Here is a 57,671-nt window from a genome sequence, read left to right as displayed (position 1 = left end):
TCAGCGACCAGCACCGCCTGCTCATGCCCGAGATGGTCGACCACATATCCGCGCAGATCGTCACGGACCTTGTCCGCGTCCCACGCCGCGTGGTTGAGCAGGCGTTGCATACCGTCCGGGGTGGCATCGCCTGCCTGCTCGGCTAAGGTCCATCCGTTCTTGCGTTCGGTCCGTGACAGCAGGCCCAGCACATAAGCCCGTGCCCGCCTGCGGGTCTGGACCTGCACGAACCGGCCCGCGAACCGGGCGAACAGGTCGTCGAACCCGGCCCGCCACGCGTCCAGGTCTAAGATCGGCAACGCGGCCACCGTTTCGCTTCGAGTCCCAACACACCTCGAAGTTGATCACGGTGGCCGTCTCACGTCCCCACCAGGTCATCAAGCAAGATCACGCCATGCGGCTGTAGTACTAGCGCGTTGATCAACTACTCGCGAAACTGCCGCCGAGTGACCTATGGTCACCTGATTGGGTGGCGAAGTCGCTGTTAGTCCGATAAAAAGAGGGCGTGTCTACTCTGCCCGGCGGGCGCGACGAGGCCGGAACCCGCGCCGACTTGATCGACCCGGCGCTACGTCGGGCGAACTGGGAAGAAGCGCAAATTAACCGGGAGTTCTGGGTCGGCGATGGCCAGATCGTGGACGCTGGGGGAATCGCCTACCGCAGCAGCCGCCTGCGGGCCGACTACGTGCTGGAGCGTGAGCCGGGGTTCCCGATCGCAGTCATCGAGGCCAAACGAGAGAATGAGCCGGCAGCCACCGGCGTTGAGCAGGCCAAGCGTTACGCGCGCGGTCTGGCCCTTCCGTTCGCGTACGCCACCAACGGCCATGAGATCCGCGAGATCGACATGTTGGCGGGCACGGAGACGGTGGTCAGCGCCTTCCCAGCACCGGAGCAGCTGTGGCAGCGGTTCTTGGATGCCAAGGGCTTGGATAACGAGCTGGCGATGAAGTTTCGACGTGCGCCGTTCAGTCAGGCGTTGGTCAACTATGACGGCACGATCAAGAGGCCGCGCTATTACCAGAAAGCCGCGGTAGACGAAGCGCTTACCGCGATCGCAGCAGGCCAGAGACGCATCTTGCTGACGTTGGCCACCGGTACTGGCAAGACCTTTGTGGCGTACTTACTCGCAGCCAAGTTGTGGGATACTCAGTGGCCCAGAGGGCATGATAGGCCGCGCGTACTGTACTTGGCTGATCGCAACATCCTGGTAGACCAGCCGAAGGACGAGTACTTCATCCCTGGCTTTGGCGATGAGGCTGTCTGCAAGCTGAGTGAGGGCAGAGCGGTGATGAGTCGCCACTTCTATTTCGCGCTCTACCAGTCGCTGGACCAGACCCGTGCTGATGATGCCTTGTTCCTCCAGTACGACTCCGATTTCTTCGACCTAATTATCGTTGACGAGTGTCACCGCGGGTCTGCCGGCGCCGATTCCGCATGGCGGGAAATCCTGGACCACTTCGAACCGGCCGTGCAGGTTGGGATGACTGCCACCCCTGTGGACGACTCGACTCGCAGTACCTATGAGTACTTCGGCGACCCCGTGTATACGTACTCTCTTGGTGACGGCATCCGCGATGGCTACCTCGCGCCCTACCGGGTCAGGAAGATCCAGCTGAACGTCGACATCACTGGCTGGAAACCCGAGCTAGGTCAGCTGGACCGGTATGGTCGCGAGATCCCGGACAAGGTGTACGGCCGCAAGGAGTACGAGCGCCTGCTCGCGATCACCGAGCGGACCGAGGAGGCCGCACGCGCACTGACCGAGCATCTGCGCAGCACCGATCCTATGTCCAAGACGATCGTGTTCTGCGAGAACATCGACCACGCCGCACGGATGCGCGAAGCCTTGACCAATCTCAACGCCGACCTAGCTGGCCCAAACCACGACTATGTATTCCGCATCACATCTCATGACGGGAGCGCAGGACTGGCGATGCTGTCGACGTTCCGCAAGGTGGACACAGAACGTCCGGTCATCGCGATCACCTCCCGGCTGCTCAACACCGGGGTGGACATCCCAACGGTGCGCAATATTGTGCTGTTTCGGATCATTGGGTCTGTGCCGGAGTTCAAGCAGATCATCGGGCGCGGTACCAGGTTGTTCGAGGAGGACGGGAAGCTCGCCTTCGACATCATCGATTTCACTGACGCCACCAAGCACTTCAGCCGTCCTGACTTTGACGGTGTGCCTCTCGGGCGGCCCACGGTGTCGGTCACTAACACACAAGGTCACTTGGTCGATATCGACCTGCCTGACCCAGACGCGCACTACGTGCCCGAAGAAGTGCCCGCTGGATCGGTTGAGCATGCGGTGACGCTCAACGCTCCCGCAGCGGGGCCGGATGCTGGCCTGACGGTGACCGATCCGCAGCAGGCGGCGAGGATCCGCCAGAGCCGCGAGCGGTACTACGTCGACGGGGTCGAAGTATTCGTCTTCAACGACTCGCTGTACATCCTCAACGCCGGCACCCAGGAGTTGCGGCTAACCGAGTACCGCCAATGGGTCGGCGAGCAGGTACGCCGCCTGGATCTCACACCCACCAACCTGCGTGCCCAGTGGGCCCGCGCGGTCACCCGCCGCAAGCTCGCTCAAGCCTTCCGCGACGCAGGGATTGGCACCGAGCAAGTCTACCGGCACTTCGGGCACGCGGACGTCGACGAAGTTGATCTACTGTTGAACTTGGCGTACAACACCGCACTGGTCACCAGGAGCGAGCGTGTTACGCGGGTGCGTCACGAACACAAGACGTTCCTTGCAGGCTTCGCCGAGGAGGCTAGGGAGATCTTGGAGATCCTCCTGGACAAGTATGAGCAGTCCGGGATCGAGGAGCTGTCGGCAATGGCGCTGCGGACCCCAGCCTTCGCTGGCATGGGCGGCGTGGTCAGCCTTGCAGGGCGTTTCGGCGGTGGTGACAAGCTCCATGATGCGATCGATAGCCTGACCGCTCGCCTGTACGACATCGCGAACTGACCCCCGTAAGGTGGGGCCCCGCGCTGGTCGCCCAGCGCGTTGGTGTGAGCGGAGACAGTGGGAGCCAGGAGAAGATGACTGAAGACAACCAGGGTGCGCTGTTCGTCGGCGAGTCAACGCGAGCTCCTAAGCGCAAACCTCGGGAACGCGCGCCCCGGAAGCAAGCGGCTCCAAAGTCGGCCCCTGCTCGTCTGGCGGCTATCGTGAAGTCCGCTCGCGACATCATGCGCACGGATGAAGGTCTCAATGGAGACCTCGACCGCCTTCCCCAGTTGGCCTGGCTGCTGTTCCTGCGTTGTCTGGATGCCAAGGAGGACGAGCGAGAGGTCCTCGAAGGAGAGGCATTCACACCTGCGATCAAACCCGAGTACCGGTGGAAGAAGTGGGCGGCCGATCCTCGCGGCCGGACTGGGCAGGAGCTGATCAACTTCGTCAACACGGAGTTGCTGCCCTACCTGGCTAACCTCGAGAAGGAAATCGACGAGGACGACCGCGCTGGCTTCGACCCACGCCTAGTGATATCCGCAGTGTTCAAGGACCTTACCAACCGCATGCGCAATGGCGCTCTCCTGCGCGAAGTGATCGACCAAGTGCATAAGGTCGACTTCACCCAGCAGGAGGACGTCCATACGATGGCGGCTCTCTATGAGGGAATACTGCGAGAGATGCGCGACGCGGCAGGAGACTCTGGAGAGTTCTATACGCCTCGCCCTCTCAACCGATTCATGGTGCAGCAGCTGTTCCTTGAGCTCGGCGAATCCATCCTCGACCCCGCCTGTGGCACCGGCGGATTCCTTGTCGAGGCGCTCGCTGAACTGGCCCCAAAGGCCTTGGACAATAAGCAAATCGATCAACTGCACGCCAACCTGCGTGGCATCGAGAAGAAGTCCTTGCCGTTCCTGTTGTGCAACATGAATCTACTACTTCATGACATCCCTCAGCCGCACGTCTTGCGCGCAAACGCACTGGTTCAGATGCGCAAAGAAATCGGCGCTGTGAACAAGGTTGACGTCATCCTCACTAATCCACCATTCGGCGGTGAAGAGGAAAAGTCGGTCAGCGACGCCTTTGACGTCGGGTTTCAGAGTCGAGAGACTGCCTGGCTTTTCCTGTATGCCATCATTGATAAACTCAAGCGCGGCGGACGCTGTGGAATTGTGCTGCCCAATGGCGTTCTATTCGGTAATGATAACGTGGCTACGAAGATCAAAGAGAAGCTATTGGCAGAATGCAATCTGCACACAGTCGTCCGCCTCCAGCAAGGCGTCTTCGCTCCCTATACTGACATTCCGGCGAACCTGCTGTTCTTCGAGAAAGGCGTTGCGACAACCGAGACATGGTACTACGAACTCCCTCTACCAGAGGGGCGGCGCGGCTACACCAAGAGTAAGCCACTGGCTTTCGATGAATTTGAAGAATGTCAGCGATGGTGGGGAGGTGTGGAGAGGGTGGGTCGAGTGGAGACATCCCAAGCCTGGTGTGTCTCTGTCGAAGATCTCAAGGAACGGGGCTATAATCTCGATCTCACCAACCCGCACGGTGCTGACGATCTGGCCAACCATGACCCAGTGGAGCTTGTTGCAGACCTCATCAAGACTGAACATCAGATACTTGGATTGCTTGAAGAACTACAGGCGGAACTGGTGAGTGACCGATGATTTATTCAAATCGGCCACTGAGTGAAGCGCTCTCTTTGGTGGACGCATCGGAACGGGTGATAGATGATCAACAATATAGAATCGCAGGTGTGTACAGTTTTGGGAAAGGGTTGATTCGTAGAGCAACTATCAATGGCTCTCAAACTGCCTATGATACCCTGAGTCGCCTCTCGGCTGGTCAGGTAACCATGAGCAAGCTTGGAGCATGGGAAGGCGCCATCGCGTTCGTCGATGAGTCCTTTGATGGTACCTATGTATCGTCAGAATATCCCGTGTTTAATGTTAACAAGGACGATCACGATCCTCGATATATCGCCCACCTGGTCACGTGGCCGAAGCTTCGGAGCCAACTAGTCACACAAGGTTCGATGGCCCGACGTAAGCGTACGACTCCAACCCAGTTCCTCGCAATCAAAGTGCCTCTCCCTAGCATCGAGGAACAATGTCGAGTCGCGGCAAAACTCGATGAGGCGATGAGTAAGCTCACTCAAGCTGGTAGTCTTCGAAGGAATGCGCAAGTATCCTACAAAGCACTCCAGGAATCATTGATTGCGCATGCGTCAAATCCTACTATGCGAACGGTCGGCTCTATCATGGAGTTGAAGCGTCGATCGGTGCGTGTCGAGCCGGATGCCGTTTATCGAGAGATAGGGCTCCGATCATTTGGCAGAGGCGTCTTCCATAAGCCATCTGTCACTGGACAGTCTCTGGGGACGAAGAAGATATTCGCAATCGAGGCGGGTGACTTGTTGTTCAGCAGCGTGTTCGCTTGGGAGGGGGCCGTGGCGCGCGCGGCAGAGGCCGAACAAGGCCGGGTTGGTTCACATAGATTCATGACTTATGTTCTTGATGACGCGGTGGCCGACGCCGATTACCTGCGGTTCTTCTTCCTCAGCGTATCTGGTCTCGAAGTGCTACGGCGTTGTTCGCCGGGCGGCGCAGGGCGGAATAAGACTCTTGGCATCAAGTCTTTTCATGCCGCTCAGATCCCTCTGCCACCACTTCCGGAGCAGCAGCGGATCGCACGCATGCTGCTGACTGCCGAGCAAATCTCACAGCGCTTCGGCTCCGAGTACGAGCAACGTGCCGAGGCATGCCGGGTATCTCTGCTGAATGCCGCGTTCACTGGGAAGCTATAGCTTCAAAGATCGGCAGCCAGCTTTCGCGCGCTGTCGCAGAGCAATGAGGCTCTCTCCGAGAGAAACGTGTCATAGTCGTTGGCCAATGCGGCGTCGAACGCAGCGCTCGGGACGAGGCTAGCCGTGCAATGTACGCGGACGGTGTCTTCCCCGTGCATGTCGATCAGGTCCTGGAGATACTCGGAGGGGCGCTGGTCGGAGATGTGGATATTGGTGATCGAGGTGAGCATGATGATGTTCGCCACCGAGTTGATGGCGGCGTCGCTGTAGCCTTGCTTTTTCAGGTATGCCTGGGGAAAGAAGTGGTGGTACTCCTTATCGTTACTCCACGACAGCGCCTTGCCTACGTCGATCGGGCGGCCAGAGCGGAGGTCGACTGGCCGTTCGCGTGCGAGTAGGAGCGCGTGCGCCTTCGAGAACGCTGCTCCCTGACGGAATCGGGTGCGCTTCCACACGTCAACGGTGGGCATGCTGGTCGCTGACGGAAGGTCTGCCATAGCGCCTGCGGCGAACGCCCTGATCGCGTCCCGGATCACGATCATTTGCCGTCCCGACCAGCCGCTGAAGTAGCCAGTGAACGAGGTGCGCCAGAACCAGCGTTTGAGTGCGTCGATCTGAGAGGGAGTCGGTTTGTCGATGCGGTGGAACAGGTCAGCGAGGACAGTGAACTGGTTCTGGTAGGGCAATGCCACGGCGCTGGGCAGCGTGAGGTCGGTAGCGAGGAAGTCTGCCGCACGGCGCGCTCCCTCGGACGCCTTGGTGATGATCTCACGCAGTTCGGCCGCACTGTGGCGGCGCAGTTTGTCGATGTCCTCGCGGTCATACCCATGTCCGGCCGCAGCGGCAATGATGCGGAGGAGGGTCGGGGGCTCGACGGTGTCGAAGCGCTTCGGTGCGAGACTAAGCGAGGCGTTGTCAAGCAGGTCGGCCAAGTCGAAGTCGCGGGTCCAGGTCGCGGCACGGATCAGGTCGGCGATGGTAAGCGTGGTCGCGGTGCTGTTGATCCGCTCAAAGACTCGCGCCACCTCATCGATGTCCATGTCTTTGATAGTGGCGACCGCGATCTTGTAGTCCTGGAAGCGCCTGTACAGTGCGTCGGCTCGGTCCCGGTACTCATCGAGATTCGCCCCTGGACACCGGAAGAAGGCGGCTCCGTCGGACAGTAGCCGTGCGGGGATTTGGTGCACTGGAGGGTTCTCAATTGTGGAGGCGTGGGCGAACTCCTCAGTGGCGAGGTCGTAAACGATGTTCCAATAGCTGTCTGGGTTGCCTTCAGGCGTCCAGTACAGCGCCCCGCAAATCGTGGACAATCGCTGCTGCCCGTCGAGGAGGTAGTTGCGTGGGTAGTCTTCCCGTGGATCAGCCACCTCCAGGTTGGCAATCGCGCGGTCGCTGGCCAACTCCTCGCGGCTCTGCCATAGCAGTACGCTCCCGATCGGATAGTCGCGCGCCACGGAATCCAGCAGTTCCAGAACCTGCTTGCGGTTCCACACGAATTCGCGCTGGAACTTGGGCAGCAGGATGTCACCACTCTTGATCCGACGTGCCAGGTCGATCAGACTCTCCGTGCCGGTGTGTAGCGCCCGCACCGATGCCACACTGCCTGCCATGTGCCGCTTCCTTTCGACGTGGCCGTACGGCTCATGGGACGTGACCCTAGCGGTAAGGTCCGACACTTTCTGAGCCAGACGTCGAAGCCACGTTGCAGTACATGCCAGCGTCCAATCGGACGTCAGCGATCCGGTTGTTCAAGATCGCGGTGGCTCGTGCCTTCCACGTATGGTGACCCCTTGCTCGCCGAGCCGCGCTGTACCGTTCGTTGGTCGGTGTTCATGCGTTCGGCGATCTGTGCTGTGGACCATCCGGCTTCGTAGGGTCGTGCGGCCTCGTTGACTAGTTCGGGTAGTAGGCCGGTGCGGCGCATCGGTATGTGGTGCCGTCGGAGTGTTCAGCTGACTGTCTTGCGGTCGATCTCGAACTGGTCGGCCAGTTCGTGCACCGCTGCTCCGGCCTGGTAGCCAGCGATGAGCCTCTCGACCTGGGGGTCGCCAGATATAGTTAGTTGACACTGTTACACGACGCCGTCAATGTAGGTCACCGGGGCGTCGCGCCTGTTACAGCCGGTTCACGAATCATCCTGACTGCCGTTGTAAACGGCCCAACGTCGCCGACACGACGAGCGTGGCGGCCATACCGGACCCACACCCTGATCAGGACCACCACGTCGGCAGCAGCCGACGCAAAGATTCACGTCGACATCCTGGAGCAGGCGGGTGACCCTGTTTCGCGGTGTTGATCACCGTGCTCCAGATCTGCTCTAGATCCGTCACCGATCATCCACTTAGGGCACAGAAAAAGATCAGCCCCAAACCTGTCCATGCAGGTCGGAGGCTGATTTTCGAAATTTCAACAACTGTGGAGCTGAGGGGATTCGAACCCCTGACCCCCACACTGCCAGTGTGGTGCGCTACCAACTGCGCTACAGCCCCGCCGCGCTCTTTCGAGTGCTTGGATACCGTACATGACCCGCTATGACGCAGTGGAACCGGGGGTCGCGTTCTGGGCACGGGGGTGCTAGACCGTTGCTGTGATCAGCGCAGATGACGTGGTTGTGCCCCTGGTGGACGCGGATGCCGAGGGGATCGCTCCCGAGCGGCGACGGCTGGTGCAGGAGCGCCGGTTGGGACGGGTGATCGACCGGGTGCTGGCGACGGGGAACCTCCAGGCCGAGCGGTTGCGGGCGGCGGGTGTCGGCAGTGGGACGGATGTCACACTCGACGACCTGCCTGGGCTGCCGACTATCTCCAAGGCCGACATCTGGGAGAACTACCCGTCCGGGTTGCAGGCGTCCGACGACATTGTCTGTGTGCACGGCAGCTCCGGCACCGGCGGCCGGCCGACGCTCATCCCGTACACCGCTTCCGACATCGAGGTGTGGGCCAGTGTGATGGCGCGGGCGCTCGGCGGGGCGGGGGCGACGCGGCGGAGTGTCATCCACAACGGGTACGGCTACGGGCTGTTCACCGGCGGCCTCGGCGTGCACCACGGGGGCATGCACCTGGGCGCTACCGTCATCCCCGTTTCCGGTGGGATGACCGATCGGCAGATCCGACTCATCCAGGATCTCCGGCCGGATGTCCTCACGTGCACGCCGTCGTACGCGATCCATCTCGGCGAGGCGCTCAAAGGCGAGCCGACGTCGCTCAAGGTCGGTGTTTTCGGCGCCGAGCCGTGGACCGACGAGATGCGGGCGCAGATCGAGGGCTTGCTGGACATCCGTGCGTTGGACATCTACGGGCTTTCGGAGATCATCGGGCCTGGGGTGGCGTGCGAGTCGCTGGATTCCGCGGGCATGCTCAACGTCGCCGAGGATCATTTCCTCGTCGAAGCCGTCGACGCGCAGGGCGTTCCCGTCCCGGACGGCACACCGGGCGAGTTGGTGTTCACCACGCTCACCAAGACCGGGATGCCGCTCATCCGCTACCGCACAGGTGACGTCGCCGCGCTCGCCGACCCCGTTCCCGGTAGTCCGCGGACCCTCAAGCGGATGAGCAAGCTCAAGGGCCGCACGGACGACATGCTCATCATCCGTGGCGTCAACGTGTTCCCCACCGAGGTCGAGGCTGTCCTGCTCGCCGACGAGCGGGTCAGCCCGCACTACCTCGTCGTCGAGGACCGCAGGGACCCGCGGCGCAGCGAACTGCGGGTCGCGGTCGAACCGTTCACCGACAGCGTGAACACGGCCGCGCTTGAGCGAGATCTCGTGGTGGCGCTGCGGGAACGGCTGGGCATCACCTGTGCTGTGACAGCACTCGAGCCAGGCAGCGTGCCCCGTACCGAGGTGGGCAAGGCACGCCGCCTGGCTCGCTGGAACCAGGGTGAACCGCCGCTAGCCGGTCTGCTGTGACGTGAGCTTGTTCAACCACTCCGGGTCGTCGGTCTGCACGATCCGGCCGTCGACGGCGAGGGTGGGCGTGCCGAAGCCGCGCTGGCCCTTGCCGAAGTCCTGCTGGAGCTTCGGGTCCTTGGCGACCTGCTGGTAGGCGTCCTCGACGATCTGGTTGTACTTGCCGGTGCGCACGCCGTCGGCGAACGCGGGCGAGTCGATGCCGATGTCCTGGCCCAGTTTGATCAACTGGTCCTTGTCGTAGCCGCGCGCGCCCTCTTCCGGCTGGGCCTTGAACAGGCTCGCGTGGAACGCGGGGAACTTGCCCTCGTCGGCGGCCAGCAGCGCGGCGTTCGCGGAGTCGAGCGAGTAGCCGGGCGGGTCGGAGCGGTCGTTGAGCAGGGTGAGCATGTGGTAGCGGACGCGGACCGAGCCCTCTTCGACCTTCTTGTCGATCTGCGTGGCGTACGCGCCCTCGAACTGACCGCACGCCGGGCAGAGGAAGTCCTCGTAGACATCCAGGGTCACCTTCGCGCTGTCCTTGCCGACCAGCACGGTCGCGCCGTCGCGTTTGACCTGCACCTGCTCGGAGGCCTTGTTGACCGGGATCTGCATGCCCTCGGTCTTGTTCTTCTGGTTGTTGGTGATCAGGATGCCGGTCACCACCGCCGCCGCGATCACCACGACGACCGCCACGGTGATGATGATCTTGTTGCGGTCGCTCTTTGCCTTGCGCGCGGCCAGTACCGCCCGCTGCGCGGCGAGCTCCTGCTTGCGCTTGCGCGCGTTGCGCTGGGCTCCTCCCACGTCCTTCAGTCCTCTCCCACTACTGCCGCTTCAGCCGGGCGCCTGGTCAGCCAGCCGTCCATGGACAGCCAGGTACGCGGGCGGACGATCAGCCAGCCCATCAGCACCAGGAACCCGATATCCCGTGCGATCTCCTGTGGATACGCCGTCTCGCTCGCGGTCACCTGCCCGCCGCCGCCGAAGCAGCCGCAGTCGATGGTCAGCCCGCGGGCCCACGCCTGCGAGATCGCGATGACGAACCCGAGCATCACGACCGCCGACAGCACCGCGACCAGCCGCGTGCCCAGTCCGAGCAGCAGGAGCAGGCCGAGTGCGATCTCGATGAACGGCACGGCCGCCGCCACGACACTGACCACGCCTTGCGGCAATAGGTCATACGCCTGCACCGCGATGTAGGCCTGGTTCAGGTCTGCTGCCTTGATCGCGCCCGACACGAACCACACAGCCGCCAGCCCGAGCCGCGCCACTGTGCCGATCCCGTCAAGCACACGAGGTGACGGTCGAACCACGCGACGGACGATACCCGGGCAAACTGAGGGTTACCTGAGCGACGAACACCCGCCAGGCGAGTTCCCGACGTAACCGAATCGACGTGACCGAAGCGACGTGATCCGCCCGCATGAACCTTCCCGATCTGCCGATCCGGGCCGTCCTGCCGGACCTGACCCGAGCGCTGACCGACCACGGCACGACGATCCTGGTGGCGCCGCCGGGCACGGGCAAGACCACAGTGGTTCCGTTGGCACTGCTGGATCCGTCACTGGAGGGCCGGATCGTGGTGGCCGAGCCGCGCAGGCTGGCCGCCCGCGCGGCGGCGGCCAGGATGGCGTCGCTGCTGGGCGAGCCGGTCGGCCGCACGGTCGGGTACGCCGTGCGCGGCGACCGCAGGACGTCGAAGGACACCCGGATCGAGGTGGTCACGTCCGGCCTGCTCGTCCGGCGGATCCAGCACGACCCCGAACTGTCCGGTGTCGATGTCGTGATGCTCGACGAGTGCCACGAACGGCACCTGGACGCCGACCTGCTGCTCGCGCTGGTGACCGACGCGATGGCGCTGCGGCCGGAGCTGAAACTGCTGGCCACGAGTGCGACCGTGGCCGCGCAGCGGCTGGCCGAACTGCTCGGCGACGCCCCGGTTCTGACGGTCGACGCCCGCACGTTCCCGACAGGAACGACCTATCTCCCGCCGATGCGTGGCGAGCGACTTGAGGCATGCGTCGCCCGCGCGACCCGCCGTGCACTGTCCGAAACGGACGGTGACGTGCTCGTGTTCCTACCCGGCGCCGCCGAGATCAACCGGGTACGGCAACTGCTCGACGGCGTGAACGTGGTCACGCTGCACGGCCGCCTCGCGACCCGGGACCAGGACACGGCGCTGAAACCGGCGAACCACCAACGGGTCGTCCTGGCCACCGCCGTGGCGGAGTCGAGCCTGACTGTGCCCGGCGTGCGTGCCGTCGTCGACTCCGGCCAGTCCAGGGTGCCGAGGGTCGACCACCGGCGCGGACTGCCGGGGCTGGCCACGGTTCGCACGTCGGCCGCTGTCGCCGATCAACGAGCCGGCCGCGCGGGACGAGAAGGGCCGGGTCACGTGTACCGGTGCTGGCCCGAGCACGAGCACGCGACATTGCCGCGTTATCCCGAACCGGAGATCAAAGTCGCCGACCTGACTCGGCTGGCGCTGGAACTGGCCTGCTGGGGCACGCCGGACGGGACCGCGTTGCGGTGGTGGGACGCACCGCCGGAGGGCGCGCTCAAAGCGGGCCAGTCGGTCCTGCACGACCTCCATGCGCTGGACAACGACGGCACACCAACGGATCGAGGCCGCGCGATGGCCGACGTCGGCCTGCACCCGAGACTGGCCAGGGCCTTGCTGGACGGCGGCAAGCAGGCCGCGGACGTGGTCGCCTTGCTCGACGACGACACGCTCACCGACGACGTCGACATCGACACCGCGCTGCGCAAGGTGGGCAGTTCGCAGCGTTGGCGCCGTGAGTCACAACGCCTCGCAGCGTTGGCGCCGCGGTCGCAGGAGCCCGGCGACCCCGCACGAGTGGTCGCGTTGGCGTATCCGGAACGGCTGGCCCGCAAGAGGTCAGCGGAGTCACGCGTCTACCTGATGACCGGCGGGACAGCGGTGGAACTGCCACCGGGCACGGGTCTCGACCACAGGGAATGGCTCGCGATCGCGGTCGCCGACCGCAAACCGGGCGAGAAACACGGCCGCGTCCGGCTGGCCGCGTCCGCCGACGCCGACCTGGCGGCCGAGATCGTCGGTGTGTCCGAAGTGGACGAGGTGACCTGGGACGGCGACGTGGTCGCGCGCCGGGTGCGCAGGATCGGCGCGATCACCCTGTCGGAGCGGCCGTTGGCCGACCCGGATCCGGCCGCCGTCGAAGCCGCCCTGCGCGACGGCGTGCGGACCGAGGGCCTGTCGCTGCTCGACTGGGACCCACGGCTGCACGCCAGGATGGCGTTGCTGCACCGGACGATCGGCGACCCGTGGCCGTCCGTCGCCGAAGCGGACATCCTGTCCACTGTGGATGTGACGGGCGCGCGCCACCGGCGAGATCTCGCCAGGATCAACCCGTTGCGCGCGTTGCTCCCGTGGCCCGCCGCGACACGGCTGGACGAACTCGCGCCGGAACGCATCGAGGTGCCGTCCGGATCGAGGATCACGGTGGACTACGAAGGCCAACGGCCCGTGTTGGCCGTACGCCTGCAGGAGGTCTTCGGCTGGCGCCAGGCACCCGTGATCGCGGACGGGAAGGTGACCGTGCTGCTGCACCTGCTGTCGCCCGCGGGTCGCCCCGCCGCGGTCACCGACGACCTGGAGTCGTTCTGGGTGAACGGGTACCCGCAGGTCCGGGCCGAGCTGCGCGGCCGGTACCCCAAACACGACTGGCCTGCCGACCCGCTGACCGCTACTCCACGATCCCGGCGAACATCCCGGCGATGAGCAGGACCGCGAAATAGATCAGCAAGCCGACGACCACGAGCGCCACGAGGACGGTCGCAGGCCAGTAGCGGCCACGGGTGGCCGCGTGCCAGAACGCGCGCGCTTTCGGCATTTGCGCCTTTCGCGCCCCGGCCACCCTGTCCCCGGCGCCCATCAGGTCGTCGAGCTCAGACTCTTCCTCCACGGCGGTCAATCTACCTACAGGTGTGGCAGCGGATCCGGCGGCATGGCATCAGCCGACCACTCCGCGTCCGCGGCGTTGATTTCCGCCACGTACTCCTCGTCCACCTCGTACACCCGGCCGCCGAGCTGGAACTCGGGGATCACCGTCAGGTCGACCGGGCCTAGCTTGGTGTGCCTCGGATACCTGCGCCACACCGCGTTCGGCCTCGTGCGGCCACCCAGCCCGGTGTCCAGCACGGTGATCGAGGAATCGGTGACGGCGACGAGGAAGTGTGACGAGCTGTACGGTCCGCCGACCATCGAGGCCGGAAACAAATAGCTGATCTCTTCACCCGGTTGCAACAGTGCGCGCACGTGCGCACGGTCATTGGATGTCGGTGACACAGCGCACCACCTCCCAGTACCAACTTTGGCAGAACCGGGTGCTGGAATCACTTCGCAAAAGGAGGAAACTCGCTGGTCACGTACGGTATTGAGAGGTAGATGGGAGCTGGTATACCAATTACGGGCAGGTTACGGAAAGTCAGAATCCTGCCCGTCCGGCCCAAGCCGCGCGCTCGCCGTGTTGCGCAAAGTAGCAAAGCTCACTTTTCGTCCTTGCGGGGCCTGCCCTGACGCCGCTGCCGGGCCGCGTCACTCGGCATCCGGCCGGCTTCCGACAGGGCCCGGCGCAGCAGGAACTCGATCTGCGCGTTGGTGCTGCGCAGCTCGTCGTTCGCCCACCGGGCCAGTGCGTCGTGCACCGCGGGATCCAGTCGCAACAGGACGCTCTTGCGTTCCGCCACAACAACCTCATTGGTAGAGCGAGCCGGTGTTCACGACAGGTTGGGCGTCGCGATCACCGCATAGCACCACCATCAGGTTGCTGACCATGGCGGCCTTCCGTTCCTCGTCGAGCTCGACGACATCGTTCTGGGCCAGTCGGTCCAGCGCCAGCTCGACCATCCCGACCGCGCCTTCGACGACCAGCTGCCGGGCGGCGACGACCGCACCCGCCTGCTGGCGGCGAAGCATCGCCTGCGCGATCTCCGGAGCGTACGCCAGGTGCGTCAGCCTCGATTCGATCACCCGGACGCCTGCCGGTTCGACCCGCGCGCTGATCTCCGCCGACAGCTTCTCGGTGATCTCGTCGGCGTTGTCCCGCAACGAAAGCACCTCCGTGCCGTGTGAGTCGTACGGGTAGCTGTTGGCGATGTGCCTGATCGCGGTCTCGGTCTGGATGCTGACGAACTGGACGAAGTCGTCGACCTCGAACATCGCCCGCGCGGTGTCCTGCACCTGCCAGACGACCACGGCCGCGATCTCGATCGGGTTGCCGTCCAACTCGTTGACCTTCATCACGGCGGTCTCGTGGTTGCGGATCCTCGTGGAAACCTTGACGCGCGTGGTGAACGGGTTGACCCAGCGCAGCCCGGCGGTCCGCACTGTCCCGACGTACCGGCCGAGGAACTGCAGCACCCTGGCCTCGCCCGGCGCGACGATCGTCAGCCCGATCGCGAACACCGTCGCCACGAGCATCAGCACGGCGGCGATCACGATCAGGGTGACGCCGAGCGACCTCGCGCCGTCGGCGGCCTGCAGCACGCCCCAAACCAGCAGACCCGCCGCGGCGAGGTCGACGACGAAGGCGATCCCGGCGACCGGCAGGCCACCCCGCTCGACCGCGTTGCGTTCCCGCACCCGGGGTGTGGGCATGTCGACTGCGATATCGTTCATATCGACAGCCTAGCAAACTGATATCACTTTTACCACGCACCCCCGTCGCCCTGGCGCCTCGCGGGCGATCATCTACTCGCGGGTTTCGTTGCGCCGCAGCGGATCCGCAATCTCCTCGAACTCACGCCGAAAGCCGAGCTCGACCGCGTGCTCCAGCCCATCGCACCGAACTCCGCGGGCGACCACACGACCGTGGCATCGGCGCGACGACAGTGTCCGTGCCGTCGACCATCACATCATCCAGCGGATGCCAATCGTGCCCGTCGCGTTGAACTCGATCAGGTGCACCGCGCCCGCCGGGCCGGCCGCCAGGTCCCAGGACGGCGACGAGATCCGCGCGCAGCGGGCCGGGACAGCCGCCGGGTCGAACCGGGCTTCCAGGACGTAGTCCCTTGTTGTGCGGTGCAGTCTGCGCACGAACCGATCCGGTTGGGCCGTGCCGACGATCCTGTACTCCATGATGATCGTCTCCCCGCGCGCCAGCGGGGCGTCGAACACCAGCTCGGCCACCATCATCCCGGTCTCGTCGTCGGTGTTCAGGGTGCGCAGCACGCAGTGCTGACCCGCGACGACCTCCGGCATCCGCGCCGCGCCGTCGGTGTCCCACACCAGGATCCAGCGGTCGGCGCCGTCGTGGCTGGCACGCAGAACCTGCCGGTTGGCCACTTCGACGAGCCTGCCGCCCGCGTCGACCTCGATCCGGTCGTGCTGGCTGAGCCGCGTGAGCCTGCCGTCGGACGAGGTGTCGATACCGGCGAGCAAGTGCTCGATCGGTTTGCCCCACGCCTTGAGCATCGCCTCGGGCCCCTTGGGGTGTGCGGCCCTGCCCCGCGGCCGCGGCGGGCCGAGCAACGACCGCAACGCCTGCGGCGGCAGGTCGAGCACGGCTTCGAGCTCGGCCAGCGCACGCAGTGACTCCGGGCGCTCCGGCCTGCGCCTGCCGGACTGCCAGTTGCTCAGCGTAGGCACGCTGATGGACACGTCCCGTAGCCGCAGGCGGTAGCGGATCCGGTCGAGTGCCAGTCCGCTCGCACTGATCGCCGCCCGCAGTGCCTCGTGGAACGGCCCCGCTGCCAGCAGTTCCGGTGTCACCACCCAGCGAACGTAAGCGGCGGCGAAATTCCCTGTCAATGCGGCCCAGTAGGTGAAACCCTTACGGCTGCACGATATCCCTCGGTCAGAGGGCCGTGTGCGCCAGCCAATGGGTGATGAGGTCCCGCTCGCCGGAAACCGTGACACCGTCAAGACCAACGCGGCGGTAGAAAAGCAGCAACAGATCCTGGACAGGACCCGACACTGTCACATCCGCCCCGCCGGTGACGGAGCGCTCCCACGTCGGCCCGTCCGGCGTGCGGGTGATCAACCAGCCGTCACCCTCCGCTGACACCAGGCGCAGCGTTTCGCCATCACCGCGCAACCGAGCGAGGTCCGGGTTCATCGTCCGCATCCGCACCACCAGGTCGAGCCCCTCGTCGATGCCGTCCTCGGCGAGCGCGGCGGGAATGTCGTACGGCACAGCGGCGGTCAACGCGGCATCGACGGCGTGGATCGTGGTGTCGTGCAGCATCCGGCGCAGCCAGAACGACGCGGGCTGCCGGTCGCCGAGGAACGTCCAGACCTCCTTGGCCGCGTCCCGACCGACCGCGTCCGCCAACTCGGTGGCGCCCTCCAGCAGCCACTCCGACCAGTCGGCCCGCGGTTCGACGGTCTTCTCGAAAGCGACCGCCTCCCCGGTCCGAACGATCTCCGCGGCCCGGCGCTGGATGTGACCGACGTGACCGACGAGGTCCCGCACCGCCCACTCCGGACACGTCGGAACCCGCTCGTCAGGACCAACGCCGACAACCGCGTCAGCGAACGCCTTCGTCTGCTGCAACAACCACTCGATGCGCATGAAACCAGCCTAGGGGTCACACCGCCTGCGTAGCCTTACGCGACGTGTCGAGGCCGATCCGTTCCCGCGCCGAGTTCCTGGTGACAGGAACCAGCTCGGTCGCCTTGGCCAGCCCCATCAGCGGCGTGGCGTTGTACACCGACTCGGCCTTGTCCACGAGGAACGTCTCATGCCAGATACCGACGACCCCGTTGGCCTTAGCCGCCCTCCGGTTGAACTTCGCCCAGGCCGGACGATGTTCGGCGTCCTGGGCGGACGCGTAAGCGTAGAGCTTCTCGAGCGAGCTCCAGTACTGGATCAGAACCGGGCCCCGGCTGCTGATGCTCTGTTCGTAGCCGAGCAACCCGAGCTCGGGATCCCGCACAAGCTCCTTGATCATCGGACCCATAGCCCGAGCCGTAGGCAGCCACAGGTCCGGTCGCCACGGCTTGTTGATGGTCATCCCGATCAGGAAGACCACGAGTTCGCCATCATGTTGGTGCGTCATTCTGGATAGTGCCACTATCTAATAGTGGTGCTAGCTACTATCTATGTCAAGGGTGTCGCTGGGCGGGGGTGCCTCGCCGGCGGGCTGGCCGCCAAGAGGAGAGGGGGCCGCGCCCCCTTCCTCCCGTATGGCCTGCCAAAGGCAACCATGGGCGTCAAGGGGATCCGTGTGGTTCCCAGCCGGGTTGGTTTGGGTGGGCGGACCCCTTGACACCCATGGTTGGGCTGCGCCCAGGCCATACGGGAGGAAGGGGACACGAAGGCGGGGACTGCGCTGACGCGCTTTGGGATGGGCGAGGTCCGTAAGACTGTCGCCGTGGCTGGCTGCCGTGGGCGGACCTCACCCCCCACACACAGCGCCTCCGGCGCTTGGCATCCCTGCACCTGTGCCCCCAGGGGCGCCTCCAGCGCTGAGCGCCCAAGGGCGCCTCCGGCGCTGAGTGCCCAGGGGGGCGCCTCCGGCGCCCGCGCCCGGCGGCAAAGCCGCCCGCTGGTAAAAGCAAAACGCGCCCACGCTGGGTCGAAAGGAGCACGCACCGTGGGGGGCTTGGGGGGCTCGGCCCCCCAAAATAATGACGAGCGACCCGGCGAGGTTGCGAAGCAACCGAGCAGGGTCGCCCAGAGCGAGTGGAGGTGCCGGGAATCGAACCCGGGTCCTCTGCCGCCTCACCAAGGCTTCTCCGTGCGCAGTCCACTGTGCCTCTGCTTGACCCCGCCGGTCTCGTGAACTAGCCGGTGTGACGGGCCCAGTCGCTGTTTGCTTCCCAACCGCACTCCGCGACCGAGTACGGCGGTGAGCCTTCTGGATGATGCCGGCAAACCGGGCCGAAGGCACTCCCGGGCCGACAAGGAAACTACGCTTTTACTTAGGCAGCAAGAGCGTAGTTCGCCTGACTGGTTTCAGTCTTGGCGCTTATTTTTTTTGCGGCGACGCTTGAGGTGGTCTCTCGCCTGCACCTGCACGCTTCCCTTGAATCAACGTCCAGAGTCGAAACCGTTCACCCCCTGGTTGTGGTGTGTACCCGCCAAGCATAACGCGCCCGGGCTGGTGGTTCATTCCGGTTACCGGGCCGGGGTGGGGCTGGCCCTACCCCGGGGATGGCAGCTTGCTCCATCGCCTCTGTGAGCTGGGCTTGGGATGCTTGTGCCATGAACACTCAGGTGGAGCAGGTTGACGGGCGTCAGCATCAGCCAGGTGCCGTGGGGGCGAACGTCTACCTGTTCACCAGCTTCGTCATGGCTGTGGCCTGGTTCCCGCTGGTGATGGGGTTGCTCGGGGTTTCCTTCGGCACGCTGGTCGTGTGGGTGGGGTTCCCGCTTCTGATCTTGACCATGATGCTGATCAGGGGTTTCGCCCGGTTCGAGCGTCGGCTGGTGTACGCCTCGCTCGGCTACTACGTGCCTGATCCCTACCGGCCGGTGCCGTCGGGCCTCGTCGGGGTGTTCAAGGGCCGGTTCACCGATCCCGCGACGTGGCGTGACCTGCTCTACCTCGTGCTGTTGCTGCCGGTGTCCATCGCGTCGTTCGGGTGGATGGTCGTGTTCTGGGCGGTCGGCCTCGGCCTGGCGACGCTGCCCATCTGGTACCGGTGGGTCGACAACGGGGTCATCCTCTTCGGCGACGTCCGCGGCGCTTCCTACCTGGTGAACTCGCTCGATGACACGCTCATCCCCGCGTTGGTGGGGGTGCTGGTTCTGTGCCTCGCCCTGGTGACGACGAAGTGGCTCGGGCAGGTGCGCGGCAAGCTGGCGAGGGCGTTGCTGGGGCCGAGCAAGGCGATGTTGCTCGCCGCGGAGGCCGCTCACCTGCAGGCGAGCCGGGCGCGTGGGGTGGACGCCGCCGAGGCCGAGCGGCGCCGGATCGAGCGTGACCTGCACGACGGGGCCCAGCAGCGGCTGGTCGCGGTCGCGATGGGTCTCGGCCGGGCCAAGAGCAAGATGGAGCGGGACCCGGAGGGCGCCAAGGCGCTGATCGACGAGGCGCACGCGGACGCCAAGCAGGCGGTCGCGGAGCTGCGTGACCTCGCGCGTGGCATCTACCCGGCCGTGCTGGGTGACCGTGGGCTGGACGCGGCGTTGTCGTCGCTCGCCGCGAAGTCGCCCGTGCCTGTGGACGTGCGGGTGGAGGACGGCCTGTCGTCGGACAACCGCCCGCCCGCGGCCGTCGAGAGCACTGCCTACTTCACCGTGGCCGAGGCGTTGACGAACGTCGCGAAGTACTCCGACGCGTCTCAGGCGTCCGTCCACGTGTACCGGGAAGGCAGCAGCAAGGTTGTCGTCGAGATCACTGACAACGGTGTAGGCGGCGCGTCTACGCAGCGTGGGGGTGGCCTGGCTGGGCTGGCCGACCGGGCTGCCACCATTGACGGCGTGCTGACCGTGGTGAGCCCCGTGGGCGGGCCGACAGTGATCCGGGCGGACCTGCCGTGCGAGTGGTGATCGCGGAGGACTCCGTACTGCTGCGCGCCGGAATCGAACGACTGCTCGCGGACGAGGGCATCGAGACCGTCGCCGCCGTCGAGGACGGCGAGCGGCTGCTCGAGGTCCTCGACGAGCACCGGCCGGATCTGGCCATTGTGGACGTCCGGATGCCGCCGACGTTCACCGACGAAGGACTGCGGGCCGTGTTGCGGGCCCGCGAACGCACGCCTGACTTGCCGGTGCTGGTGCTCTCGCAGTACGTCGAGGAGCGCTACGCGGTCGAACTGATCTCGTCCGGCGCCGGCGGCGTCGGCTACCTGCTCAAGGAGCGGGTGGCCGACGTCGCCGAGTTCGTCGACGCGGTCAACCGGGTCGCTCGCGGTGGGACGGCCATCGATCAGGAGGTGATCTCGCAGCTCATGGCACGGGGCAGACGTAATCCGATCGACGCGCTGACACCGCGCGAACGCGAGGTCCTCGGGCTGATGGCGCAGGGCATGTCCAACGCCGCCATCGCGAAGTCGCTGACCGTCTCGGACGGCGCCGTGGAGAAGCACGTCGGCAACATCTTCGCCAAGCTCGGCCTCGAGCCGAGCCAGGAGGAGCACCGCAGGGTGCGTGCCGTGCTGGCGTACCTGGAACGCAGGTAGGTGACTCCCCTGTCGGGGTAGGGAAAACCCCCTCTCCCGCTTGGGAGCAGACACCAGTGATCTTCCGTCCCCCATTCGCGAAGCTTTTGTCAGCCAAGCGAAACGGGGGACACGGTGTCCAAGCGAGATCCTTTTCTTGATGTGGTCAGGGTTCTGGCCATCGTGCTGGTGGTGTTCCAGCACTGGCTCGTGCCGGTGCTCGGCTGGAACGGCACCGAACTGACCACGGGGAACGCTTACGCCACACCAGGTTGGTGGGCACTGACCTGGGTCGGCCAAGTGATGCCGTTGGTGTTCTTCGCCGGTGGTGCGGCGAACCTGTTGTCGCTGCGGTCGCACCGCGGCCGGGGCGGCTCGGACCGGGACTGGCTCTCGGCCCGGGTGCACCGCCTCGCGGTCCCGATGCTCCCGTTGATCGGCGTGTGGCTGCTCCTGCCGCACCTGCTGACCATGCTGGACGTGCCGTCGCAGCCGTTGGACGTGGGCAGCGCGGTGGTCGGCCAGTTGCTGTGGTTCATGGCCGTGTACCTCGCAGCGATCCTCGTGACGCCGTGGCTGATCAAGGCTCAGGAGCGCTACGGCATGCGCGTGTTCGCGGCTCTGGTCGGGGCGGCTGTGCTCGTCGACGTGCTGCGCTTCAGCGGTGTACCGATGGCCGGGTTCCTCAACGCTGGCTTCGTGTGGCTCGCGGTGCACCAGCTCGGCTTCCACTACGCCAACAACCCGCCGTCGATGCGGGCGGCCGGGGCGATGGCCGCGACGGGCTTCGGCCTGACCGCCTTGCTGGTCGCGTTCGGACCGTACCCGCTGAGCATGATCGGCATGCCGGGCGCTCCGGTGTCGAACGCGGGCCCGCCGACCACGTGCCTGATCACGCTCGGCGTCGGCCAGATCGGCCTCATCCTGCTGGCCAGGCCGTTGATCCGGTCGCTGGTCGCGCGTCCCGCCGCCGCACGGGCGCTGACCTGGGTCGGTGCCCGGTCGATGAGCCTCTACCTGTGGCACATGTCCGCGATGGTCGCGGTGGCCGGTGTGTGGACGATCGGCCTCGGCTACAGCACGCCGGCCCCCGGCAGCGTCCTCTGGTTCGCGGTCCTGCCCCTGTGGATCGGTTCGTGCGCCGCGGTGTTGTACGGCCTGCTGCGGGCGTTCGGCCGGTTCGAGGCCCAGGCACCAGGGCCGCTCGTGCTCCAGCCACCCGCGTTGCAGGTCATGCTCGGTACGGCGGTGATCGCCGCGGGCACATTGGGGATCGCGGCGACCGGGTTCGCTCCCGGCAGCGGTGTGATGCCGGTCGGCGCGTCGGTGTGGAGCGCGGTCGTCCTGAGTGGACTGCTCGCGGTGCGCTACCGGCTACCTTCGGTCAGCCTCGTCCGCAATGCCTAGGTCGTGACTCGGGGGCCTCGAGGCGCGGCCTAGCAACCGCGCTGGGGTGTCGTGCAGCACGGCCCTGAGGAACTCGGGGCCGAGCCGCTCGTCCCGGGCAGCCCAACCGGCGATCACTTCGATCTGGTGTGCGTACTCGTACGGGATGTTCGGGTAGTCGGTGCCGAGCACGACCCGGTCCGGGTGACGGGCCAGCAGGGCAGGGAAGTCGTCCGGCACGGGCGCCCCGAAGTCGACCCCGACCATGGTGGTGTCGACGTACACGTTCCGGTAGCGGCTGACCAGGTCGAACGCCGCGTCGAAATCCGGCATCCCGGCGTGCGCGAGGACGAGGGTGAGCTCCGGGTGGCGTGCCAGCACCTCGCCGAAGATGTCCAGACCGGTGAACGCGCCGCGGAGCGGGCCGTGTCCACAGTGCACAACCACGGGCACGCCCGCCTCGGCGAGCATCCCCCACGCGCCGTCCAGTTCGGACGTCCTCGGGTCGTAGCCGCCGATCTGGACGTGGGCCTTCACGCACCGCGCCCCCGCGTCCAGCGCCTTGGCCAGGTACGCGTCGACCTCGGGCTCGGGGAAGAACGTCGCGGCGAGCACGGCCCCCTCGGTGCGGGCGGTGAAGTCGCGGGTCCACTCGTTCAGCCACTCCGCCATGCCCGGCTTGTGCGGGTACGCCAGCGGCGCGAACCGGGTGACGCCGAACGACCGCAGCAGCCGGACCCGTTCGTCCTCGTCGAACCGGTACTGGACCGGCCATTCGAGGCCGTAGTTCTCGCGGGCGTTGTCGAAGTACGCCCACACCTTGTCCAGGACGGACTGCGGCATGAAGTGGACGTGGATGTCGACGATGCCGGGCAGGCCGAGCCCGGTCACGAACGACCGGAGCTCGGAATCCCTCACCAGCCACCGCCGCGCTTGCGGGCGCGGCCGACGGCTTTGACCATCTCGCGCTCGGCCGTTCGCTTGGCCAGCGCCTGCCGCTTGTCGTAGGCACGCTTACCCCTGGCCAGCGCCAGCTCGACCTTGACCTTGCCGTCCTTGAAGTACATCGACAACGGCACCAGGCTCAGGCCGCTCTCCTTGGTCTTGCCGATCAGCTTGAGGATCTCGCCCTTGTGCAACAGCAGCTTGCGCCGCCGCCGGGGCTCGTGGTTGGTCCACGTGCCCATCTCGTACTCGGCGATGTGCAGTCCACGCAGCCACACCTCGCCGTCGTCGACCGTGGCGAACGCGTCGACCAGCGAGGCGCGGCCGATCCGCAGGCTCTTGACCTCGGTCCCGACCAACACGATCCCGCACTCGTAGGTGTCGAGGATCTCGTAGTCGTGCCGCGCCTTCCGGTTCGACGCGATCACCTTCTGACCACGTTCTTTCGCCATGACTATGAACTCTACGACACCGCGCGAACGGTTAAGTTCGCACGTAGAGCCGCAGGGTGACGTAGCCGGTGATGGCCGAGATCAAGATCGCCACGGCCACCAGGATCGGCGCGACCGGCCAGAAGATGTCCAGCATCTCGATCTTCGGGATGATGCCGGCGGAAATCGGTTCGGCGAGGACGTTGTCGACGAAGATCCCCTTGATACCGACGAGACCGGCGACCGCGAGGACCGCACCGACAAGGCCGGCGACCACCGCCTCCAAGAGGAACGGCAGCTGTGTGTACCAGCGCGTCGCACCGACGAGGCGCATGATGCCGACTTCCGTCCGCCTGGTGAACGCCGAGACCTGGATCGTGTTGGAGATCAGCAGCAACGCCGCGATGGCCTGGATGGCCGCGACCACCCACGTGGCGTTCCGGACGCCGTTGAGCACGCCGAAGAACCGTTCGAGGAAGATGCCCTGGTCCTCGACGCTGCTGATCCCCGGTTTGTTGCTGTAGGTCTGGACGATCACGTTGGCCCGGTCGGGGTTCTTCAGCTTCAGGTGGAAGGTGCCGGGCAGCGCTTCCTTCCTGGTCAGATCCAGCAGCTCGGGCTGTCCCGAGAAGACCCGCTTGAACCGTTCGAAGGCCTCGTCCTGGTTCTCGTACCTGGTTTCCTCGACGTTGGCGTCCTGCTCGAGAGCGGACTTGATGCCCGCACACGGCTGCGCCGTGCAGCCCTTGTCCGTGCCGCTGATGTCCTTGTTCAGGTACACGTTCACTTCGACCTCGTCGCCGAAGTTGTCGCGCATATGGTCGATCATGCGCACCACCAGCAGACCGCCCCCCAGCAGTCCGAGCGAGATGGCGGTGGTCAGGATCATCGCAACGGTCATCGTGACGTTGCGCCGAAGCCCGGTCAGTACCTCGGACAACACGAAACTGAAACGCATCGGTGCGGGTTTCCTCGCAGGTCGGGGGATTTACTAAGGCTTAGCGGCCTACGCCGTAGACGCCTCGGGCGTCGTCCCTGATGACCCTGCCGAACGCGAGCTCGACGACTCTGCGGCGCATCGAGTCCACGATGGAGTGGTCGTGGGTGGCCATCAGCACTGTGGTGCCGGTGCGGTTGATCCGCTCCAGCAGCAGCATGATGTCCTGGCTGGTGTCGGGGTCGAGGTTTCCCGTCGGCTCGTCGGCCAGCAGCATCAGCGGCCGGTTGACGAACGCGCGCGCGATCGCCACACGCTGCTGCTCACCGCCGGACAGCTCGTTGGGCATGCGGTTCGCCTTGCCGTCGAGCCCGACCAGCTCCAGCACCTCGGGCACGACCTTCTTGATGGTGTGCGAGGGCTTGCCGATCACCTCGAGCGCGAACGCCACGTTCTCCGCCACGGTCTTGTTGACCAGCAGTCGGAAGTCCTGGAACACGCACCCGATGGACTGCCGCAGCCGGGGGATCCGGCGGCGGGACATCCGGGTGATGTCGAAGTTGTTGACGTAGAGCTTGCCCTTGGACGGCACTTCTTCGCGCAGCAGCAAGCGCAGGAAGGTGGACTTCCCCGAGCCGGACGGGCCGATCAGGAAGACGAACTCCCCCTTGTCCATGTCCACCGAGACGTCGTCCAGCGCGGGGCGCGTCGACGTCTTGTAGTTCTTGGAAACATGTTCAAGCCGGATCACGGTCGCGGAGTCTACCCACGACCGTTATCCGCCTGTTGCCTTGGTGGGGTCCAACACCCTCAGTTAGTGCGTCGCCACCGGATTCCGGCCTCGAGGAAGCCGTCGATGTCGCCGTCGAGCACGGCGGAGGGATTCCCCACTTCGTACTCGGTGCGCAGGTCCTTGACCATCTGGTACGGGTGCAGGACGTACGAGCGCATCTGGTTTCCCCAGCTAGAGCCGCCGTCGCCCTTGAGCTCGTCCATCTTGGCCTGCTCCTCCTGGCGCTGGCGCTCGAGCAGCTTGGCCTGCAGGACGGCCATCGCGGACGCCTTGTTCTGCAGCTGCGACCGCTCGTTCTGGCACGAGACGACGATTCCGGTCGGTATGTGCGTGATGCGTACCGCGGAGTCGGTCGTGTTCACGCCCTGGCCGCCGGGGCCGGAGGAGCGGTAGACGTCGATGCGCAGTTCCTTCTCGTCGATGTCGACGTGGTCGGACTGCTCGACCACCGGGACGACCTCGACACCGGCGAAGGAGGTCTGCCTGCGGCCCTGGTTGTCGAACGGCGAGATCCGCACCAGCCGGTGGGTGCCTTGTTCGACGGAAAGCGTGCCGTACGCGAAGGGCGCGGAGACCTTGAAGGTGGCGGACTTGATCCCGGCTTCCTCGGCGTAGGAGGTGTCGTAGACCTCGGTCGGGTAGCCGTGCCGCTCGGCCCAGCGCGTGTACATGCGCAACAGCATCTCGGCGAAGTCCGCCGCGTCGACGCCGCCCGCTTCGGAACGGACGGTGATCAGGGCGTCACGCTCGTCGTATTCGCCGGACAGCAGCGTACGAACCTCGAGCGAGGAGATGTCGGAGCGCAGCTTGTCCCGCTCCGCGTCCGCCTCGGCGAGGCTGCCGTCGTCGCCCTCGTCCTCAGCCAGCTCGTAGAGCACCGGGAGGTCGTCGAGGCGTTGCCGCAGCTCGGACACCCGGCGGAGCTCTCCCTGCTTGTGGGAGAGCTGGCTGGTCACCTGCTGCCCCTTCTCCGGGTCGTCCCAGAGGTCGGGGCGCGCGGCCTGCTGCTCCAGCTCGGTCACCTGAGCGCGCAGCGCATCGAGATCCGTCACCGCCTCGATGCTCGACAACGTGGCGGAGAGATCGTTCAGGTCTGCTGCGACGTCCGGGTTCACGGCCAAGAAGGTTACGTCAGACCGCGTGCCGGTGCGTTGCCGGTCGGCCATTTGGCGCCGACCGGCTCCTTTCGTTCAGTCTTTCGGGACCGCGTCGAGCAGTTTCAGCGCCGCACGGGCACGGGCCACCGCGAACTCGCCAATCGCCTTCGCGTAGGTGTCGTCAGTGCTCTTGACCGAGTTGCGTGCCTCCTCCAGCTCGGCGTTGTACGCCTGCCGGGCGGAGTCGACGAGCGCGGTGCGCTGCTTGGCGGTCAGGTTGCTGGCGTGCACGAGGCGCAGGATCAGCGGGCTGCGCAGGTGGTCTGGACCGGGCTCCGAGGCAAGCCAGGTCTTGAAGGCCTTCTTGCCCGCGGCCGTGATCAGGTACTGCTGGCTGGAGCGGGGGCCCTGCTTGCCGAGTCGGACGAGACCGGCGTCGGCCAGCGCGGGGAGCTCGCGGTAGACCTGGCTGCGCGTGACGCTGAAGAACGCGCCAAAGCGCTCACGGGCCACCGCGACCAGCTGGCCACCCGTCTTCGGGCCGTCATGGAGCAAGCCGAGCAGAGCCGCGGCTGTTGCGTTCAATTCAGACACGTAACCACCGTGCCATGAATTTCGCTCGCTGTCCACAATGGGCAGGGCATCTGTCCACAATGGCTTCACCGTCACCCGGATGTCGCAAGTACACCCGATTGGCTCAGTAGCCCTTCCGCCGCACCCACTCCGACCAGGCACGAAGCCATTCGTCCTGTCCCGTCATGAGCTCCGCGTGCCAGCGCCGCAACGAATCATCGTGCTGTGAAGAACTTCTTTCCTGATGTGCGAACGGGTCCGGAGTCCAGGTGCGTTGGGACGCCCACACGGTCCGCCAGGTCTCCTGCGCGGGCCTGGAGAGCAGTTCGAGGCGCATCCCGGTCCAGTACAAGAGAGTCTCCGTAACAGCGGCGTCGCGGAGTCGCTTGTTGGCGAACCAGCTCGCCTTCTCCTGCAAACGGCCCAACTGGTTCACCAGAATGGTCACTGCCTCGTTAGCGTCCTGTCTGGACTGATCGGCCAGATGCATCTGCGCCCGGACAGCCGCTTCCCAGAGTTCTCCGTGCTTGCGGGCGTTCGCGCGCAGCCGCGGCGGGCGTCCCTGGCGCGCCGCGGCTTCCAGCTGCCTGCTGCGCGCGAGAGTCGCTTCGATGAGCGAACGATGTGCTGTGGCCACGTCAAACGGCCGGTCGATGATCGGCATCGTCGGCGGGTTGGTGCGCAGATCCCGCAGATACTCCCTACGCCCGCGAAGGAACGACTCGATGTCCGGCACGGCGACGAGGTGCGTCGCGGCGGGCTCCCACTCCCTGGCGACGACGATGACGTCGGAATCCTGATGCCAGCAACGGGCGGCCCACATCTTGCGCCTGGTGCGCAGCAGCGAAGCGGGTCGCGGCGTTCCGTTCACGACGATGTGCGCGGGGACCGGATCACCGCCGACCGGACCGTCGTCACCCATGCTGTCCAGCAGGTTCTCCAAGAAGTAGCGGAGATCCGGCGGGCTGGTGCGGGTGCGCAGCCAGCGCGCGGTGTGCACCTGGACGAGCGGTCCACTCGGCCGCATCAGGTCGCCATAGGCCAGTCCGACGCTTTCCACGACACCGTCGTCGATCTCGGCCTCGCCGACCAAACGCGGCTGCGGCGCGGGTTCGGCCATCCCGAGCAACGGCAACGAGCTCGCCCGGACCAGGCGCTCATACTCAGCCTCTTGCCGGGAAAACAAGGCCTCCATCTCCGGTGAGGGTGGCACGAGCTCCATGTGCTCAGTGTGCCAGCTCAGCCACTCGCCGAACATGGTCGGCGCGCCGGTCGGCCCGTGTTCGACGGCCAACGGTCGACCGGACAACATCAAGTAGCGCAGTGCGTTCGGCCGATTACCGCACGTGTCAGCGTTGTGGACTCCACAGTGGACATCAATTGCCCTCGGTGATCGACGGTATACCAATGCGTTAACCGACAACGGTTTCCACTCGGAACACCGCGAACCGGCTGCGTCCCAAGCGAACGCCGAACCAGTCGTGATGGGACGCCGACTTGACGAAGTACGGATGCCACACCCGCCACCACCGTCCGCCCGCGAAGCGACTGGGCCGCTCACGGTGCGGGCGCACAGAGGAAGAAACAACCCGGATGGACGAACGCCACCAGTCACAGTGGAGCAGCGAGGGACCCTCTATTGAGAACAACTCTGGGAAAAACGGGAAAACGCGCACCCACACACCAAAAGCTGGTAAAAGCGAGTCGCGCCCAGCGCTGGATCAGAAGGAGCTCGCACCGTGGGGGGCTTGGGGGGCTCGGCCCCTCAAAATAAACGAAGCGAGCCACGGAAGGTGCGAAAGCACCGACCATGGCTCGCCCACTCGCGTAGCGGGGACAGGATTTGAACCTGCGACCTCTGGGTTATGAGCCCAGCGAGCTACCGAACTGCTCCACCCCGCGTTGGTTGCTTTTAGCTTACTGGTGGGTTGCGGGTTGGGCAAATCGGGTGGCTCTTAGGTGTCCGCCGTCACTCTGTCAGCCTCCACCTGGTGGGGTTGGGGATGACGGTGGGTTGCTTGCCGGGGGTTGTGGTTGTTGGGTGTTCGCGGCTTTGGCTTGCTCGTACTTCTTTGTCGCCGCGTCGAGTTCTTCGATTGCCTTGCCGATTTCGGCGAGGCCTCCGCCGCCTTGTTGTGCCGTCCTCAGTTTCGCCAGTGCCGAGGTGATGTCGTTGATCGCCGCGTTGAGCTCTGGCGATGCGCCGCCTCCGTTGTTGGGCGGGGCTGGTGTGTTGCTTGATGGTGGCGGCGTTGTTGTCGGCGGTTGGGTCGACTCGTTTCCTTGACCCGGTTGGGTTGTGGAGGATCCGCTGCCCGGCCCGAACACTTGGTCGAGTGCTTCGGACAGCGTCGCCGCGAATCCGACCCTGTTCTTGTAGGCCACGAGGACGCGCGCCAGTTGCGGGAAGGCGTTGACGTCTTTCTGCTGCAAGTAGATCGGTTCGACGTAGATCAGGCCGCCGCCGACGGGGAGGGTCAGCAGGTTTCCGTACCGCACGTCGACGCCCGTGTTCTGGAACAGGGTTCTTTCCTGAGTGAACTTGTCCGTGGTCCGCATCTGGTTCTGGACCTGGTTGGGACCTGGTGTCGGGTTGCCCTGGGTCGGTAGTCGCAGCACCTTGAACTGACCGTAGTCCTCAGGTTCGGAGGACACCGAGACCCATGCGGCCAGGAACTGTTGCCGAAGCGCGGTGAGCGCGCTGGTTACCTGGAACGTGGGTTTGTCCTGACCTGGCGCCTGGGCGAGCACGTAGTACGGCGGCTGTTTGGCTGCGGCGCCGCTGTCGCTGCCTTCCTTGGTCGGGTCGGAGGGCACGTCCCAGAAGCTCAGCTGGGAGAAGAAGTCCTGCGCCGTGGTCACGTGGTATCGCGCCAGGAGGTCGCGCTGGACCTTGAACAAGTCTTCCGGATAGCGGAAGTGCTGTTTCAGCGACTGGGGCACTTCGGATGCGGGCTTCACCGTGCCGGGGAAGACGCCGGACCATGCTTTGAGCACCGGGTCCTTGTCATCGATGCCGTACAGCGTCACTGAGCCGTCGTACGCGTCGACTGTGGCTTTCACCGAGTTACGGATGTAGCCGATCTTCTTGTCCTGCTGGCGCGGTACTCCGGCGAGGGAGTCGGACGTGACCTGGCCGAGGGAGGTCGACTGCGAGTACGGGTAGTTGTCCAGCGTCGTGTAGCCGTCGACGATCCACTGGATGCGCCCATCGATGACCGCCGGGTACGGGTCCGTGTCGACCGTCAGCCACGGGGCGGCCTTCTTGACGCGCTCGCGTGGGTCACGGTTGTACATGATCTTCGAGCCTTCACCGATACCGGTGTTGAACAGGATGTTGCGCTCGCCCTCGTAGGCCGCGAACACCAGCCTGTTGAACAGCCCGTCGATCGGGACGCCGCCCTTGCCCTTGTACAGGTATTTGGACTCGCCGACAGGGTCGTACTCTCCCGGCGCCTCCCCCGGCTTGCCGCCGACGATCGCGTACGTCGTCGCCAGTTCGCCGTAGTAGATCCGCGGTTCGGTGACCGGGATGTCCATCTTCTCTTTTTTGTCGATCGCGTTCAGGTCGCTGACCGTGAACAGCGGGTACCCGCCCTGCTGACTGGCGTTGGCGCCGGTCGCACCGACCGCGGTGGGCGCACGGTCGATCGTGTTCGCCGGCGCGGCCACGAAGCCGTTGCCGTGCGTGTAGACCATGTGCCGGTTGATCCACGAGTTCTGTTGCTCGGTCAGCCCGGACGTCTTGATCTCGCGGACCGCCACGACGTAGTCCTGCACCTTGCCGTTGACCTTGTACCGGTCGACGTCCAGCTTGTCGGGGAAGCCGTAGAAGTTGGCTCGCGCCTCTCGCTGGGTGAACGTCGGTGCCAGGATGCCCGGGTCGAGCAGCCGGACGTTCGGAATGGTGCCCTTGTCGTTGCGGATCTCGGCCGACGACGGCTCGGAGGCGGCCGCCTTCGGATAGTCCTCGATCTTGACCTTGTCGTCGGTCAGCCCGAACGCTTCCTTCGTGGCCACGAGGTTGCGTTCGATCGACTTCGCTTCCTTCTCGTTGGCGTTCGGCTTGACCGAGAACTGGTCGAGCACGGCGGGCCACGCCACACCCACGAGCAGGCCGGACAGCACGAGCAGCACCAACGCGATCGCGGGGAGCTGCAGGTTGCGCAGGAACGCGCCGACGAAGAACGCGATGGCGCAGAAGATCGCGATCGACATCAGGATCAGCTTGGCGGGCATCACCGCGTTGAGGTCGGTGTACGTCGCACCGGTGAAGGTGTCGTTGCGGGCGGAGTACAGCAGCTCGTAGCGGTCGAAGAAGTAGTCGACCGCGTAGACCAGCACGAACAAGCCCGCCACGGTGGACAGGTGTACCCGCGCGGGGCCGGAGAGCTGCCCGCCGCGACCGGCCAGGCGGATGCCGCCGAAGATGTAGTGCGTGATCACCGCGCCGATGAACGCGACGACGAGCGCGACGTAGAACCAGCTGATCAGCCACTCGTAGAACGGCAGTTTGAAGGCGTAGAAGCCGATGTCGATGCCGAACTCGGGGTCGACCTTGCCGAACGGGACGGCGTTGAACAGCAGCTGCACGCGCTGCCAGTCGCCCTGCGCCGCCCAGCCCGCGATGATTCCGGTGACGACCGGCAGCCCGATGCCGAACAGGCGGATCCGCTGCACGATGGTCGAGCGGTATCTGGCGAGCGGATCCTCCGCGCCGGACACGGGCACGAACACCGGCCGGGTCCGGTAGGCGATGGTCAGGCTGACCGCCAGCAGGCCGCCGACGAAGACGGCGACCGCGAAGAACAACCCGATCCTGGTGAGGATCTCGGTGGTGAACACCGACCGGAAGCCGACCTCGCCGAACCACAGCCAGTCGACGTAGGTGTCGATGAGCCGGGCTCCGACGATGAGCAGTAGGACGATCACCGCCGCGATGGTCAGCAGGATGCGGCTGCGGCGAGACAGCTTCGGCAAGCCGATCGAGGGCCGAGAGGCCACTGGACACGCTCCTGGATAGCGAACTTGAGTCTGGCTGACAGCCGTGCACTGAAAACAGCTGTCCTAGATGTCCAACTCTACGGACGGAGTTCCGGTTCCCGTCACCGGCTGGGGGAATGCGACGATGACCGCCGTGTCGAGCACTACAGACGGCCTGCCCGCGCTCGCGGTAGAGGTCGAGCAGTTCGTGGCCGCGGCGGGCTGGGACCAGCCTCCGCAGCTGTTCGCCCTGGTCCCGACCGCCGAGCTGCTGCGGATGCAACCCGAATTGGCTGGTCAGCTCGACGAGGGATCGGCGCTGACCCCCATCGCGCAGGATTCGTTGCCGGATGGTGACCTCGGCGCGGCGCTCGCGGGCATCATGTGGCCGGACGCGGTGGCGGGGTGTGCGTTGGTCCAGGAGATCGTGGTGCTCCCACCTGCGGCGGAAGCCGAGATGACCGAGTCGGGCGAGGACGAGGCCAGGCTGCGGCAACTGGCGGCCGACCACCCCGAGCGTCAGGAGGCGCGCCTGGTCGCCGCGGTGCTACGCGACGGCGGTGAGGCGTGCGTGATGCGCCTGCGTGACCACGACGACCTGCTGAAAGGTGCCGACCTGGCGCCGAACCTGACCGCGGCTCTGCACGCCACCTTCAACTGACCTGCATCTCAACAGCCGGGGACGGGCCTGCCCGCCTTGCGGTCCTCGAGCGCCTTGACGGCTCCGTCCAGGGTCTCGACCTTGATCAGCTGGAGTCCCGGCGGCGGGTCGGCCTTGGCCTCCGCGCAGTTCGCGGCGGGCACGAGGAACGTCTTCGCGCCGTCCTCGGCGGCCGCGACCAGCTTGAACCCGATTCCGCCGATCGGGCCGACGTTGCCCTTGACGTCGATCTCGCCGGTGCCCGCGACGGGCTGGCCACCGGCGAGGTCGTCGGGGGTGAGCCGGTCGACGATCGCCAGCGAGAAGATCAGCCCGGCGGACGGGCCGCCGACGTCCTGCAGGTGGATGGTGGTCTTGAACGGCACGTCGGGCCGGTCGATGCCCTTGATGCCCATGAAGCCCTGCACGCGGTCGTCCGGTGCCTTGCCGAGGGTGACCGACACGGTCTTGTCCTGGCCGCCCCGCTGCAGCGCGACCTGGATCGGCTGGCCGGGCCTGGTGTTCTCGATCGCGGCGATCACGTCGTCCTGCTGGGTGATCGCGCGGCCGTTGACGTTGAGCAGCCGGTCCCCCGGTTCGATGACCTTGTCGGCGGGCGCGCCGGACGTGACCTCCGCGACCACGACCTTCATCGGCTTCTTCAGGTGGCGCATGGCGGCGGTCTCGGCGTCGCTCTGCGAATCCTGAAACATTTTCACGTTTTGCTGCTGGACGTCCTCTTCGGTCTGTCCAGGCTTGATGTACTCCTCACGCGGCGCGAGCGCGTACCGGCCGCTGACCCACAGACCGAACGCGCTGAACAGCGTGACCTCGCGCTTGAGCGACACCGTCGTCATCCGCAGCTGACCGGTCGTCTCGTAGGTCTGCGCTCCGTCGACCTGCACGATCTGGGTCTTGTTGACAGCGCCCAGCGTGTCGTACGTCGGACCGGGCCCGAGCGCGACGAACGGCACAGGCACGAATGCCCCGACCAGCCCGAGCGTGATCACGATCAGGAAGCTCAGCAGCACAGTCCAGCCACGCCGGGAGATCTGCCAGCGCTCGTCCCGCGTCCGCTTGTCCGCGGTCGAGCCGGTCTCAGGCGTCGCCTCTTTGCTGGGAGTACTCACGAGGCAACAGCCTACGACGACGACACCCCGCGTACCGTGGAGGTATGAACGAGCTCCCCTTCGGCTTCAACCTGCCGGAGCCCGATGACAAAGGCAAGAAGGATTCGTCCGGCAAGCAGCCGGGCGGCGGGCAGGAGAACCCGTTCGACGCGTTCAGCCAGCTCGGGCAGATGCTCAGCCAGCTGGGGCAGATGCTCAGCCAGGCGGGCACGTCGGCCGGGCCGGTTAACTACGACCTGGCGAAACAGATCGCCATGCAGCGGCTCGCCGAGACCGAACCCGCAGGCGCCGAGTCGCCGGAGGCGGTGGCCGACGCGGCCCGCCTCGCGGAGGTCTGGCTGGATGCCGCGACGATCCTGCCAGCGGGTGCGCAGTCCACCAAGTCGTGGACCGCGAAGGACTGGGTCGAGAAGACCCTGCCGACCTGGCAGCGGCTGTGCGATCCGGTGGCGCGGCGGATGTCCGGCGCCTGGGTCGAGGCGCTGCCCGCCGAGGCGAAGGACGCGGCCGGACCACTGTTGTCGATGGTCGGCCAGATGGGTGGCATGGCGTTCGGCTCGCAGCTGGGCAACGCACTGGCCCAGCTCGGCGCGGAGGTGCTGACCTCGACCGACATCGGCCTGCCGCTCGGCCCCGAGACGACCGGTGCTCTGCTTCCGGCGAACATCTCGAAGTTCAGCGAGGGCCTCGAGCGGCCGGCCAGCGAGGTCCTCGTGTTCCTCGCGGCGCGCGAAGCCGCACACCAGCGCCTGTTCGCGCACGTCCCGTGGCTGCGGCAGCGCCTGCTGGCCACGGTCGAGGAGTTCGCCAGCGGCATCACCGTGGACACCTCTGCCCTGGAGCAGCTCGCGACCCAGATCGACCCGGCCAACCCGCAGTCGATCGAGCAGGCCATGCAGTCCGGCGTGCTCGAGCCCCAGACCACGCCGGAGCAGCAGGCCGCGCTCACCCGTCTGGAGACCCTGCTCGCCCTGGTCGAGGGCTGGGTCGACGTGGTGGTCGCGGACGCCGTCGGCGACCGGCTGCCCGGAGCCGACGCGCTGCGCGAGACGCTGCGCAGGCGGCGTGCGTCCGGCGGACCGGCCGAGCAGACCTTCGCCACGCTGGTGGGCCTCGAGCTGCGTCCGCGCAAGCTCCGGGCGGCCGCCGCGCTGTGGCGGCTGGTCGGCGACAAGCACGGGATCGAGAAGCGGGACGGCATCTGGGCGCACCCGGACCTGGTGCCCACAGCCGCCGACCTGGACGAGCCGCTCGACTTCGCCGACCGCGTCGGCGCGACCTCGGACATGGACCCCATCGCCGAGCTGGAGCGGACCCGGCGCAAGGACGGCGAGAAGGACGCGGACGACGACAAGGAGTCCTGACCCGGCTGGAGGCCACCCCTGCGACGGGGATGGCCTCCAGGTCGTCCGGGCGTCAGTCCTCGATCATCGGCCCCGACCCCGCGGCGGCGGCGAGACCCTCGAGATACCCGATGGCCCGCTCCGTCTTGGGATAACGCTGCACCAGACCCCAGAACTCACTGTCATGCCCCGGCACGAGCAGATGCGCCAGTTCGTGCACCAGCACGTAGTCCAGGACCCATGACGGCACCTCCCTCAGTCGCTCGCTGATCCGGATCGTCCGGTCAACGGGCGTGCAGGATGCCCAACGCGTCCGCATCGGCGGCACCCAACGAACACTCAGCGGTACGGCTTCGCCGTTCAGATGTCGCGTCGAGAGCTCCGCGCACCTGAGGAGCAGCGCGTTGTCCGACGTCCGCGCCGGGGAGCGGCGGCGGGACTCGCTGCGCAGCAGGCGACGTTGCATCTCAGCGACCCAATGCACTTCTTCTTTCTTGGTCATCCGCGCAGGCAGCAGGACGATCAGAGCATCGCCCTCCCGGTACGCGGTGACTGTCCGAGTACGCCGCTTGCTGCGACGTACTTCGACGACTGGTTCGGCCACGCGACAACGGTACGACCAACCACCGACAATTTGGGACCTGCCATGAGGGTGACCTTCTACCCACAGCCCCCTGTGGACAAACGTTTGTGTCGCGCGGGATCCCTTGTCAGCCTTAGGGTATGTCGCATGGTGGAAGGTCGTTGCCACGTCGGCCCAAGGTGCTCACGGGCCTGCCGGTCCTGCGTCGTGGCGACGGCGAGATCCAGCTGGGCCTCGATCCCCGGCACGGGGTCGTGATCGGTGGAGTAACCAAACCGGTTGCGGAGAGTATCCAGAATCTGGACGGCCGGACGAGAACGAGACAGCTGCTGGACAAAGCGCCACCGGACGACCGGCCCGCGTTGTCCAGTCTGCTGCGGGAGCTGCACGGGCTCGGCCTCGTCGAGGACGTCACCGGTACCGGAGTCCCCGGACGCCTGGCCGCGGACGCGGCGACGTGGTCGTTGCGGACGGGGAAACGACCGGGCCAGTTGGCCGCGAAGCGGTCCGCTTCGTCGGTGCTCGTGCACGGATCCGGCCGGGTCGGCATCACCATGGCGCAATTGCTCGTCACCGCCGGTGTCGGTGTGGTGCGGTTCACCGCGGACGGGGCCGTCGAGCCCGAGGACACCGGCTGCGGATACCGCGACGAGGACATCGGCAAGCCGCGCGCCGACGTGGCGCGGGCGTTGTTGCCGCAGGTCCAACCGGGACGCCCGGATCTGGTCGTGCTGACCGACGCCGCCGTTCCCGCTCCCGAACTGGTCGCGCGACTGCTGGCTGACGGGACGCCACACCTGAGCGTGCGGGTTCGTGAGGGCACCGGGATCGTCGGGCCGTTCGTCGTGCCGGGGCGCAGCAGCTGCCTCGGCTGCGCGGACCTGCATCGAGCGGATCTCGACCAGGACTGGCCGTCGGTGGCAGCACAGCTGGTCGGCCAGCGGCAGCACGCCGATCTCATGTGCGCGCACGCGACAGCCGCGCTCGGCGCGGAGCAAGCCATGCGTGCGCTCGAATGGCTGTCCGCAGGGGGTGGACGACCAACTGTCTGGAACACCACGATCGAACTGGACCCGTTCCATGGCAAGTTGGAACAGCGGCCTTGGCCGCCACACGCGCACTGCGGGTGTGGCGCTCGATTGTGAAATGGCTGCGACAGAGGCGTTCTACAGGGGAGAATCACCTAGTGAACGAGATGCCGCGCAAGACCGTCGCCAGAACGGCACGGCTCGCCAGCCTCCCGTTGGGGGTCGCCGGCCGGGTGGTCGGCAGCTGGGGCAAACGCCTCGCGGGCCAGGACGCCGCCGAGGTGAACGCCCAGATGTCGGCGAAGACCGCCGAGCAGCTGTTCTCGGTGTTGGGGCAGCTCAAGGGCGGTGCCATGAAGTTCGGCCAGGCGCTGTCGGTGTTCGAGGCAGCCGTACCGGACGAGCTGGCCGCGCCCTACCGCGAGGCGCTCACCAAGCTGCAGACGGCCGCGCCGCCGATGAGCGCGAAGGCGACCCATCGCATGCTCGCCGAGCAGCTGGGCCGGTCGTGGCAGTCGAGATTCGCGGAATTCGACGACACGCCCGCGGCGTCGGCGAGCATCGGCCAGGTGCATCGCGGCATTTGGCACGACGGACGGCCGGTCGCGGTGAAAGTCCAATATCCGGGCGCCGACGAGGCGTTGATGTCCGATTTAAGGCAATTGTCCCGCTTCAGCCGGTTGTTTCAGGCTTTGGTGCCCGGGACCGAGATCAAGCCCCTGCTCGCCGAGCTGACCGACCGGATGACCGAGGAGCTGGACTACCGCCAGGAAGCCGCCAACCAGCGCGCGGTCGCCGCGGCGTACGACGGCGACAAGCACTTCATCGTCCCGAAGGTGGTCGCCAGCGCACCGAAGGTACTGGTCAGCGAATGGACGGACGGCACACCGCTCGCCAAGATCATCCGCGCGGGCACGCGGGAGCAACGGGACGCGGCCGGGTACCTGCTGGCCGAGTTCCACTACTCCGCGCCCGCGCGGGCCGGGATGCTGCACGCGGACCCGCACCCGGGCAACTTCATGATCGCCGAGGACGGCCGGATGTGCGTGATCGACTTCGGCGGCGTGGCCAAGCTGCCGGACGGCCTGCCCGCGCCGCTGGGGAAGCTGATGCGGTTCGCCATGGCCGACGACTCGGAAAGCCTGTTCCAGACCCTCCGCGACGAGGGTTTCGTGCGTCCGGGCACGCAGGTGCCCGCCGAACACGTGCACGCCTACCTGGCGCCGTTCGTGGAGCCGCTGCTGACCGAGCGGTTCCGGTTCACCAGGAAGTGGATGCAGGCGCAGGCCGAGCGGGTCGGTGATCTCGGCGGCCAGGACTTCCGCACCGGCCGGTCGCTGAACCTGCCGCCGCAGTACCTGATGATCCACCGGGTGCTGGCCGGCTCGACCGGGATCCTCTGCCAGCTCGACGCGGAGTTGCCAGCCCGCGAGATCGTCGAACGCTGGCAACCAGGTTTCAAGGCCTGACCAGCGAAAAACCAGAACGAACCAGCCATAGCCAAAACGGAGTTGTCCACAGGAAAATCCCCTCACCTGTCGCGGTGAAGCCCAATTCCGCAAGATCGAACCCATGCCGACAAGCACCGAAGCAGTAGTCCGACGCAGCACCCTGATGGCCGCGGGCCACTCGAACTACTCGGTGGCGGTCCGATGCCGCCCCGATGGCCCGTGGCAGCAACTCCTGCCGGGAGTGCTGCTGTTGAAAAGCGGGCAGCCGACCAGGCGACAACGACTGAAAGCCGCGGTTCTGTACGCCGGCCCGGAAGCGCAGATCACCGGGATCGAATCGTTGCGCGCCCACGGCATGCACGCATTCGACGCGGACGACCTGCACATGCTCATCCCCAGCAACCGCAGATTGTCCTCCCGTGATTACGTACGCGTGGAGCGCACGTCCCGAATGCCCAGAGCCCGGAACATCAGAGGCATCAGCTTCGCGCCGCCATATCGCGCGGCCGTCGACGCCGCCCGCAATCTGCGTGACCCGGGGGAACAACGAGCTGTGCTTTACGCGCCGATGGAGGCCGGGTTGTGCACAATCGACCAGGTCCGCGCCGAGATCGACGCGGGTGCCCAACGCGGAACTGCCGCATTGCGCGCGATGCTCGACGAAGTACTGCCGCCGCCATTGGCGAACACGGTGCCACACAGCTGGGCCAAACGCCTGCTCAGTGACGCGCCCCTTCCCGCCCCTGAATGGAACGTCCCACTCCACACGAACAGCGGCGAACCATTGGGCGTCGCCGACGCATGGTGGGACACGGTGGGCCTGGCCTGGGATTTCGGCAACCAATACGACACCCTCACCCGTCGGCGACATGAGGCTTTCAGCCGAGCAGGTGTCATGGTCGTGCGCACCGACGTGGCAGAGCTACGCGGGAATGCTGACCGTGTCGTCCTCGCCCTCGCCCGCGGCTACTACAAGGCGGCCAACCGCCCGCGCCCAGCCGTCCACGTCATCGGGTGACGAACATCCCCTCATCCCTGAGACTCCACTATGGACAACTCAGGACACCCGGCCCGCCCGGATACCTGGCGTACACCGGCGGCCAGCCAGGCCACCGGCAGCGACAGCCTGAAATTCTCCACGGACGCGTGTCGATCCGGCACGAACGCGTTCGTATAGGTGACATACAACTGGTCCAAGGAGGAACACCCATGCAGCAGTACCTGCTCAGCATCTACCAGCCAGACGGCGATCCCCCGCCACCGGAGGTCCTGGACCCGATCATGCGAAACCTCGACGAGCTGAACAAGGAGATCAGGCAAGCCGGCGCATGGGTCTTCTCCGGCGGACTACACCCACCAGGAGCAGCAACAGTCGTGCACCACAAGGACGGCGACGTACTCGTCACCGACGGTCCCTACATCGAGGGCAAGGAACACATCGGCGGCTTCACCGTGATCCAGGCACCAGACCTGGACGCGGCGCTGACCTGGGGCCGCAAGCTCACAGAGGTCATCGGCCTGCCCATCGAAGTCCGCCCGATGCACTGGGGCCACTGCTAGTGGTTGCGACCGCACTTCGTGATCGACGGCCTGGGAGGTGGGTGGTTCGATCACGTCGACTACCAGCGGTGCGGGTGATGCTGCCTCGCCTGGTGCGGCGCCGTGGTCCGCCGCGTCGGTGTGGCGGTCTCGCCGGTGTCCAGGCGGGTGGGTCCGTGGGGCCGGAACCGGCTGGCCGGGATGGTCATGACAGTTCCGCCTCTCCGAAACTTCGACGCTTGGTCGCCTTCGGCTGGCACCGTTCAGTTCGGTGCGTACCGATGGCTGGTTTGCGCCACGTTCCCCTGAGGTGCGGTTGGCTGTCACGTGGCCTGCGCTGGGGCCTTGAGGTTGACACAAGGGGTGTCGTGCCTGGTGCGGCCGGTTGCGGTTGTAGGTCTGGGTCGGTGTCCAGCGACTCGAACGGGGCGACGTGATCGATGCCCCCGCAGCGTCCGGTGCAGACGCTCGATCTTCCCGTGGTGGTCGGTGGGTCAGCGCTCGAACAACGCCTCGACCAGTTGCGGCTTGACGTAGCGGCAGGTGAACTGCCCGTCGTAGCGGCGCACGCTGCGGTGTCTGCCATAGGTGCATCGGCTCGGCCCGCTGTCACCGCTTGTACTTCCGTTGATGTTGCTGCGCCCGCGGGGGATCGATCAGTCCATTGCGGACCAGGATGCGATTCCCGGCCCGCGGGGTCGACCAGCGAGCGCAGGGCTGGTCGAGGTTCGTCAGGCGGGCGGCTCAGCGGCTCACCAGTACTCCTCAGGCAACTTGCCCTCGATATCCCTGACGTGTGTCCGCGCACAAGCCGGACAAAGCCAGGTCAAACGCCCACCGGAACGCTCGGATACCCAAGCTAGCGCCTCAACCGGAGCAGCAGAGGACTTCGATGTACCACACCGAGAACACGTCACGTCACTCACCCGCAGAACATAGAACACATGCCCACCCACCGGAACACCCCGGCCCTGCCAGCCTCGCTCATGCGGTGCACGACGGCTCGGCCGTCGTCGGTGTCGGTGACGTGGATGGCGCGCCGGTTGCCGGGAATGGCGACCCGGGGCCGGACTAGTCCACATCAGACTGTCAGAGCGGCGCTGCCTTGCCCAGGTTGACCGTGGCCGAGGCCAGGTAGAAGAGGTCGTCACGGGCACCGACGAAGGCTGAGTCGGCTGGGTCGAGCAGGCGGTTGACCGCCGCCTGGTCGTCTTCCGCCAGGCGGTCCATGCTTACCTCCGCCAGATATTCCAGCCATTTCGTCACCGCTGTCCGGATTTCGTCGGTCACTGGGGCCGGATGGTCGATCATGTAGCTGAAGGAGGTGACTTCGGTCAGGCCCGCGTCTTTCAGTGCGCGTGTCCAGCCGACCGCCAGGCGCACCGAGCCGGGGATGTCCGCGCGCATCTTGGCGAACCACGCTTTTCCGGCCGCCGTCATTCGGTCGACCAGGCCCGGTTCGCCGACGCCGAGGTCCCACGGCAGGCACTGGGTTCCCAGGCCGCCTTCGGCCAGCGCCAGCCAGCCGCCCGGTGCGAGCAGGCCTGCCAACCGGTTGACGCCTTCCTGCTGGTCACGCAGGTGGTGCACCACCGCCGACGCCCAGACCAGGTCGGCGGGCGGGATCTGGTCGCCGAGCTGGTCGCTCGCCGCGTCGCCGAGCACAGTGTCCACTGTGACCGTCGCACCTGGACCGGCCAGCGCTGTGCGGACATGATCGTTTGCCGCGTCGAGGAGTTCGCCGACCGCGTCGACCAGGATGATTCTGCCGCCGCCGCGGGCGCGCAGGGCGAGGCCGAGGTGTGCGGCCATGCCTCCCGCGCCGGAACCCATGTCGACGACAGTCGCGCCCGGCTTCACCGTGCCGACCAGCCGCGCCGCCGTACCGCGGTACGCCTCGGCGGCGATGGCATCACGACTTCGCAGGTCAGCCAGCCGCGCGGTCCAGTCGAAGTCGTCGTGCGTGTGCTCGCCCATGCCTCCACTTAACCAAGAAGGGCTGATGATCGCGCGGAATGTCCAGTGTGGAGCGTTCGGACGCGCGAAAGCGGGCACCCGCCGGAGGCGGGCACCCGCTTGCAGGTTCGCTTTACAGCGAGGATGCCATCCGGGTGGCCCTCTTGGCCGCCCAGTTCGACACCCGGTTCCACCGCTTCGCGGCGGTCAGACGGCGGACCAGACGCAGCGTGCTCGCTGCCTGTTCCGCCTCGCGCATTCGTGCTCTCGCGAGATCTTCATAAAGCAACATTGTGTTGGCTCCCTTGGGAACGGCTGTGTAGTCAGGTTTCGGGGTCATGCCGCTGCCCCCTGCGCGCTCGCCGCGATGGTCGCGTCCTTCCGAGGACGGCCACGGGGCCTCTTCCGCGCGATCACGACACCGCGCTCGAAGATCTCGCCACCCCAAACACCCCACGGCTCGTGCCGTGCGACCGCGCCGGCCAGGCACTCGGCACGGACGGGGCACGCTCCGCAGAGCTGCTTCGCCCGCTCGAGGTCGGCAGGTGCCTCCGCGAACCACAGGTCAGGGTTGATGGCTGAACGGCAAGGCAGGTCGAGCCCTGCCAAGGGTGCAGCGTCGAGCAGGCCGGTCATTCCCGCCTCCGCCAGGTCGATGGGGTTGTCAGGTGATCTGTCCTCGGTTTGAGGGACAGCGATCGGAGACATGTGGTGGAGCTCCTGTCGTTTCATGTGTGGAGTTGGTGCTGTTTTTCTTTGTAGGACAACAAAAAACACGAAGGCCGCGGATCCGTTTCCGGGTCCGCGGCCTTCGTGAGCCTGAGGGGTCCTGACCTAGGTCAGGCCCTGCGCTTCAGCGCGGACTGGAAGATATGGGAAATCGACGGTCTGGACCGTGCGCACACTGGTCCCCTGGGTCGTCATCTGCTTGGGCGCGATCAGAGCGCCTCCACGGATCCTGCCCGCGGACAGCCGCTCATTCGCAGGCCACTCGGCGTGCGTCAGCGAACCCTTGGACAACGGGAGGCCGGGAGCGTCACAGATGACTGCGTAGTTCTTCACCGTGGACTCGCCCCCCTTCTCGACCGTCGTCTCCGCCGGAGACTTCGAAAACTTCGGACCTTCTCGGCCCGGCTACTGCAGGTTATTGGTGGTACAGGGGTCCCCGCAACAGGTTTTTGACAGAATCCCGTGACGCCGGTCACAGTACCGCCCGATTGGGCGACATAAGCCGCCAACCAGGGCGTTTACGGTCGCCGACCGGTCACAGGTCGTCCATCGCGGCGACAACGTAACCACAGAGGAGCAGCGCCATCAACGAAAATCTCTCGCTCGAACAGCTCGACGGCGCACGGTGGGGCCCCACGCCCGAGGACGCGACCAGTCTGATGAGGACGGTGTACAGCCTGCGGCAACGACCGATCGGTTCCTTGGAACCCGGCGATATCCGGGTACTGCTCGGCCAGCAGGAAGGCGTCGCCGTCCTGACACCGCGCGCGCTGGACCTGCTCGAGAACGAGCCCCTGGTCGACTCCTCCTACTACCCCGGCGACCTCCTGGTCGCCGTGCTGGGACTGCCGCAGTCCCATTGGCAGGCGAACCCCGATCAGCACTCCGCCATCAAGCGCGTGGTCGAACGCGTGCGGTCGGGGACCGATCCCGACGCGCCCGACCAGACGGTCACGGACGCCATCGAGAAGTTCGGCTGATCACCCCGCGGGGGCCGGGCCCTCGTTGACGAGTGCGAGCACGTCACCGCCGAACCGGTCGAGCTTGGCCGCGCCGATCCCGGAGATCGACACCAGGCCGGCCGTGTTGGTGGGGCGCTGCTCGGCGATCGCCATCAACGTCGCGTCGGTGAACACGACGAACGCGGGCACCTTGAGCTCCTTGGCTCGGGTCATCCGCCAGTCGCGGAGCCTGCTGAGCAGTTCCTCGTCCACGTCCGACGGGCAGTCGGTGCACCGGCCGAGCTTGGTCGCGACCGTGCCGACAAGCGAGCGGCCGCAAACGCGGCACGACAGCTTCGGCGCGGGACCTTTGTTGTGGCTGTGGTTGTGGTTGTTGTTGCTCCGCGCGACCCGGGCGGTGGGGTGGTCGTCGGGGATCAGGCCGTAGAGGAAACGGCAGCGACGCCGGTGCCGCCGTCCACCCGGCGAGCGGGACAACGACCAAGACAGCCACAGGTGTTCACGTGCACGCGTCACGCCGACATAGAGCAGTCGGCGTTCTTCCTCGACCGCGGACTCGTCGCCGTCCGCGAACTGGATCGGCAGCGTCCCGTCGACCAGCCCGATCAGGAAAACCGCGTCCCACTCCAGCCCTTTGGACGCGTGCAGCGAGGCGAGGGTGACGCCTTCGACAGTCGGCGGGTGCTGCGCGGCCGCACGCGTCTCCAACTCGGCGACGAACCTCGGCAGGTCCGCTCCTTCGAGAGTGGCCGTCAACTCCTCGGCCAACTCGACGATGGCCAACAGCGATTCCCACCGCTCCCGCGCCGACCCGCCGGATGGTGGTTCGGCTGTCAGCCCGACGCGCTCCAGCGAACGACGTACCAATTCCGGAAGCTCACCGTCGGGAGCATCGGCGCTGGCCATCCGCAGCACCGACATGGCCTGCCTGACCTCCTGGCGCTCGAAGAACCGCTCACCGCCGCGCACCAGGTACGGGATCCCGGCCTCGGTCAGCGCCTGCTCGTAGGCCTCGGACTGGGCGTTGACCCGGTAGAGGACGGCGATCTCGCTCAGCGGCGTCCCGGCGTCGACGAGGTCCTTGATCCGCTTGACGACCGCGTTCGCCTCGGCGGGCTCGTCGTCGTATTCGTGGAACTGCGGCACCGGTCCCGCGGCACGCTGGCCGATCAGCTTGAGCCGCGAACCGGCGGGACGGTCCCGCGCCGCGGAGATGACCTGGTTGGCGAGCGTGACCACCTGCGGGGTCGAGCGGTAGTCGCGTTCCAGCCGGACCACGCTCGCGTCGGGGAAGCGCCGCGTGAACTCCAGCAACGGCCTCGGCGAGGCGCCCGCGAACGAGTAGATGGTCTGGTTCGCGTCGCCGACGACCGTCAGATCGTCGCGCTGGCCGAGCCAACCACTGAGCACGCGTTGCTGCAGGGGCGTGACGTCCTGGTATTCGTCGACGACGAAACAGCGGTAGCGCTCCCGGAACTCCTCGGCGACCTGGGCATGGTCCTCCAACACCGCGGCGGTGTGCAGCAGCAGGTCGTCGAAGTCGAGGAGTTTCGCCTGGTTCTTGAGCCGCTCGTAGCCCTGGTAGACCTTCACCACCTGGTCGGCCGGGACCGGTGGCGTGCGGTGACGGCGGCTGACGGCATCCGGGTAGTCGTCCGGCGAGACAAGCGACGCCTTCGCCCACTCGATCTCACTGGCGAGGTCCCGCAGGACCTCGATCTCGGTCGGCGCGCCGACCTTGTGCGCCGCCTGGCCGACGAGGCGGAGCTTGCCCTCGATCAGATCCCACGGCGCGTCCCCCACGACCCGCGGCCAGAAATACCGCAGCTGCCGCAAGGCGGCACTGTGAAACGTCCGAGCCTGGGCAGCGGGGATACCCAGCGCACGCAGCCGGGTGCGCATCTCCCCCGCCGCCCGGTTGGTGAACGTCACCGCAAGAACCTGCCCAGCGGCAACGTGCCCGGTGTGCACGAGGTAGGCGATCCGATGGGTGATCGTCCTGGTCTTGCCGGTCCCCGCGCCGGCGAGCACGCAGACCGGACCACGCGGGGCCTGCACTGCCGCACGCTGGTCCGGATCCAAGCCCTCCAAGAGGTTCTTTTCTGCTTCGCCGACCATGCTTGCATCCTGACAGAGGCCTCCACGCCACCGTCAACGCGATCCGCTGGCGTGTCGGTGCGAATGGACCATCGTCAAATCCAGTTGTCCACAACCGACCAGTAGGTCTTTGACCAGGCCTTATCACCGGTAGACTGGAGCAGGGACGCCCCCCGGGTCGGGTGGGGGACTGTGCGGGCTCTGTTTCCTGCGCGTGACCAGCTTCGGCTTTCGGTTCGGTGCGTGTGGCTGGTGGAGCGGTCCGTTCGAGTGGTTTCGCCCGGCCCGTATCCTGGTCTTCATGGCTGGTAAGCAGGACAAGGAAGCCCTCAAGGCGGCCAAGGCCGCGCGCAAGGCTGAGTCGAAGGCGAAGCGGAGTCAGATCTGGCAGGCCTTCAAGATGCAGCGCAAGGAAGACAAGCTGCTGATCCCGTGGATGCTCGGTGTCTTCCTGGTGATCACCGCGGTGGTCTTCCTGCTCGGCATGCTGTTCGACATCCACTGGCTGGCGCTGCCGGTCGGCATCATGTTCGGTGTTCTCGGCGCTGTGATCGTGTTCGGCCGCCGGGTGCAGAAGAACGTGTTCGCCAAGGCCGACGGGCAGCCGGGCGCGGGTGCGTGGGCGTTGGACAACCTCAAGCGTGGCTGGCGTGTCACGCCGACCGTCGCCGCGACGACCCAGTTGGACGCCGTGCACCGCGTCCTCGGTCGTCCTGGGGTCGTGCTGGTTGCCGAGGGCGCGCCGCACCGGGTCAAGACGCTGCTCGCGCAGGAGAAGAAGCGCATCTCGCGGCTCGTCGGTGACACGCCGATCTACGACTTGATCATCGGCAACGAAGAGGGTCAGGTCCCGCTGGGCAAGCTGCAGTCGCGGCTGATGAAGCTGCCCCGCAACCTCAACCCCAAGCAGGTCGACGCGATCGAGAAGCGACTGTCCGCGCTGGCCAGCCGGGGCGCCGCGCTGCCCAAGGGCCCGATGCCGCAGGGCGCGAAGATGCGCAACGTGCAGCGCACCATCCGCCGTCGTTAGGCACGATTTCGTAACGGAAGGACAGCGCGGACTGTCGTTCCGCGGCCTGTGGCGCGGCAGGAGAACTCGCCAGCTATCTCCTGCGCGCGCTGGGCCATGAACCTCAGTCCCATCCCGCGGCCGTCGGCTTCGTCCGGCAGCCCGACCCCGTCGTCCTCGATCTCCACCGTCACCGCGTCGCCGTTGATCGTCAGGCTGATCGATGCCGAGGTCGCGCGGGCGTGCTTGACCACGTTCGTCAGCGCTTCGGCGACGATCCGGTACGCGGCGACCTCGATGGTCGGCGACAACGCGGACACGTCGTCCGGCAGCCGGGTCTCGACCTTCAACGTCGGTCCGGACAGGAAGACCGCCAGCTCTTGAAGCGCTCCGACCAGCCCGAGCGTTTCCAGCTCAGGCGGCCTCAACCGGTAAGCGACCCGGCGCACGATGCCCAGCGCGTCGTGGATCGCGGTCACGGCGCGGTCCATCAGTTCGATCGCCGGTGCGTCGTCCGGCAGTTTCGCCCGGACCGCGTCGAGCTGCAGGCGGATTCCCGCGAGGGTCGGTCCCACGTCGTCATGCAGGTCACGCAACAGCCGCAGCCGTTCCTCCTCGCGTGCCGTGACCAGCTGTTCCCGGCTGCGTAGCAGTTCTTCGTCCAACCGGAGCGCGGCCACGACCGGCGCCACCTGGTCGGCCAGCGACGCGAGCGCCTGAGCGAGGGTCTCGTCCAGGTGTGTCCGTCCCGCACGCGGCAGGACGAGCAATCGACCGACGACCGTGCCCCGGTGCCACAGGTCGAACGTCACCGGTTCGGCTTCGTCGTCGACGGATTTCCGGACCTCGGCCAGGGTCCGCACGCCGTCGACGGTGTCCAGTTCGAGCCGGGCGAGGCGCAGGTGGAGCGAGTTGACGATCTCCTCACACACCGCTGCGGGCACCGCGGACACTTCGATCCTGTCGCGCATCCGCTGTCCCAACGCGGTCACGGCTTCGACGATGTCGACCCGTCGTCCCCACGCCACCTGCCGGACCCATCGCGTCACCAGCAGGGCGAACGGGAACACCGCCGCGCCCATGATCCCGGCTTCGAACACGCTGTCCACCGGCGTGATGAACGACCACACGGCGAAGAAACCGAGGTAGAACGCGAGCAGGCTGACCGCGACGACCAGGTTCGCGATCGCCCGGCGCACCGCCAGGTCCAAGTCGTACAGCCGGTCCCGCGTCACCGCGACGGCGACCGCCATCGGTACGAGCGCCGCCGCGAGCACTTCGAGGATGTGGTGCACGACCTGCGGCATCGGCACGAACTCGCGCACAACCGCCTGCGTCCCGGCGAAAAGCAGGACCCACAGCATCAACGAGAGGCGGCGCGCCTGCACGCCTGTCGCGTGACGCCACCTGATCGCCAAGCCGAGCAGTGCGATCACCGACGCGACGATCAGGATCCATTCGCCCGTCTCGGCCAAGGCGTGCGCGAACCCCTGCAACTCGGGGACAGCGGCGTTGTTGGGCACTGTGTACTTGCTGCCGTGCACACCCTCGGCCAACGTCACGCCGACCACGTACGCGACGATCCCGACCACCGCGAACCCGACGGCCCACCACCAGCGCCTGCTCGGCAGCCGCCCGTCGGGGTAGATCAACGGCAGCAGGGTGGCGATCGCCCAGATCGGCGGCGCCCACATCGCGTGCTGGATCGGCATGATGACCCGGACGACCGGGTCGTCCGGCGAGTCGAACGCGCCGACCAACGCGGTCAGCAACGCCATCACACCGTCCCACGCGGCGATCGCGACCAGTGCCCAGCCGACCAGATTGCCCGGTTTGCGCCAAGTCACCAGGATGCCCATGGCGGCGTAGAAGATCGCTATCTCCACGTCGAGCGGCATGGCGGCATAACCGGAGTAGCTCCACGCCTGGATCGCCTCCGTGACGACGGCCGCCGCCACTCCGGTGACCAGTCCGAGGACGCCCAGGCCCGCGGCGACCAGCCTGCCGGTCAACGGGTGCGCACGACCACCGTGCCGAAGAGCTTGTCGTGCAGTCCCCTGCGGTCTGCGTCCCAGATCACGGCGGGGATGATCAACGCGACGAGCAACGTCCTCGGCACCGCGCGCAGCGGCCCGACCATCGGTTTCTCGCCGAGCCTCGCCACGCGGATGCCGAGCACCTTCATGCCGGGGGTGAACCCGAAGAAGGACACGGCGACGACCGTGATGACGAACCAGGCCAGCAGGCTCCAGTTGCGGGGCAGCTCAGGCGCCGTGAACAGACCGGCGACCAGGCCGGCCAGGACGGCGTCGATGAGCAGCGCGAGCGCGCGGACACCCGTGCCCGCGATCGAGCCGGGCCCTTCCTTGGGCAGCTCCAGGCGCTCACCGGGGTAACTCTGTTCGGGACGGTCGCCGGCGTCCGCGCCGGGCTCGAGCGCGGCGCGGGGCCCGGACAACCACGATCCGGTCCACCTTGTCACCCCACCAGAGTAGAACGCCGTCACGCGGCGGCGTCCAACGGTCGACATTTGCGACATCGAGGTGCTCGTTAACATCGGCGAAACACATGGGTGACGGTCGGGCAACACCACACTCATAGCTTCACGACGGAAGTGGGGCGCCCGTCGGCGCCAAGCACTGAGTAAGGAGCCTACGAGCGTGTTCAACAGCCCCGACGAGGTCTTGCGCTTCATCAAGGACGAACAGGTCCGGTTCGTCGATGTCCGGTTCTGCGATCTGCCCGGCATCATGCAGCACTTCACGGTGCCCGCCGAGTCCTTCGACGCTTCCGCGTTCGAGGACGGCCTGGCCTTCGACGGGTCGTCGGTTCGTGGTTTCCAGTCGATCCACGAGTCGGACATGCTGCTGCTCCCGGACCCCTACACGGCCAGGCTCGACCCGTTCCGGATCAACAAGACGCTGATCCTGAACTTCTTCGTGCACGACCCGTTCACCAAGGAGCCGTACAGCCGCGACCCGCGCAACATCGCGCGCAAGGCGGAGCAGTACATCAACGAGTCGGGCATCGCCGACACGGCGTACTTCGGCCCGGAGGCGGAGTTCTACATCTTCGACTCGGTGCGCTTCGACAACGCCGAGAACGGCTCCTTCCACGAGATCGACTCGGTCGAGGGCTGGTGGAACACGGGAGCCGACGAGGAAGGCGGCAACCGCGGGTACAAGACGAAGTTCAAGGGCGGCTACTTCCCGGTGCCGCCGGTCGACCACTTCGCCGACCTGCGTGACCAGATCTCCCTGAACCTGGCGGACGCGGGCTTCACGGTCGAGCGCGGTCACCACGAGGTGGGCACGGCAGGACAGGCGGAGATCAACTACAAGTTCAACACCCTGCTGCACGCCGCGGACGACCTGCAGCTGTTCAAGTACATCGTGAAGAACACGGCATGGGCGGCGGGCAAGACCGCGACCTTCATGCCGAAGCCGCTGTACGGCGACAACGGGTCGGGCATGCACGCCCACCAGTCGCTGTGGAAGGACGGCGAGCCGCTGTTCCACGACGAGTCCGGCTACGCGGGCCTCTCGGACTCGGCACGCCACTACATCGGTGGAATCCTGCACCACGCGCCGTCGCTGCTGGCGTTCACGAACCCGACGGTGAACTCGTACCACCGGCTCGTGCCGGGCTACGAGGCCCCGGTGTCGCTGGTGTACTCGCAGCGCAACCGCTCGGCCTGTGTGCGTATCCCGATCACGGGCAACAACCCGAAGGCCAAGCGCATCGAGTTCCGCTGCCCGGACTCGTCCGGCAACCCGTACCTGGCGTTCAGCGCGATGCTGATGGCCGGACTCGACGGGATCAAGAACAAGATCGAGCCGCCCGCCCCGATCGACAAGGACCTCTACGAGCTCCCGCCGGAGGAGGCCAAGAACGTCAAGCAGGTCCCCGCCGACCTGGGCACCGTGCTGGACACGCTCGAGGCCGACCACGAGTTCCTGCTGGAGGGTGGCGTCTTCACACCGGACGTGATCGAGACGTGGATCGCCTTCAAGCGCGAGCACGAGATCGACCCGCTGCGCCTGCGTCCGCACCCGTACGAGTTCGCCCTTTACTACGACGTCTGATCGGCAGTACGCCGTAGGGCACCAGGCCGGGTGATCGAGGTTCTTCCTCGATCACCCGGCCTTCATCGTGTCTGGCGCCAATGGCGGTAGGTGATAACGAGGAAGATCAGGACAAGCACAGCGGACAGCGCGATCGTCCGGACTACAGGCGCCGACGGGCCGACCCAGGTGTACTGCAGGGTCACCGCTGCGGCCACACCGACGACGAACCACAGCACGCGCGGTCCTCTGATCAGCCAACGCCAGAAGCCGACGCGGTCCGGCGCTATCGTCATGGCCACATTCCAGGAGTACCCGGAGCTTGCCCGACAGCTTCGCGAAACCGACCTCGATCCGTTCAGCGTGGATCGGAAGCTTCCCGCGTACCTCGACTGGGTCGAACGGCAGCTCGGTAGCTCAGGACCATCAGCGGGATCTGCGTGAGCGTGTAGATCACGTGGAACGAGTAGTGGTGCAGCGTCTGCGCTGGGTCGAAGGGCAGGAAGGGCAACGGCAGGACGCTGATGATTCCGCCGCCCACACCTTGAAGCACCGCCCAGCCGAACAGCGGCCAGCTTGTCCACAGCATCGACGCGATCACCATGAGGTAGGCCAGCGTCGGGTAGAGGATTTCCGGGCTCAGCAGTGTCTGGCCTGGCAGGTCCGCCACGTTGTGCAGGACGAACCCCACCCAGGACAGCGCGATGGCTATCGGCAGCATGCTGTTAGGGTTTCTTCAAACCGTCTAATAGTCAAATGATTTGAGTATTTTCATGGAGTTGGCGCGCCAGTTGGCCGGGGAGTTGTTCGAGCTGTCCATGGCCTTGGATCGGGTTGGCAACGCCGCGGCTTCGCGGCTCGGCATCAACCAGACCGACCTGATCTGCCTCACCCTGCTCCACCGGCGGGGTCCGATGAGCCCAGGGGAGGTCGCCTCCGAGCTCGGGCTCACCAATGCCGCGATCAGCGCCATGGCTGCCCGGCTGGAGAAGAATCGTTACGTGACAAGGGAAGTCGATCCCGCCGATCGGCGCCGGGTGCTTCTCACCGTCCAGCCCGAGGGCACCGAGCAGGCATTCGCGCTCTTCGACGGCATGTACCAGTCGATGGTCGAACTGTTCGCCGAGTACCCCGAGGCCGATCTGCGGCGGGTCGCCGAGATCCTGCCCCGCTACCGCGCCATCTTGGCCGAGTGGTGAACCGGCTCCCGCCGGTCGGCCACCCTCACCGACGCGCGCAGCACGAGGGCCGACCGGCGAGCCTTACACGCGACTAGTCGTAGAAGATCCGTTCGACCACAGCGCGGGCACGGCGCGTCGTACGCCGGTAGGCGTCGAGGAACTCGCCAGGGTCGGCGTCGCTCGGGTATCCCAAAGCGCTTGCCACAGCGAACAACTCACGTCCGGACGTCGGCACCTGGTCGGTCTGCTTGCCGCGGACGAGGGTCGCGGCGTTGCGGACGCTGGTCGCCAGCAGCCACGCGGCACGCAGTTCCGCCGCGTCGTCGGACGTGATCAGCTCCGCTTGTTCAGCGGCGACAAGGCCTTCGAGCGTCGCCGTTGTCCGCAGCGACGGCACCTCGTGCGCGTGCTGCAGTTGCAACAACTGCACAGTCCATTCGATGTCGGCGAGCCCACCGCGGCCCAGCTTGGTGTGCGTGGTCGGGTCCGCACCGCGCGGCAGCCGTTCATTGTCCACGCGCGCCTTGATCCGGCGGATCTCCCGCACGCTCGTGGCGTCCAAACCTTTACGGGGGTAACGGAATTCGTTGACAGTGTCGAGGAAACGCGTACCCAGGTCCTCATCTCCCGCGACGAACGTCGCCCGCAGCAACGCCTGTGCTTCCCAGACTTCGCTCCACTGGCGGTAGTACGCGACGTACGAGTTCAACGTGCGCACGAGCGCACCTTGTCTGCCTTGGGGTCGCAAGCCGACATCGACTTCCAACGGCGGGTCCTGGCTCGGCGCACCGAGAGCACGGCGCATCGACTCCACGACCGACGACGCGAACTTCACCGCGTCGTCGTCTCGGACTCCTTCGACGGCCTCGCACACGAACATGACGTCGGCGTCCGAGTTGTAGCCCAGTTCGGCGCCGCCGAGCCTGCCCATGCCGATGATCGCGATCTTCGCCTTGGGCCAACCGCCGTGCTCCACGGCCTTCTCCCGCTCGGCGGCGGCGAGCGCGGACTGCAACACAGCGACCCACACGCTCGACAGCGCCGCGCACACGGCCGGTGTCTCCATCAGTCCGAGCAGGTCGGCGCACGCGACTCGCGCGATTTCGTGGCGACGCAGTGACCTAGCGGCAGTGACCGCACCGCGTAGGTCACGGTGTCGTGCAACGGCTGTGCGCAGCGACTGCGCCACTTCTCCGGGGTCACGGCCAGCGAGCTCGTTCGTGTCCGCGAGCAGACGCAGGACTTCCGGTGCTCGCGTGACCATCTCCGGCACGAGCTTGGACGTGCCCAGCAGTAGGGCGATCCGCTCGACAACCGCGCCTTCGTCACGCAGCAACCGCAGGTACCAGGGCGTCGTGGCAAGCGCCTCGGACATCTTGCGGTACGACAGCAGCCCGCCGTCGGGGTCCGGCGTGTGTGCGAGCAGGTCAAGCAGTACGGGCAACAGCGCGCCCTGGATCGCCGCGCGTCGGGAGACACCGCTGGTCAGCGCCGAAATGTGGTTCAGCGCACCTTCCGGGCTGGCGTAGCCGAGCGCACCGAGCCGGGCAGCGGCCTCGGTCGCGGTCAGCCGCAACGTCTCGGTCGGTACGTTGGCGACCGCCTCCAGCAGCGGCCGATAGAACAGTTTCTCGTGCAGCCGGCGCACACGGTTGGCGTGCCGTCTGAACTCGGACAGCAGCACCTGCTCCACGGCGCGGCCGCGGTCGGGCCGCACTCCCGCGGCGCGTGCGAGCCAGCGCAGGTCGAAAATGTCGTTCTCGTCAGGAAACAGGTGCGTGCGCCGCAGCTTCTGCAGCTGCAGACGGTGCTCCAACGTGCGCAGGAACCGGTACGACTCCCCTAGGCCCGCCGCGTCCGCACGGCCGACATAACCACCCGCACCCAACGCGGCCAACGCGGCGGTGGTGGAGCCGAGGCGCAAGGTGTCGTCGCTGCGGCCGTGCACCAGTTGCAGCAGCTGCACGGCGAACTCGACGTCACGCAGCCCGCCGCGGCCGAGTTTCAGCTCGCGCTCGACGAGCTCCGCGGGCACGTGCTCCTCCACACGGCGCCGCATCTGCTGCACGTCGGCCACGAAACCGTCGCGGTCGGCCGCGGTCCACACCATCGGCCGGACAACGTCCAAATAGGCCGCGCCGAGTTCGGCGTCGCCCGCGACCGGCCGGGCCTTGAGCAGCGCCTGGAACTCCCATGTCCGCGCCCAGCGGCGGTAGTACGCGGTATGCCCCTCCAGGGTGCGTACCAACGCGCCCGCCTTGCCTTCCGGTCGCAGCGCCGCGTCCACCTCGAAGCAGGCCGCGCCCGCGACCGTCATCATCCGGCTGGCCAGCCGGGTCGCCACGTCCAGGTCGTCTTCGCCGACGAACACCACGTCGACGTCGCTGACGTAGTTGAGCTCGTGGCCCCCGCACTTGCCCATGGCGATGACCGCGAGCCGCGCGTCGTTCGGGCCCTGCTCGGTTTGCGCGACCACAAGCGACGCCCGCAGCGCCTCTTCGGCGAGCGTGGTCAGACGCGCGGCCACGTCGTCGTAGGCGGGCGCAGCCAGTTCCGGTTCGACGAGGTGCCCGAGGTCGTCCGCCGCGATCAGCAGCAACTGTTCGCGGTAGGCCGCCCGCAGCGCTTTGACCGCGTCCGGCCCCGTCACGCCGTCGACGACCGCGATCAGATCGGGCCGGACGCCGGTGCTCAGCGTTCGCCAGCTGTCGGGATTCGCGACGAGGAAATCCGCGAGGGCGGTCGAAGCGCCGAGCACGGCGATCAGTTTGCCGCGCAGGCGCACGTCGTCGCGCAGTGCGGCATCGAGCTCGGTCCACGGACCGGATTCCCGCATCCGGTCGATCCCACGCAGCGCGAGGTTCGGATCGGGACTGCGGGACAACGCGGCCAGCATGCGTTCCGCACCCGGTACAGGACCGCCGTCGCCCCACCACCCGACCGCTCTCAACGCAGCGTCGGCACGGTCGTCCGTGAGCCCGAAGCGGGCGGGGGACGTGACGGTACGCGCGCGATCAGCCATCACCGTAGAAACTACGCCAGAATGACCGCGATCCCGAGCAAGGTCACCGCTCCGCACACGGCGAAACTTCCGTAGGCCACTACCAGCTTGCCCCGGCCCTTCGCCACGACACCGACCGCGAACAGCACGGTGACCAACAGCGTCGCGAGCACACTGACCAGGAAGACGCTGCCGAAAGCTGCCCAGTTGATGGTCATCAGGCCGCCTTGATCTCGTGCGGCTCGGCCTGCGGCGCGATCTCGTCGACCACGTGCTCCGGCCGGACCGGGCGCCGCCGCGACGCGAGCCAGATCCCTACCGACACCAGGACTCCGACCGCAGCCACAGCGACAACACCAACCGTGCCCTTCTGCGCCACCATGCCCGCTATGGCACCCACGGCTCCCGCGGCGGGCAACGTGACGAGCCACGCGAGCGCCATACGCCCGAACACGCCCCAACGCACACCGCCCGGCGCACGGCCAAGCCCGGAGCCCATCACGCCGCCGGAGCACACGTGGGTTGTCGAGAGCGCGAAGCCGACGTGTGACGAAGCGAGGATCACCACGGCCGAGCTGGTCTGGGCGGCGAAGCCCTGCGGCGGTTCGATGGTGGTCAGCTTCTTGCCGAGCGTGTGCGTGATCCGCCAGCCGCCGAGGTACGTCCCGAGCGCGATCGCCACACCCGCGCTGATGATCACCCACACGGGCGGCCCGGATCCGGCGGCGAGCGACCCGGAGGCGATCAACGTCAGGGTGATGATGCCCATGGTCTTCTGTGCGTCGTTGGTGCCGTGTGCCAACGAGACCAACGACGCCGACACCACCTGTCCGGCTTTGTAGCCGCGCGCGACGGTCTTGGCGTCACCGCCCCTGGTCAGGCGGTAGGTCAGGTAGGTCGCTCCGGCGGCGACGAGCCCGGCGACGACCGGCGCCGCCACCGCGGGCACCAGGACCTTCTCGACGACCTTGGCGAAGTGCACGGCGTCGATCCCGCTCGCCACCCACGTCGCCCCGATCAGGCCGCCGAACAGGGCATGCGAGGAACTGGACGGCAGCCCGACGTACCAGGTGATCAGGTTCCAGATGATCGCGCCGATCAGGCCGCCGAAGATGACCGCGGGGGTGATCTTGGCGTCGTCGACGATGCCACCCGAGATGGTCTTGGCGACCTCCACGGACAGGAACGACCCGACGAGGTTGAGAACGGCGGACAAGGCGACGGCGGTTCTGGGTCGCAGAGCACCGGTCGCGATCGAGGTGGCCATCGCGTTGGCCGTGTCATGGAAGCCGTTGGTGAAGTCGAAAGCCAGGGCGGTGGCCACGACCACAACGACGAGAAGCGTGGGATCCACGCATGCCCCTCCGGTTTTGAAGGTCACTTGCGCGTGAACGCTACCTAACCAGAGGGTGAACGCAACGACGGGACCTGCGAGAACGGGTGACACGCCCGGGAATTACCCCAAACCGGGCATGTTGTCGCTTCACACCAGCGGAAGCGTGTTGCGAGCTCGGTCGGCGAGCGGCAGCTCCCCGGAGGCAAGTCGCACGAATTTGACAGCGATTGGCTCCCAGGTCTCGGCGATGTCCGCGTGCACGGCGTCGAGGTTCTCCCGCTCCAGCGCACCGGGCCGCGCGGTACCGGCCGCTTCCGGCCCCATCTGTGCCCACTTGAGCACCATGTCGGTGGTCGTCTCGATGTGGAACTGCAGGCCGTACGCGCAACCGTTGAGCCGGAAGGCCTGGTTCGGGTACTTGCCCGACGACGCCATGAGTTCCGCTCCCGGTGGCAGCCGGTCGATCGCGTCGAGGTGGAACTGCATCACGTCCAGCATCAGCGGGGATTCACCGAAAAGGGGATCTGTCCACGCCGCGTCCCGCTTGGCCACCAGCGACGGCCCGACCTCGGGCCCGGCTTCGCCGACGACGACACGGCCACCCGTCGCGACCGCCAGCAACTGGCCGCCGAGGCACACACCGAGCACGGGCACGCGGTTGCCGGTCGCGGACGCCAGCAGCTGCCGCACGTCCTTGAGCCACGGGTGTTTCACGTCGTCCAGCGCACCCATCTCGCCGCCGAGGCAGACCACGCCCTGGTAGCCGTCGAGCGCGGGCAGCGGCTCGTCGAAAGGCCGCACCAGGTGCAGGTCGGCACCGGCCGCGGTCAGCCAGTCCCCGAGGTTGGCGGCCGGGTCGGAGTCGTCGGGCTGGATCACGAGCAGGCGTGTCATGCCTTCAACGTTAGAACCTCTGTTCGCCTCGTTCGCTGAGGCCCCTGTTCGTTTCGACACTTGCGAGCCTCGGAGCACTGTGACGGTCATGCCGCGGTGTCCCCGGGTGAAAAGAAGGGCCCTCGCCGGGAGCAGACCTCTGGGCAGGAGGTCTTCGCGGGGTGTTTGTCCTCGCGCATGCTTTTCTTGTTCCGGGGTTTCAGGGCGCGGGCGCCTCCTGCCCGTCGACCTGCCCCAGGGAACCACGGACTATCAAGAGGATCGGTATGGCTGTCGCTGGGGCTCTTTGGGCAGGCCGACCTCTTGACAGCCCGTGGTTGGCTTCGCCCAGGCCGACGGGCAGGAGACACCCCCGAAGCCCACCTCTGCGCTGCGCGCGGCTTTGCTTGGGTTGCGAACTGGTCAAATGCAAAAGGGCCCCATCGGGGCCCTTCAGGAAGTTAACGCTTTCGACGGCCGCACTAACGTCGGAGTCGTGTTGGTTCCAGCGTGTCGTGCCCAGCGCTGGATCGGAAGGAACACGCACCGTGGGGGTCTGGGGGCTCGGCCCCCAGAAGACACCAATGAGAGAAGGCCTGGTTCGCGCTTTCCGCGAACACAGGCCTCCCCAAACGAATTGCGGCAGTGTCCTACTCTCCCACACCGTACCCAGTGCAGTACCATCGGCGCTGAAGAGCTTAGCTTCCGGGTTCGGAATGGGACCGGGCGTTTCCTCTTCGCTATAACCACCGCAAACCTATGAAATTAACAGACCACACCCCGAAACCACAGGAGCGTCCGGTCTGGTATCTCAGAAACCGTACAGTGGATGCGTAACATCTTTGTGAGCAAGTC

General features: G+C 66.4%; 50 protein-coding genes, 2 tRNA genes, 1 rRNA gene, 1 other RNA gene and 1 pseudogene (1 of these 55 running past the window's edge). 18 read left to right on the top strand and 37 right to left on the bottom strand.

What is annotated here, in order from left to right:
• A pseudogene (locus tag ALI144C_RS01750) lies at positions 1-293 on the bottom strand (IS701 family transposase); its annotated part reaches 790 nt to the left of the window's first position; the annotation flags it as partial.
• 212 nt (positions 294-505) lie between these two features.
• Here ALI144C_RS01750 and hsdR point away from each other — a divergent pair.
• The 3 genes from hsdR to ALI144C_RS52920 all read left to right on the top strand — a co-directional run bounded on the left by hsdR (position 506) and on the right by ALI144C_RS52920 (position 5,768).
• Positions 506-2,971: an EcoAI/FtnUII family type I restriction enzme subunit R gene (hsdR, locus tag ALI144C_RS01745; protein ID WP_083752616.1), complete on the top strand. Its 2,466-nt coding sequence runs from the start codon at positions 506-508 to the stop codon at positions 2,969-2,971.
• Positions 2,972-3,045: 74 nt separating this feature from the next.
• Positions 3,046-4,629, top strand: coding sequence for a class I SAM-dependent DNA methyltransferase (locus tag ALI144C_RS01740; protein ID WP_083752622.1), 1,584 nt, complete (start codon positions 3,046-3,048; stop codon positions 4,627-4,629).
• Positions 4,626-5,768, top strand: a complete 1,143-nt coding sequence (locus tag ALI144C_RS52920) for a restriction endonuclease subunit S (RefSeq protein ID WP_083752615.1) — start codon at positions 4,626-4,628, stop codon at positions 5,766-5,768. Before ALI144C_RS01740 ends, ALI144C_RS52920 begins: the two co-directional genes overlap by 4 nt.
• A 2-nt stretch (positions 5,769-5,770) precedes the next feature.
• Here the strand turns inward: ALI144C_RS52920 and ALI144C_RS01730 are convergent, their stop codons facing one another.
• On the bottom strand, positions 5,771-7,378 hold the full coding sequence (locus tag ALI144C_RS01730) for a GmrSD restriction endonuclease domain-containing protein (RefSeq protein WP_076985207.1): 1,608 nt from the start codon (positions 7,376-7,378) through the stop codon (positions 5,771-5,773).
• A gap of 806 nt (positions 7,379-8,184) precedes the next feature.
• Positions 8,185-8,257: transfer RNA gene (locus tag ALI144C_RS01720), tRNA-Ala, on the bottom strand.
• A gap of 98 nt (positions 8,258-8,355) precedes the next feature.
• Between ALI144C_RS01720 and ALI144C_RS01715 the strand changes: the two genes are divergently transcribed.
• The gene (locus ALI144C_RS01715) at positions 8,356-9,675 is read left to right on the top strand and encodes a phenylacetate--CoA ligase family protein (RefSeq protein ID WP_237773912.1); all 1,320 of its coding nucleotides are present in this window, start codon (positions 8,356-8,358) and stop codon (positions 9,673-9,675) included.
• Here ALI144C_RS01715 and ALI144C_RS01710 read toward each other — a convergent pair.
• Together ALI144C_RS01710 and ALI144C_RS01705 are read right to left on the bottom strand one after the other, a co-directional pair.
• On the bottom strand, positions 9,658-10,461 hold the full coding sequence (locus ALI144C_RS01710; RefSeq protein ID WP_076985205.1) for a DsbA family protein: 804 nt from the start codon (positions 10,459-10,461) through the stop codon (positions 9,658-9,660). The genes ALI144C_RS01715 and ALI144C_RS01710 overlap by 18 nt on opposite strands.
• 5 nt (positions 10,462-10,466) lie before the next feature.
• Positions 10,467-10,970, bottom strand: coding sequence for a MauE/DoxX family redox-associated membrane protein (locus ALI144C_RS01705; protein ID WP_076985204.1), 504 nt, complete (start codon positions 10,968-10,970; stop codon positions 10,467-10,469).
• Between the two features lie 110 nt (positions 10,971-11,080).
• On the opposite strand from ALI144C_RS01705, the gene hrpB reads away from it, so the two are divergent.
• A complete protein-coding gene (hrpB, locus tag ALI144C_RS01700; RefSeq protein ID WP_076985203.1) occupies positions 11,081-13,420 on the top strand; it encodes an ATP-dependent helicase HrpB in 2,340 nt (779 codons plus the stop codon).
• On the opposite strand, the gene ALI144C_RS01695 is transcribed toward hrpB, so the two are convergent.
• The 8 genes from ALI144C_RS01695 to ssrA all read right to left on the bottom strand — a co-directional run bounded on the left by ALI144C_RS01695 (position 13,386) and on the right by ssrA (position 18,705).
• Positions 13,386-13,604: a hypothetical protein gene (locus ALI144C_RS01695; protein WP_076985202.1), complete on the bottom strand. Its 219-nt coding sequence runs from the start codon at positions 13,602-13,604 to the stop codon at positions 13,386-13,388. The genes hrpB and ALI144C_RS01695 overlap by 35 nt on opposite strands.
• A gap of 14 nt (positions 13,605-13,618) precedes the next feature.
• Positions 13,619-13,957, bottom strand: coding sequence for a hypothetical protein (locus ALI144C_RS01690; RefSeq protein ID WP_237773911.1), 339 nt, complete (start codon positions 13,955-13,957; stop codon positions 13,619-13,621).
• Between the two features lie 230 nt (positions 13,958-14,187).
• Positions 14,188-14,388 carry a hypothetical protein gene (locus tag ALI144C_RS01685; protein ID WP_076985200.1) on the bottom strand — a complete coding sequence of 67 codons (201 nt, stop codon included), beginning with the start codon at positions 14,386-14,388 and terminating at the stop codon, positions 14,188-14,190.
• A gap of 7 nt (positions 14,389-14,395) precedes the next feature.
• Complete coding sequence (locus ALI144C_RS01680) at positions 14,396-15,319, bottom strand: SPFH domain-containing protein (RefSeq protein WP_076985199.1); 924 nt, start codon at positions 15,317-15,319, stop codon at positions 14,396-14,398.
• 231 nt (positions 15,320-15,550) lie between these two features.
• Complete coding sequence (locus ALI144C_RS01675; protein WP_076985198.1) at positions 15,551-16,414, bottom strand: hypothetical protein; 864 nt, start codon at positions 16,412-16,414, stop codon at positions 15,551-15,553.
• Positions 16,415-16,496: 82 nt separating this feature from the next.
• On the bottom strand, positions 16,497-17,213 hold the full coding sequence (locus ALI144C_RS01670) for a maleylpyruvate isomerase family mycothiol-dependent enzyme (protein WP_076985197.1): 717 nt from the start codon (positions 17,211-17,213) through the stop codon (positions 16,497-16,499).
• Positions 17,214-17,229: 16 nt separating this feature from the next.
• Positions 17,230-17,700, bottom strand: coding sequence for a DUF4188 domain-containing protein (locus ALI144C_RS01665; RefSeq protein WP_076985196.1), 471 nt, complete (start codon positions 17,698-17,700; stop codon positions 17,230-17,232).
• 624 nt (positions 17,701-18,324) lie between these two features.
• Positions 18,325-18,705, bottom strand: a transfer-messenger RNA (tmRNA) gene (gene ssrA / locus ALI144C_RS01660).
• A gap of 143 nt (positions 18,706-18,848) precedes the next feature.
• Between ssrA and ALI144C_RS01655 the strand changes: the two genes are divergently transcribed.
• The 3 genes from ALI144C_RS01655 (at position 18,849) to ALI144C_RS01645 (ending at position 22,156) form a co-directional block, all read left to right on the top strand.
• The gene (locus tag ALI144C_RS01655; RefSeq protein ID WP_083752614.1) at positions 18,849-20,138 is read left to right on the top strand and encodes a sensor histidine kinase; all 1,290 of its coding nucleotides are present in this window, start codon (positions 18,849-18,851) and stop codon (positions 20,136-20,138) included.
• On the top strand, positions 20,126-20,770 hold the full coding sequence (locus ALI144C_RS01650; RefSeq protein WP_076985195.1) for a response regulator transcription factor: 645 nt from the start codon (positions 20,126-20,128) through the stop codon (positions 20,768-20,770). Before ALI144C_RS01655 ends, ALI144C_RS01650 begins: the two co-directional genes overlap by 13 nt.
• 114 nt (positions 20,771-20,884) lie before the next feature.
• Positions 20,885-22,156: an acyltransferase family protein gene (locus ALI144C_RS01645; RefSeq protein WP_076985194.1), complete on the top strand. Its 1,272-nt coding sequence runs from the start codon at positions 20,885-20,887 to the stop codon at positions 22,154-22,156.
• Here ALI144C_RS01645 and ALI144C_RS01640 read toward each other — a convergent pair.
• The 9 genes from ALI144C_RS01640 to ALI144C_RS01600 form a co-directional block, all read right to left on the bottom strand.
• Positions 22,124-23,053 (bottom strand): amidohydrolase family protein, encoded by a 930-nt coding sequence (locus ALI144C_RS01640; RefSeq protein ID WP_237773910.1) that lies wholly within the window; start codon positions 23,051-23,053, stop codon positions 22,124-22,126. The two genes, ALI144C_RS01645 and ALI144C_RS01640, sit on opposite strands and share 33 nt — an antisense overlap.
• Positions 23,050-23,532, bottom strand: coding sequence for an SsrA-binding protein SmpB (gene smpB / locus ALI144C_RS01635; protein WP_076985192.1), 483 nt, complete (start codon positions 23,530-23,532; stop codon positions 23,050-23,052). The genes ALI144C_RS01640 and smpB overlap by 4 nt, the downstream gene beginning before the upstream one ends.
• A 31-nt stretch (positions 23,533-23,563) precedes the next feature.
• On the bottom strand, positions 23,564-24,469 hold the full coding sequence (gene ftsX, locus ALI144C_RS01630) for a permease-like cell division protein FtsX (RefSeq protein ID WP_076985191.1): 906 nt from the start codon (positions 24,467-24,469) through the stop codon (positions 23,564-23,566).
• Between the two features lie 40 nt (positions 24,470-24,509).
• Entirely contained in the window at positions 24,510-25,199 is a 690-nt protein-coding gene (gene ftsE, locus ALI144C_RS01625; RefSeq protein ID WP_076985190.1) for a cell division ATP-binding protein FtsE, read from the bottom strand.
• Positions 25,200-25,258: 59 nt separating this feature from the next.
• Entirely contained in the window at positions 25,259-26,356 is a 1,098-nt protein-coding gene (prfB, locus tag ALI144C_RS01620) for a peptide chain release factor 2 (protein ID WP_076985218.1), read from the bottom strand.
• 75 nt (positions 26,357-26,431) lie between these two features.
• Positions 26,432-26,932, bottom strand: coding sequence for a PadR family transcriptional regulator (locus ALI144C_RS01615; RefSeq protein ID WP_076985189.1), 501 nt, complete (start codon positions 26,930-26,932; stop codon positions 26,432-26,434).
• Between the two features lie 103 nt (positions 26,933-27,035).
• Entirely contained in the window at positions 27,036-28,205 is a 1,170-nt protein-coding gene (locus ALI144C_RS01610) for a hypothetical protein (protein ID WP_143230318.1), read from the bottom strand.
• Between the two features lie 534 nt (positions 28,206-28,739).
• Positions 28,740-28,813: transfer RNA gene (locus ALI144C_RS01605), tRNA-Met, on the bottom strand.
• Positions 28,814-28,888: 75 nt separating this feature from the next.
• The gene (locus ALI144C_RS01600; RefSeq protein WP_076985187.1) at positions 28,889-31,915 is read right to left on the bottom strand and encodes a UPF0182 family protein; all 3,027 of its coding nucleotides are present in this window, start codon (positions 31,913-31,915) and stop codon (positions 28,889-28,891) included.
• Between the two features lie 124 nt (positions 31,916-32,039).
• Between ALI144C_RS01600 and ALI144C_RS01595 the strand changes: the two genes are divergently transcribed.
• Positions 32,040-32,555: a PPA1309 family protein gene (locus ALI144C_RS01595; RefSeq protein ID WP_076985186.1), complete on the top strand. Its 516-nt coding sequence runs from the start codon at positions 32,040-32,042 to the stop codon at positions 32,553-32,555.
• Positions 32,556-32,563: 8 nt separating this feature from the next.
• On the opposite strand, the gene ALI144C_RS01590 is transcribed toward ALI144C_RS01595, so the two are convergent.
• A complete protein-coding gene (locus ALI144C_RS01590) occupies positions 32,564-33,664 on the bottom strand; it encodes a YlbL family protein (protein WP_083752613.1) in 1,101 nt (366 codons plus the stop codon).
• Between the two features lie 44 nt (positions 33,665-33,708).
• On the opposite strand from ALI144C_RS01590, the gene ALI144C_RS01585 reads away from it, so the two are divergent.
• Complete coding sequence (locus ALI144C_RS01585; protein WP_076985185.1) at positions 33,709-35,028, top strand: zinc-dependent metalloprotease; 1,320 nt, start codon at positions 33,709-33,711, stop codon at positions 35,026-35,028.
• 52 nt (positions 35,029-35,080) lie between these two features.
• On the opposite strand, the gene ALI144C_RS01580 is transcribed toward ALI144C_RS01585, so the two are convergent.
• Positions 35,081-35,611: a M48 metallopeptidase family protein gene (locus ALI144C_RS01580; protein WP_076985184.1), complete on the bottom strand. Its 531-nt coding sequence runs from the start codon at positions 35,609-35,611 to the stop codon at positions 35,081-35,083.
• A 140-nt stretch (positions 35,612-35,751) separates the two neighbouring features.
• Between ALI144C_RS01580 and ALI144C_RS01575 the strand changes: the two genes are divergently transcribed.
• The 4 genes from ALI144C_RS01575 to ALI144C_RS01560 all read left to right on the top strand — a co-directional run bounded on the left by ALI144C_RS01575 (position 35,752) and on the right by ALI144C_RS01560 (position 39,629).
• Positions 35,752-36,735 carry a ThiF family adenylyltransferase gene (locus tag ALI144C_RS01575; protein ID WP_237773908.1) on the top strand — a complete coding sequence of 328 codons (984 nt, stop codon included), beginning with the start codon at positions 35,752-35,754 and terminating at the stop codon, positions 36,733-36,735.
• A gap of 50 nt (positions 36,736-36,785) precedes the next feature.
• Positions 36,786-38,087 (top strand): ABC1 kinase family protein, encoded by a 1,302-nt coding sequence (locus tag ALI144C_RS01570; protein ID WP_083752618.1) that lies wholly within the window; start codon positions 36,786-36,788, stop codon positions 38,085-38,087.
• A gap of 103 nt (positions 38,088-38,190) precedes the next feature.
• On the top strand, positions 38,191-39,087 hold the full coding sequence (locus ALI144C_RS01565) for a hypothetical protein (RefSeq protein WP_076985181.1): 897 nt from the start codon (positions 38,191-38,193) through the stop codon (positions 39,085-39,087).
• A 191-nt stretch (positions 39,088-39,278) separates the two neighbouring features.
• A complete protein-coding gene (locus ALI144C_RS01560) occupies positions 39,279-39,629 on the top strand; it encodes a YciI family protein (RefSeq protein WP_076985180.1) in 351 nt (116 codons plus the stop codon).
• 1,068 nt (positions 39,630-40,697) lie between these two features.
• Here ALI144C_RS01560 and ALI144C_RS01550 read toward each other — a convergent pair.
• The 3 genes from ALI144C_RS01550 to ALI144C_RS01545 form a co-directional block, all read right to left on the bottom strand.
• Positions 40,698-41,585: a class I SAM-dependent methyltransferase gene (locus tag ALI144C_RS01550; RefSeq protein ID WP_076985178.1), complete on the bottom strand. Its 888-nt coding sequence runs from the start codon at positions 41,583-41,585 to the stop codon at positions 40,698-40,700.
• 112 nt (positions 41,586-41,697) lie between these two features.
• A complete protein-coding gene (locus ALI144C_RS55185) occupies positions 41,698-41,856 on the bottom strand; it encodes a hypothetical protein (protein WP_168211140.1) in 159 nt (52 codons plus the stop codon).
• A 44-nt stretch (positions 41,857-41,900) separates the two neighbouring features.
• Positions 41,901-42,200 carry a WhiB family transcriptional regulator gene (locus ALI144C_RS01545; RefSeq protein WP_193441141.1) on the bottom strand — a complete coding sequence of 100 codons (300 nt, stop codon included), beginning with the start codon at positions 42,198-42,200 and terminating at the stop codon, positions 41,901-41,903.
• A 677-nt stretch (positions 42,201-42,877) separates the two neighbouring features.
• Here ALI144C_RS01545 and ALI144C_RS01535 point away from each other — a divergent pair.
• Positions 42,878-43,273, top strand: a complete 396-nt coding sequence (locus tag ALI144C_RS01535; RefSeq protein ID WP_076985176.1) for a contact-dependent growth inhibition system immunity protein — start codon at positions 42,878-42,880, stop codon at positions 43,271-43,273.
• Here the strand turns inward: ALI144C_RS01535 and ALI144C_RS01530 are convergent, their stop codons facing one another.
• A complete protein-coding gene (locus ALI144C_RS01530) occupies positions 43,274-45,373 on the bottom strand; it encodes an ATP-dependent DNA helicase UvrD2 (protein WP_076985175.1) in 2,100 nt (699 codons plus the stop codon).
• Between the two features lie 280 nt (positions 45,374-45,653).
• Here ALI144C_RS01530 and ALI144C_RS01525 point away from each other — a divergent pair, with 280 nt between their 5' ends.
• Positions 45,654-46,382, top strand: a complete 729-nt coding sequence (locus tag ALI144C_RS01525; RefSeq protein ID WP_076985215.1) for a DUF4191 domain-containing protein — start codon at positions 45,654-45,656, stop codon at positions 46,380-46,382.
• On the opposite strand, the gene ALI144C_RS01520 is transcribed toward ALI144C_RS01525, so the two are convergent.
• Together ALI144C_RS01520 and ALI144C_RS01515 are read right to left on the bottom strand one after the other, a co-directional pair.
• The gene (locus ALI144C_RS01520) at positions 46,379-48,373 is read right to left on the bottom strand and encodes a sensor histidine kinase (RefSeq protein ID WP_076985174.1); all 1,995 of its coding nucleotides are present in this window, start codon (positions 48,371-48,373) and stop codon (positions 46,379-46,381) included. The genes ALI144C_RS01525 and ALI144C_RS01520 overlap by 4 nt on opposite strands.
• The gene (locus ALI144C_RS01515; protein ID WP_076985214.1) at positions 48,370-48,843 is read right to left on the bottom strand and encodes an RDD family protein; all 474 of its coding nucleotides are present in this window, start codon (positions 48,841-48,843) and stop codon (positions 48,370-48,372) included. The genes ALI144C_RS01520 and ALI144C_RS01515 overlap by 4 nt, the downstream gene beginning before the upstream one ends.
• Positions 48,844-49,021: 178 nt before the next feature.
• Here ALI144C_RS01515 and glnA point away from each other — a divergent pair, with 178 nt between their 5' ends.
• Entirely contained in the window at positions 49,022-50,446 is a 1,425-nt protein-coding gene (glnA, locus tag ALI144C_RS01510) for a type I glutamate--ammonia ligase (RefSeq protein ID WP_054288855.1), read from the top strand.
• A gap of 62 nt (positions 50,447-50,508) precedes the next feature.
• Here glnA and ALI144C_RS01505 read toward each other — a convergent pair whose 3' ends face one another.
• Positions 50,509-50,721 carry a hypothetical protein gene (locus ALI144C_RS01505; protein WP_076985173.1) on the bottom strand — a complete coding sequence of 71 codons (213 nt, stop codon included), beginning with the start codon at positions 50,719-50,721 and terminating at the stop codon, positions 50,509-50,511.
• Between the two features lie 62 nt (positions 50,722-50,783).
• Positions 50,784-51,146, bottom strand: coding sequence for a hypothetical protein (locus ALI144C_RS01500; protein WP_076985172.1), 363 nt, complete (start codon positions 51,144-51,146; stop codon positions 50,784-50,786).
• 52 nt (positions 51,147-51,198) lie between these two features.
• On the opposite strand from ALI144C_RS01500, the gene ALI144C_RS01495 reads away from it, so the two are divergent.
• A complete protein-coding gene (locus ALI144C_RS01495) occupies positions 51,199-51,624 on the top strand; it encodes a MarR family winged helix-turn-helix transcriptional regulator (RefSeq protein WP_076985171.1) in 426 nt (141 codons plus the stop codon).
• 73 nt (positions 51,625-51,697) lie between these two features.
• Here ALI144C_RS01495 and ALI144C_RS01490 read toward each other — a convergent pair whose 3' ends face one another.
• The 5 genes from ALI144C_RS01490 to rrf all read right to left on the bottom strand — a co-directional run bounded on the left by ALI144C_RS01490 (position 51,698) and on the right by rrf (position 57,570).
• Positions 51,698-54,628, bottom strand: a complete 2,931-nt coding sequence (locus ALI144C_RS01490; RefSeq protein WP_076985170.1) for a bifunctional [glutamine synthetase] adenylyltransferase/[glutamine synthetase]-adenylyl-L-tyrosine phosphorylase — start codon at positions 54,626-54,628, stop codon at positions 51,698-51,700.
• Positions 54,629-54,639: 11 nt separating this feature from the next.
• On the bottom strand, positions 54,640-54,825 hold the full coding sequence (locus tag ALI144C_RS01485) for a hypothetical protein (protein WP_076985169.1): 186 nt from the start codon (positions 54,823-54,825) through the stop codon (positions 54,640-54,642).
• Positions 54,825-55,961, bottom strand: coding sequence for an inorganic phosphate transporter (locus ALI144C_RS01480; RefSeq protein ID WP_076985168.1), 1,137 nt, complete (start codon positions 55,959-55,961; stop codon positions 54,825-54,827). The genes ALI144C_RS01485 and ALI144C_RS01480 overlap by 1 nt, the downstream gene beginning before the upstream one ends.
• A 129-nt stretch (positions 55,962-56,090) precedes the next feature.
• Positions 56,091-56,837 (bottom strand): type 1 glutamine amidotransferase, encoded by a 747-nt coding sequence (locus tag ALI144C_RS01475; protein WP_076985167.1) that lies wholly within the window; start codon positions 56,835-56,837, stop codon positions 56,091-56,093.
• A gap of 616 nt (positions 56,838-57,453) precedes the next feature.
• Positions 57,454-57,570, bottom strand: a 5S ribosomal RNA gene (gene rrf, locus ALI144C_RS01470).
• Positions 57,571-57,671 lie beyond the last annotated feature (101 nt).

Origin of the sequence: Actinosynnema sp. ALI-1.44 (genome assembly GCF_001984155.1) — a bacterium.
Classification (GTDB): domain Bacteria; phylum Actinomycetota; class Actinomycetes; order Mycobacteriales; family Pseudonocardiaceae; genus Kibdelosporangium.
The sequence above is the reverse complement of the archived record's forward strand: the minus strand, read 5'-3'. Positions and strand labels throughout refer to the sequence as shown.

Bases quoted from the DNA above. Each gene is read 5' to 3' on its own strand.
- ALI144C_RS01740 (WP_083752622.1), top strand. From the start codon at position 3,046: ATGACTGAAGACAACCAGGGTGCGCTGTTCGTCGGCGAGTCAACGCGA.
- ALI144C_RS52920 (WP_083752615.1), top strand. From the start codon at position 4,626: ATGATTTATTCAAATCGGCCACTGAGTGAAGCGCTCTCTTTGGTGGAC.
- ALI144C_RS01730 (WP_076985207.1), bottom strand. From the start codon at position 7,378: ATGGCAGGCAGTGTGGCATCGGTGCGGGCGCTACACACCGGCACGGAG.
- hrpB (WP_076985203.1), top strand. From the start codon at position 11,081: ATGAACCTTCCCGATCTGCCGATCCGGGCCGTCCTGCCGGACCTGACC.
- ALI144C_RS01680 (WP_076985199.1), bottom strand. From the start codon at position 15,319: ATGAACGATATCGCAGTCGACATGCCCACACCCCGGGTGCGGGAACGC.
- ALI144C_RS01670 (WP_076985197.1), bottom strand. From the start codon at position 17,213: ATGCGCATCGAGTGGTTGTTGCAGCAGACGAAGGCGTTCGCTGACGCG.
- ALI144C_RS01665 (WP_076985196.1), bottom strand. From the start codon at position 17,700: ATGACGCACCAACATGATGGCGAACTCGTGGTCTTCCTGATCGGGATG.
- ALI144C_RS01655 (WP_083752614.1), top strand. From the start codon at position 18,849: ATGAACACTCAGGTGGAGCAGGTTGACGGGCGTCAGCATCAGCCAGGT.
- smpB (WP_076985192.1), bottom strand. From the start codon at position 23,532: ATGGCGAAAGAACGTGGTCAGAAGGTGATCGCGTCGAACCGGAAGGCG.
- ftsX (WP_076985191.1), bottom strand. From the start codon at position 24,469: ATGCGTTTCAGTTTCGTGTTGTCCGAGGTACTGACCGGGCTTCGGCGC.
- ALI144C_RS01595 (WP_076985186.1), top strand. From the start codon at position 32,040: ATGACCGCCGTGTCGAGCACTACAGACGGCCTGCCCGCGCTCGCGGTA.
- ALI144C_RS01585 (WP_076985185.1), top strand. From the start codon at position 33,709: ATGAACGAGCTCCCCTTCGGCTTCAACCTGCCGGAGCCCGATGACAAA.
- ALI144C_RS01570 (WP_083752618.1), top strand. From the start codon at position 36,786: ATGCCGCGCAAGACCGTCGCCAGAACGGCACGGCTCGCCAGCCTCCCG.
- ALI144C_RS01565 (WP_076985181.1), top strand. From the start codon at position 38,191: ATGCCGACAAGCACCGAAGCAGTAGTCCGACGCAGCACCCTGATGGCC.
- ALI144C_RS01560 (WP_076985180.1), top strand. From the start codon at position 39,279: ATGCAGCAGTACCTGCTCAGCATCTACCAGCCAGACGGCGATCCCCCG.
- ALI144C_RS01550 (WP_076985178.1), bottom strand. From the start codon at position 41,585: ATGGGCGAGCACACGCACGACGACTTCGACTGGACCGCGCGGCTGGCT.
- ALI144C_RS55185 (WP_168211140.1), bottom strand. From the start codon at position 41,856: ATGTTGCTTTATGAAGATCTCGCGAGAGCACGAATGCGCGAGGCGGAA.
- ALI144C_RS01545 (WP_193441141.1), bottom strand. From the start codon at position 42,200: ATGACCGGCCTGCTCGACGCTGCACCCTTGGCAGGGCTCGACCTGCCT.
- ALI144C_RS01530 (WP_076985175.1), bottom strand. From the start codon at position 45,373: ATGGTCGGCGAAGCAGAAAAGAACCTCTTGGAGGGCTTGGATCCGGAC.
- ALI144C_RS01525 (WP_076985215.1), top strand. From the start codon at position 45,654: ATGGCTGGTAAGCAGGACAAGGAAGCCCTCAAGGCGGCCAAGGCCGCG.
- ALI144C_RS01505 (WP_076985173.1), bottom strand. From the start codon at position 50,721: ATGACGATAGCGCCGGACCGCGTCGGCTTCTGGCGTTGGCTGATCAGA.
- ALI144C_RS01500 (WP_076985172.1), bottom strand. From the start codon at position 51,146: ATGCTGCCGATAGCCATCGCGCTGTCCTGGGTGGGGTTCGTCCTGCAC.
- ALI144C_RS01495 (WP_076985171.1), top strand. From the start codon at position 51,199: ATGGAGTTGGCGCGCCAGTTGGCCGGGGAGTTGTTCGAGCTGTCCATG.
- ALI144C_RS01490 (WP_076985170.1), bottom strand. From the start codon at position 54,628: ATGGCTGATCGCGCGCGTACCGTCACGTCCCCCGCCCGCTTCGGGCTC.
- ALI144C_RS01485 (WP_076985169.1), bottom strand. From the start codon at position 54,825: ATGACCATCAACTGGGCAGCTTTCGGCAGCGTCTTCCTGGTCAGTGTG.
- ALI144C_RS01475 (WP_076985167.1), bottom strand. From the start codon at position 56,837: ATGACACGCCTGCTCGTGATCCAGCCCGACGACTCCGACCCGGCCGCC.